This window comes from Chitinivibrionales bacterium (assembly GCA_035516255.1).
GTDB lineage: Bacteria > Fibrobacterota > Chitinivibrionia > Chitinivibrionales > FEN-1185 > FEN-1185.
This window is the reverse complement of record DATJAL010000027.1, coordinates 1-57,671: the sequence shown is the minus strand read 5'-3', so window position 1 is coordinate 57,671 and position 57,671 is coordinate 1. Positions and strand designations below refer to the sequence as shown.

Annotated in this window: 51 protein-coding genes, 2 tRNA genes and 1 CRISPR repeat array (1 of these 54 running past the window's edge); of the genes, 42 read left to right on the top strand and 11 right to left on the bottom strand. The window is 58.0% G+C overall.

Features of this window, described 5'->3' with window-relative positions; translation table 11 throughout:
* The 7 genes from VLX68_08015 to VLX68_07985 all read left to right on the top strand — a co-directional run.
* Positions 1–1,648 carry the 3' portion of a UPF0182 family protein gene (locus VLX68_08015; GenBank protein HUI92176.1) on the top strand. The gene continues 1,085 nt to the left of window position 1, outside the view, so the window shows 1,648 of its 2,733 coding nt (coding positions 1,086–2,733); its start codon lies off the left edge, out of view; its stop codon occupies positions 1,646–1,648.
* Positions 1,649–2,167: 519 nt separating this feature from the next.
* The gene (locus VLX68_08010) at positions 2,168–2,803 is read left to right on the top strand and encodes a DUF47 family protein (GenBank protein HUI92175.1); all 636 of its coding nucleotides are present in this window, start codon (positions 2,168–2,170) and stop codon (positions 2,801–2,803) included.
* 3 nt (positions 2,804–2,806) lie between these two features.
* Positions 2,807–3,808, top strand: a complete 1,002-nt coding sequence (locus VLX68_08005; GenBank protein ID HUI92174.1) for an inorganic phosphate transporter — start codon at positions 2,807–2,809, stop codon at positions 3,806–3,808.
* Positions 3,809–3,970: 162 nt separating this feature from the next.
* On the top strand, positions 3,971–4,495 hold the full coding sequence (locus VLX68_08000) for a DUF4388 domain-containing protein (protein HUI92173.1): 525 nt from the start codon (positions 3,971–3,973) through the stop codon (positions 4,493–4,495).
* A gap of 507 nt (positions 4,496–5,002) precedes the next feature.
* Positions 5,003–5,221 carry a DUF2934 domain-containing protein gene (locus VLX68_07995; GenBank protein ID HUI92172.1) on the top strand — a complete coding sequence of 73 codons (219 nt, stop codon included), beginning with the start codon at positions 5,003–5,005 and terminating at the stop codon, positions 5,219–5,221.
* A gap of 134 nt (positions 5,222–5,355) precedes the next feature.
* Entirely contained in the window at positions 5,356–5,835 is a 480-nt protein-coding gene (locus VLX68_07990) for a hypothetical protein (protein HUI92171.1), read from the top strand.
* A gap of 263 nt (positions 5,836–6,098) precedes the next feature.
* A complete protein-coding gene (locus VLX68_07985) occupies positions 6,099–6,470 on the top strand; it encodes a carboxypeptidase-like regulatory domain-containing protein (GenBank protein ID HUI92170.1) in 372 nt (123 codons plus the stop codon).
* A 134-nt stretch (positions 6,471–6,604) separates the two neighbouring features.
* Here the strand turns inward: VLX68_07985 and VLX68_07980 are convergent, their stop codons facing one another.
* Positions 6,605–7,021, bottom strand: coding sequence for a response regulator (locus VLX68_07980; GenBank protein ID HUI92169.1), 417 nt, complete (start codon positions 7,019–7,021; stop codon positions 6,605–6,607).
* Positions 7,022–7,261: 240 nt separating this feature from the next.
* Here VLX68_07980 and VLX68_07975 point away from each other — a divergent pair, with 240 nt between their 5' ends.
* The 15 genes from VLX68_07975 to VLX68_07905 all read left to right on the top strand — a co-directional run bounded on the left by VLX68_07975 (position 7,262) and on the right by VLX68_07905 (position 23,467).
* Positions 7,262–7,975, top strand: a complete 714-nt coding sequence (locus VLX68_07975; GenBank protein ID HUI92168.1) for a glycerophosphodiester phosphodiesterase — start codon at positions 7,262–7,264, stop codon at positions 7,973–7,975.
* A 457-nt stretch (positions 7,976–8,432) separates the two neighbouring features.
* Positions 8,433–9,869 carry a hypothetical protein gene (locus tag VLX68_07970; protein HUI92167.1) on the top strand — a complete coding sequence of 479 codons (1,437 nt, stop codon included), beginning with the start codon at positions 8,433–8,435 and terminating at the stop codon, positions 9,867–9,869.
* A gap of 42 nt (positions 9,870–9,911) precedes the next feature.
* Positions 9,912–10,754, top strand: a complete 843-nt coding sequence (locus VLX68_07965; GenBank protein ID HUI92166.1) for a phosphate ABC transporter substrate-binding protein — start codon at positions 9,912–9,914, stop codon at positions 10,752–10,754.
* 213 nt (positions 10,755–10,967) lie between these two features.
* Positions 10,968–11,924 (top strand): phosphate ABC transporter permease subunit PstC, encoded by a 957-nt coding sequence (pstC, locus tag VLX68_07960; protein HUI92165.1) that lies wholly within the window; start codon positions 10,968–10,970, stop codon positions 11,922–11,924.
* Complete coding sequence (pstA, locus tag VLX68_07955; GenBank protein HUI92164.1) at positions 11,921–12,826, top strand: phosphate ABC transporter permease PstA; 906 nt, start codon at positions 11,921–11,923, stop codon at positions 12,824–12,826. Before pstC ends, pstA begins: the two co-directional genes overlap by 4 nt.
* Positions 12,827–12,971: 145 nt before the next feature.
* Positions 12,972–13,736: a phosphate ABC transporter ATP-binding protein PstB gene (pstB, locus tag VLX68_07950; GenBank protein ID HUI92163.1), complete on the top strand. Its 765-nt coding sequence runs from the start codon at positions 12,972–12,974 to the stop codon at positions 13,734–13,736.
* 18 nt (positions 13,737–13,754) lie between these two features.
* Positions 13,755–14,435 carry a phosphate signaling complex protein PhoU gene (phoU, locus tag VLX68_07945; protein ID HUI92162.1) on the top strand — a complete coding sequence of 227 codons (681 nt, stop codon included), beginning with the start codon at positions 13,755–13,757 and terminating at the stop codon, positions 14,433–14,435.
* A gap of 120 nt (positions 14,436–14,555) precedes the next feature.
* Positions 14,556–15,248: a response regulator transcription factor gene (locus VLX68_07940; GenBank protein HUI92161.1), complete on the top strand. Its 693-nt coding sequence runs from the start codon at positions 14,556–14,558 to the stop codon at positions 15,246–15,248.
* A gap of 5 nt (positions 15,249–15,253) precedes the next feature.
* Entirely contained in the window at positions 15,254–17,050 is a 1,797-nt protein-coding gene (locus VLX68_07935; protein HUI92160.1) for an ATP-binding protein, read from the top strand.
* 161 nt (positions 17,051–17,211) lie between these two features.
* On the top strand, positions 17,212–17,889 hold the full coding sequence (phoU, locus tag VLX68_07930) for a phosphate signaling complex protein PhoU (GenBank protein HUI92159.1): 678 nt from the start codon (positions 17,212–17,214) through the stop codon (positions 17,887–17,889).
* A 151-nt stretch (positions 17,890–18,040) separates the two neighbouring features.
* Positions 18,041–18,688, top strand: a complete 648-nt coding sequence (locus VLX68_07925) for a flavodoxin family protein (protein ID HUI92158.1) — start codon at positions 18,041–18,043, stop codon at positions 18,686–18,688.
* A gap of 16 nt (positions 18,689–18,704) precedes the next feature.
* Positions 18,705–19,517 carry a dienelactone hydrolase family protein gene (locus VLX68_07920; protein HUI92157.1) on the top strand — a complete coding sequence of 271 codons (813 nt, stop codon included), beginning with the start codon at positions 18,705–18,707 and terminating at the stop codon, positions 19,515–19,517.
* A gap of 10 nt (positions 19,518–19,527) precedes the next feature.
* Positions 19,528–20,664, top strand: a complete 1,137-nt coding sequence (locus VLX68_07915) for an anaerobic sulfatase maturase (GenBank protein HUI92156.1) — start codon at positions 19,528–19,530, stop codon at positions 20,662–20,664.
* 66 nt (positions 20,665–20,730) lie between these two features.
* A complete protein-coding gene (locus VLX68_07910; protein ID HUI92155.1) occupies positions 20,731–21,774 on the top strand; it encodes a hypothetical protein in 1,044 nt (347 codons plus the stop codon).
* Positions 21,775–21,967: 193 nt separating this feature from the next.
* Positions 21,968–23,467, top strand: a complete 1,500-nt coding sequence (locus VLX68_07905) for a hypothetical protein (GenBank protein HUI92154.1) — start codon at positions 21,968–21,970, stop codon at positions 23,465–23,467.
* A 75-nt stretch (positions 23,468–23,542) separates the two neighbouring features.
* Here the strand turns inward: VLX68_07905 and pheA are convergent, their stop codons facing one another.
* The 9 genes from pheA to VLX68_07860 form a co-directional block, all read right to left on the bottom strand.
* Positions 23,543–24,394: a prephenate dehydratase gene (pheA, locus tag VLX68_07900; GenBank protein ID HUI92153.1), complete on the bottom strand. Its 852-nt coding sequence runs from the start codon at positions 24,392–24,394 to the stop codon at positions 23,543–23,545.
* Positions 24,394–24,870, bottom strand: a complete 477-nt coding sequence (locus VLX68_07895; GenBank protein HUI92152.1) for an NlpC/P60 family protein — start codon at positions 24,868–24,870, stop codon at positions 24,394–24,396. The genes pheA and VLX68_07895 overlap by 1 nt, the downstream gene beginning before the upstream one ends.
* A 541-nt stretch (positions 24,871–25,411) precedes the next feature.
* Positions 25,412–26,851: an Asp-tRNA(Asn)/Glu-tRNA(Gln) amidotransferase subunit GatA gene (gene gatA / locus VLX68_07890; GenBank protein HUI92151.1), complete on the bottom strand. Its 1,440-nt coding sequence runs from the start codon at positions 26,849–26,851 to the stop codon at positions 25,412–25,414.
* A 16-nt stretch (positions 26,852–26,867) separates the two neighbouring features.
* Complete coding sequence (locus VLX68_07885) at positions 26,868–27,164, bottom strand: DUF4321 domain-containing protein (GenBank protein ID HUI92150.1); 297 nt, start codon at positions 27,162–27,164, stop codon at positions 26,868–26,870.
* A 242-nt stretch (positions 27,165–27,406) separates the two neighbouring features.
* A complete protein-coding gene (locus VLX68_07880; protein HUI92149.1) occupies positions 27,407–28,639 on the bottom strand; it encodes a trypsin-like peptidase domain-containing protein in 1,233 nt (410 codons plus the stop codon).
* Between the two features lie 198 nt (positions 28,640–28,837).
* Positions 28,838–29,581, bottom strand: coding sequence for a tRNA pseudouridine(38-40) synthase TruA (gene truA / locus VLX68_07875; protein HUI92148.1), 744 nt, complete (start codon positions 29,579–29,581; stop codon positions 28,838–28,840).
* 95 nt (positions 29,582–29,676) lie between these two features.
* Positions 29,677–30,807 carry a hypothetical protein gene (locus tag VLX68_07870; GenBank protein ID HUI92147.1) on the bottom strand — a complete coding sequence of 377 codons (1,131 nt, stop codon included), beginning with the start codon at positions 30,805–30,807 and terminating at the stop codon, positions 29,677–29,679.
* The gene (locus VLX68_07865; protein HUI92146.1) at positions 30,804–32,066 is read right to left on the bottom strand and encodes a glycosyltransferase N-terminal domain-containing protein; all 1,263 of its coding nucleotides are present in this window, start codon (positions 32,064–32,066) and stop codon (positions 30,804–30,806) included. Before VLX68_07865 ends, VLX68_07870 begins: the two co-directional genes overlap by 4 nt.
* Positions 32,067–32,194: 128 nt before the next feature.
* Positions 32,195–33,640 (bottom strand): diguanylate cyclase, encoded by a 1,446-nt coding sequence (locus tag VLX68_07860; GenBank protein ID HUI92145.1) that lies wholly within the window; start codon positions 33,638–33,640, stop codon positions 32,195–32,197.
* 359 nt (positions 33,641–33,999) lie between these two features.
* Between VLX68_07860 and VLX68_07855 the strand changes: the two genes are divergently transcribed.
* The 8 genes from VLX68_07855 (at position 34,000) to VLX68_07820 (ending at position 44,856) form a co-directional block, all read left to right on the top strand.
* Positions 34,000–35,625 carry a hypothetical protein gene (locus VLX68_07855; protein ID HUI92144.1) on the top strand — a complete coding sequence of 542 codons (1,626 nt, stop codon included), beginning with the start codon at positions 34,000–34,002 and terminating at the stop codon, positions 35,623–35,625.
* A complete protein-coding gene (locus VLX68_07850; GenBank protein HUI92143.1) occupies positions 35,622–36,842 on the top strand; it encodes a hypothetical protein in 1,221 nt (406 codons plus the stop codon). The genes VLX68_07855 and VLX68_07850 overlap by 4 nt, the downstream gene beginning before the upstream one ends.
* A 111-nt stretch (positions 36,843–36,953) precedes the next feature.
* On the top strand, positions 36,954–37,805 hold the full coding sequence (locus tag VLX68_07845; protein ID HUI92142.1) for a DUF4912 domain-containing protein: 852 nt from the start codon (positions 36,954–36,956) through the stop codon (positions 37,803–37,805).
* A gap of 28 nt (positions 37,806–37,833) precedes the next feature.
* Entirely contained in the window at positions 37,834–39,441 is a 1,608-nt protein-coding gene (locus VLX68_07840) for a 1,4-alpha-glucan branching protein domain-containing protein (GenBank protein HUI92141.1), read from the top strand.
* A gap of 34 nt (positions 39,442–39,475) precedes the next feature.
* Positions 39,476–40,246, top strand: a complete 771-nt coding sequence (locus tag VLX68_07835) for a hypothetical protein (protein ID HUI92140.1) — start codon at positions 39,476–39,478, stop codon at positions 40,244–40,246.
* A gap of 327 nt (positions 40,247–40,573) precedes the next feature.
* On the top strand, positions 40,574–41,404 hold the full coding sequence (locus tag VLX68_07830; protein ID HUI92139.1) for a TIGR02147 family protein: 831 nt from the start codon (positions 40,574–40,576) through the stop codon (positions 41,402–41,404).
* Complete coding sequence (locus VLX68_07825; protein ID HUI92138.1) at positions 41,401–42,885, top strand: two-component regulator propeller domain-containing protein; 1,485 nt, start codon at positions 41,401–41,403, stop codon at positions 42,883–42,885. The genes VLX68_07830 and VLX68_07825 overlap by 4 nt, the downstream gene beginning before the upstream one ends.
* A 45-nt stretch (positions 42,886–42,930) precedes the next feature.
* Positions 42,931–44,856 carry a C25 family cysteine peptidase gene (locus tag VLX68_07820; GenBank protein ID HUI92137.1) on the top strand — a complete coding sequence of 642 codons (1,926 nt, stop codon included), beginning with the start codon at positions 42,931–42,933 and terminating at the stop codon, positions 44,854–44,856.
* 169 nt (positions 44,857–45,025) lie between these two features.
* Here VLX68_07820 and folB read toward each other — a convergent pair whose 3' ends face one another.
* Positions 45,026–45,382, bottom strand: coding sequence for a dihydroneopterin aldolase (gene folB, locus VLX68_07815; GenBank protein ID HUI92136.1), 357 nt, complete (start codon positions 45,380–45,382; stop codon positions 45,026–45,028).
* Positions 45,383–45,532: 150 nt separating this feature from the next.
* Between folB and VLX68_07810 the strand changes: the two genes are divergently transcribed.
* From VLX68_07810 to VLX68_07755, 12 genes are all read left to right on the top strand, one after another.
* Entirely contained in the window at positions 45,533–47,560 is a 2,028-nt protein-coding gene (locus tag VLX68_07810; protein ID HUI92135.1) for a peptidase U32 family protein, read from the top strand.
* A gap of 467 nt (positions 47,561–48,027) precedes the next feature.
* A complete protein-coding gene (locus VLX68_07805; GenBank protein ID HUI92134.1) occupies positions 48,028–49,146 on the top strand; it encodes a DGQHR domain-containing protein in 1,119 nt (372 codons plus the stop codon).
* A 106-nt stretch (positions 49,147–49,252) separates the two neighbouring features.
* Positions 49,253–49,408, top strand: a complete 156-nt coding sequence (locus VLX68_07800) for a hypothetical protein (GenBank protein ID HUI92133.1) — start codon at positions 49,253–49,255, stop codon at positions 49,406–49,408.
* Between the two features lie 337 nt (positions 49,409–49,745).
* Positions 49,746–51,047 (top strand): aminotransferase class I/II-fold pyridoxal phosphate-dependent enzyme, encoded by a 1,302-nt coding sequence (locus VLX68_07795; GenBank protein HUI92132.1) that lies wholly within the window; start codon positions 49,746–49,748, stop codon positions 51,045–51,047.
* A 5-nt stretch (positions 51,048–51,052) separates the two neighbouring features.
* Positions 51,053–51,727: an HAD family hydrolase gene (locus tag VLX68_07790; GenBank protein HUI92131.1), complete on the top strand. Its 675-nt coding sequence runs from the start codon at positions 51,053–51,055 to the stop codon at positions 51,725–51,727.
* A 431-nt stretch (positions 51,728–52,158) separates the two neighbouring features.
* Positions 52,159–52,383 carry a hypothetical protein gene (locus VLX68_07785; protein ID HUI92130.1) on the top strand — a complete coding sequence of 75 codons (225 nt, stop codon included), beginning with the start codon at positions 52,159–52,161 and terminating at the stop codon, positions 52,381–52,383.
* A complete protein-coding gene (locus VLX68_07780; protein HUI92129.1) occupies positions 52,380–52,649 on the top strand; it encodes a hypothetical protein in 270 nt (89 codons plus the stop codon). Before VLX68_07785 ends, VLX68_07780 begins: the two co-directional genes overlap by 4 nt.
* A gap of 163 nt (positions 52,650–52,812) precedes the next feature.
* Complete coding sequence (locus VLX68_07775; GenBank protein ID HUI92128.1) at positions 52,813–55,149, top strand: HDIG domain-containing protein; 2,337 nt, start codon at positions 52,813–52,815, stop codon at positions 55,147–55,149.
* Complete coding sequence (locus VLX68_07770; GenBank protein ID HUI92127.1) at positions 55,139–55,750, top strand: hypothetical protein; 612 nt, start codon at positions 55,139–55,141, stop codon at positions 55,748–55,750. The genes VLX68_07775 and VLX68_07770 overlap by 11 nt, the downstream gene beginning before the upstream one ends.
* A gap of 57 nt (positions 55,751–55,807) precedes the next feature.
* Positions 55,808–56,008, top strand: coding sequence for a hypothetical protein (locus VLX68_07765; protein ID HUI92126.1), 201 nt, complete (start codon positions 55,808–55,810; stop codon positions 56,006–56,008).
* 6 nt (positions 56,009–56,014) lie between these two features.
* Positions 56,015–56,089, top strand: a tRNA-Val gene (locus VLX68_07760).
* A gap of 41 nt (positions 56,090–56,130) precedes the next feature.
* A tRNA-Asp gene (locus VLX68_07755) sits at positions 56,131–56,208 on the top strand.
* A 249-nt stretch (positions 56,209–56,457) separates the two neighbouring features.
* A CRISPR array of direct repeats spans positions 56,458–57,634; the repeat unit is 32 nt; unit sequence GTTTCAATCCACGCGCCCACGCGGGGCGCGAC.
* Between the last annotated feature and the right edge of the window lie 37 nt (positions 57,635–57,671).

Genomic DNA, 57,671 nt, shown 5'->3' with positions numbered 1-57,671 from the left:
CGCGCCGCTGCTCACCACGTTCTCCCAGCTCCAGGAGATCCGCACCTATTACAAGTTCCTCGACGTGGACAACGACCGGTACTTGATAAACGGCAAATACCGGCAGGTGATGCTGTCGTCGCGCGAGCTCGTGGCGTCGAGCCTCCAGAACCGCAACTGGATCAACGAGCATTTCTCGTTCACCCACGGCATCGGCCTGTGCATGGGGCCGGTGAACAACGTCACCAGCGAGGGACTGCCCGAGTTTTTCGTCGAGAACATCCCGCCGGTGGGAAGCGCCGACATCAAGGTGACGAGGCCCGAGATCTACTACGGCGAAGCCGACGCCGATTACGCAATTGTCAAGACACGGTTCAAGGAGTTCGACTACCCGTCGGGCGACCAGAACGTCTATACCGAATACAAGGGAACGGGCGGCGTCACCATGGGCGGCGCGCTCAAGAAGCTCCTGTTTGTGACCAGGTTCAACGAGCTCAAGATTTTCCTCTCCACCGACATCACCGCGGACAGCAGGATTTTATACTACCGTAAAATAGGCGAGCGCGTGAAAAAGGCCATGCCGTTCCTCGAGTACGATTCAGACCCGTACATGGTGATCGCGAAGGACGGCAGGCTCGTGTGGTTCATCGATGCCTACACCACCACCGCGGCCTACCCGTATTCGGCGTACGTGCGCGGCGTGGGCAACTACATCCGCAATTCGGTGAAGGTGACGGTCGACGCATACAACGGCACCGTGTCGTACTGGGTGGCCGACCCCAGGGACCCGATCATCAAGGCGTACGGCCGGATCTTCCCGAACGTGTTCAGGCCCATTGCGGAAATGCCCGTCGACCTCCGCTCCCACATCCGTTACCCGCAGTCGCTGTTCGGCATCCAGGCAAAGGTGTACGCGCTGTACCACATGACCGACCCGCAGGTGTTTTACAACAAGGAAGACCTGTGGAAGATCCCGGAGAGCTTTTCGGAGGGCGAAACCAAGCAGATGTCGCCGTACTTCACCATCATGAAGCTCGCCGAGGTGGGAACGCAGGAGGAGTTCATCCTCATGGTGCCGTTCTCGCCCGCCAAGAAGGAGAACATGATCGCGTGGCTCGCGGCGCGGTGCGACGAGCCCAACTACGGCAAGCTGCTCGTGTTCAATTTTCCCAAACAGCAACTGGTGTACGGTCCGAGCCAGATCGAATCGCGCATCAACCAGGACCCCGACATCTCCAAGCAGATCACGCTGTGGAACCAAGGCGGCTCGCGCGTGATATGGGGGAGCCTGCTCGTGATCCCGGTGGAGCAGTCGCTTTTGTACGTCCAGCCGCTGTACCTCGCGGCGGAGAACGGCGGCGTTCCCGAGCTGAAACGGGTGATCGTGTCGTACGGCAACTCAATCGCCATGGAGGAGACGCTCGAGAAGTCCCTGAACGCGATCTTCGGAGGCTTGACGCAGGCCCAGCAGGCCATTGCGCCCCCGCAGCAGCCGGGCGCCCCGGTCGGGGAACCGGAATCCGCATCTGTAAAGAAGCTCGTCGCCGAGGCCAACCGCCAGTTCGAAATGGCGCAGCAGGAATTGGCAAAGAAGAACTGGGCGGGATATGGAGCGGCGATGGATGAGGTGCAGAGAATATTGAAAGAAATGGGCAGTAAAGTTAAATAAAGAAGATCATCTGGTGGGGGCACCGCTTCGCGTTTCCCCCTGGCCCCACATGTAGAGACGCAGCGCGCGCGTCTCTACATTGCGGGGCACACCCCCTCCAGCAAAGGGCCGCGCGAGTTCGCTCGCTTGACACTCGCGAGGCGTCGGCCCTTCGCAACGCAACCTCAGCGGTGCAACCCCCTCCGCTTTCGGCGGTTTCCCCCTTGGAAAGTGGGGGGTCTTGTATTGAATTTTGTATTGGTTGCTAGGTTCCACAACGATGCTCGATGGGCGTCGCGATTGCTCTTTACTAACTGGAATTCGCCGTCGCGTCAGGGGCGACCGCAGGCCGTCGCTGGAGCGCGGTGCTGCCCGGCCCTCGCCGACACGCATATAGGGGCCGTGGCAGCCCGAGCCTGAGGTACGAAGGCGAGGGGAACGCCCAAGATTTTCTTATTTTTAATCTCTAGATTTTTATTATATTAGTAGGCTTTTTAATCCCCGCATTCAAGGACCTGGCCATCGTCAAAGAAGGACGTAATGAACATACTCGACCTCCTGCTTCCCCGCGAAACGAAATTCTTCAATTACATGGAACAGCAGGTGGAATTCCTCATCAAGGGGTGCCAGACCTTCAAGGAACTGGTGGGGAAGATCGAGACGATGTCGGAGGACGCGATAAAAAAGGAGCTGCTGGTCATCAAGGACTGCGAGTCAAAGGGCGACGACGTTGAACACCTGATCATCGAGGAGCTCGACAAGACGTTCATCACGCCGATCGACCGGGAAGACATCCACACGCTCGCCATCAACGTCGACCGCGCGCTCGATATTTTAAACAGCATCTCGCGGAAGATCGAAATTTACCGGATCCGGCAGGTGCCCGCCAACGTGTGGAAGTTCGCCGACATCATTGTGAAAATCGCCGCGCAGATGAAGCTGGCCGTCTGCCATCTGAGAAACCGAAAGGGCATCCAGGACATCGCCAAACAGATGCACGAGCTCGAAATCCAGGCCGACGAGTTGTTCCACGAGAGCATGGCCGAACTCTTCAACGCGAAAGACCCCATACACATCATCAAGTTCAAGGAAGTGTACGAACACCTCGAGAACGTCGTGGACGCCGTGGACTACGTGGGCAAGATCGTGCGCGGCATAAAGGTGAAGCAGGGCTAGCCCGTGATCAGCTCGTTTTCACTCGTGGTTGTCATCGTCATCATCGCGCTGCTGTTCGACTTTGTCAACGGGTTCCACGACGCCGCCAACGCCATCGCCACCGTGGTGGTGACGCGCACGCTCACGCCCGGCCAGGCCGTGCTCATGGCGGGGCTCGCCAATTTCATCGGTTATTTCACCTTCGGGGTCGCCATCGCCAAGACCGTGGGCAAAGGCATTGTCCACATCGACCACGTGACCCTCACCGTGGTGCTCGCCGCGCTCTGCGGCGCGATTATCTGGAACATCATCACCTGGCTCATCGGTCTTCCCACGTCGAGCAGCCACGCGCTCATCGGCGGGCTCGTGGGCAGCGGCGTTGCCGCGGCCGGCGTGCACGTCGTCATTTGGAGCGGCGTGCTCAAGATCGTGCTCTTCATCGTGTTCGCGCCGTTCATCGGCATGCTGGGCGCCGTCATTTTCACGCTTGTTATTTTCTGGATATTCAGGCGCGCGAGCTATTCTGGTTCGTCAAGGATCTTTAAGTATATGCAGCTCGTGTCGTCGCTGTGGTACAGCGTGGGCCACGGCACCAACGACGCACAGAAGACCATGGGCGTGATCGCGCTCGCGCTGTTCACGGGCGGGGCAACGCAAACCTTTGAGCTCCATGGGTGGGTGGTATTTTCCTGCTATACGGCCATCGCGCTCGGCACCATTTTCGGCGGGTGGCGCATTGTCAAGACCATGGGGACCAAGATCTCCAAGATCCATGCCATGGAGGGCTTCTGCGCCGAGAGCGCGGCCGCGCTCGTGCTGCTCGGCACCGCGCATTTCGGCATCCCGGTGAGCACCACGCACGTGATCGCGGGCTCCATCATGGGCGTGGGTACCGTTGAACAGGCGGCCAAGGTGCGGTGGATCACGGCGCGCAAAATTTTATACGCCTGGCTGCTCACCATCCCCGTTGCGGCGTTTATCGCCGCGATCTCGTATTTCGCGCTGGCGCCGGTGGTGGGGAAATAATCCTTTTCTCGCGCCGGCATTTTCCTTTCCCGCAAACGTCCGCTGACCAATTTATAACAGTTCCATCAGAACTCCCTAACAACGATAAGCGATTTTATGCGGGACGAAAGGGATGCCTTTCGCCGAACAAGGCAAAAAACGCACAAAAAAGAGGAGGACCGCATGGAATCCCATCAATTCCCATCAGTCAACAAGTTGCCGGCGTGTGGCGGCGACGCCGGCGCGCCTCGGCCGCAAAAAGCCCGGCCGTACCCCAGTCTCCAGGGCCGTTTTGACGCGGGCAGCGCCATCGACCTGCTCCTGTTTCTCGTGCAGACCGCAAAGACCGGCAGGCTGATCGTGACGCCGTCGGGCAAACCGATAACCGACGCTTCCTGCACCATTCTCATGCGTGAAGGGAAGATCGTGCATGCCGAATTCGACAATTGCCGCGGCCATCAGGCCCTGTGGAAGGCGCTTAACATTCCGGAGGGAATGTTTCTGTTTTATTGCGGTGATTTGGATAAATCGAAGACCATCGATGAGAACCCCATGTCGCTTTTATTGGAAGCATGCCGACGGTACGATGAGGCGGCAATGGGGCTCGGTGCAGCCGAATTCACCAGTGCACCTGATGCGGTGAAAGGCCCTGCCCCGGCGAGGGCTGCGGCGACGCGAGGTGCCGCTTTGGGTTCCACCAAAAGCTGAGCCGACGCGGCAGCGTGCGCTTCTTGCGCTGGTGCGATTGCATGCGGCACAGGATGTCGTCGAAGATGCGGATGGCATTGAGGACGTGCGGGCGCTTGTTGAGCATCACGCATTCGGCGCGCTGGCCCATGGCCGCGTCGGTGATCTCGGCGCTCGGCGCGGCGGAGGTTGCCGATCATCGATCTCCACGTTTCGACGCTGTCGTGGGCGCAGTTGATGCGCATGCAATTCATGCCGCGCATGAGCATGCTTTTTACGAGGCTGTAGTCTTGCGCCGCCTCGGCTCGAAATCGATGTCGCGCCCGCCCCATAAAAAAATCATACGTTCCGCCATATGTTCTATCATTATCCCTGCCTACGTGAATAGGTATAAAACCCTCTGATGAATTTCTAATCAATTCAATAAAAAACATTAACAGAGTCCGGTTAATTTTTAGCGTGCTTGTTGCAAATGCCGACTTGAACGTTTTGCCTATTCCATTTATGAAACCAAGAAAGGAGGAGGGAATGGCTGAATTACAACAAAAGATCCAAGAGCGCGCCTATTTTTACTTCCTGGAGCGCGGCGGGGACAGTGGCCGTGAAATTGATGATTGGCTGCGCGCGGAAAGGGAGATCGTTTCGGTCGAGACGGCCGCAAAAACGCCCGTCTTGATGGAAACCGCGTCGGTCGCCGAAAAAAGAAACGCCGGTCCTCGTAGACCGGTTGCAAAAGGCAGGCGGTAGGTTGCGGGCCGGCCGGGACCGCGGCGTCCAATTGGAAACAAATTTCACAACAAAGAATGTCATCTCATTGCCGATTGATTAATTGCACTTTATCATCATGGAGCCATGATTATAAAAAAGCATTTATCCATTCAGTGTTATCGTGCGCAATAATTCCATTCTGCATTCATGCGTTTGCCGCCGCGCCGTGGAAATTCGGCATCATCGGCGATACGCAAGCGGCTGATTCCCTTGGATCGTACGGCGTAGACACCGTCACCCAGGCCGCATGGGCGGTTGTCAATTACGGCGGCGATTTTGCCATTGCGCCGTTTGCGGCGACGCTGGTACTTGACGGAAGGGAAGGCAGGCCGGCCGCAAACCGCCCTTTCAGGTTGCGTTACGGCCCCGCGTCGTGCGTCATCAGTGTTGACGGGCCGGTGACCGGACCCGTCTCGCTCAGGATTTCGGACATGCGCGGCCGCACGGTGCGCGTTTTCTCCGCCTCGGAAAAAAACCAATTCACCTGGAATTATGCGCGGGAAGGCGTGGCGAACGGCCTGTATGTCGCCACGATCAGGACCGGGGCCTCCGTCGAGACGGTGCGGCTCGGCATTTTCCGGCGATATTCATAAAAACGTCTCTTTGACAAAACGGATTTATGCGGCGCGTTGCGTGACGCGGTCGGCCTTTGTGCCCCAAAGGACTATTTTCCTGCGCATCACAGCGCGCCGTTTTTATAGAGGGACATGGATTTCTGCCGCAGCCGGGGATTGATATGATACAAGCCGTTGTGGTTGCATGGCGGTTCTTACGAATTTCTCATGAAACCCTTAGAACCGCCTAATTCTGACGGTGCATTTTTATCATGTGAAGAAAACAGGAAAAGGAGGCACCCATGGTTTATCGTCCCGTTGTGAAGATGAATGCCGACCTGATCGGCGGCAGAAGGTGCATGGACCCGTGCTTGGGACACGTGCGCGGCAGGGTTGTGGACTTGGATGGCCACGGCATCCTCAACGGCAGGGTATGGATACGCGAAACCGGCCGAAGCACCTATACCGACGAGAGCGGAAATTTCGTGCTTGTCAATGTGCCGCCCGCCGTGTATTCGCTCGTCGCGGAGAGTGAAGGATACGCGCAGGCCGTGATCACGGACGTGCCGGTGGAAATCGGCGACAATCCCGGCAATCTGTTCGTGATGTATCCGCAGTATTCGCGTTCGAGGTTCGATCACCGTCATTGCGAACCGTTGTTCCAGAATTGCTGAGAATGCTCCTCGGGTCCGCGGGTGGTGCGGGTCCGGCTGCAGATATCCAGTGTGAAAAGAGGGCAGGCATGCCAAACCTTTGCAACCTCCGTGCCTGTCTTCTTTTTTTTTCGGGAATCCTTCCGGTGCTATATTCACGCGCCGCTGAACGGCGCGACGGCGAGCAGCGCCTTGACGATTGACCGCAAATCATCAAGGTCGAACGGTTTCTTCATGAACCGGTCCTGGGCCCGCAGCCGTTTGCCGGCCAGCACCTCCGGCCGCACCTGCAGCGCGGTGAGGATGATGACGCTCGTCCTGGAAAGCGCGGGATCGCCGCGGATATGCTCGTACACCTTCCAACCGTCAGGGTCGGGTATCAGGATGTCGAGCACCACCAGGTCGGGCGTTTCGCGGGAGAGCGCCTCGAGCGCGGCCGCGCCGGTTTCCGCCGTTGTCAAGGCAAAGGCCGGGTCCCTGAGCGTGAGCGCGATAAGCTCGCTGATCTGCGGATCGTCCTCAACGATAAGGACGCGGAATGAAGGATGGTGATTTAATGCGGAGCCTGTCATGTGAAAACTCCTGTAAAATGTGTTTTACTAAAAGTAAGGGAAAGATTTTAGAGGATTGCGAAAAAGATGCAAGAAAATTGTTATCGGCGAATTGAAGAACACCGTGCCCGCTGCCGAGCGCGTGAACTGTGCCATTCAGCAATGCCGTACGAATTATTTCGGAACCAATTTCTCATTCATTAATAACATTGAATTTGTATTTTTTGAAATCGTGACGGGCCGTTTTTAACGGGAGGCACCATGGCGGGAATGCAATATTTCGGGCATTGCGGGGAGGGGGAAGCGCATTCCCTCGACTCCATCCGAAACGCAATCGCCTGCGGTGTTGACTGGGTGTACGTGGAGGTGCGAGCTGAAAACGGCGCCGCGGTGCTGTGCTCCGGAAATAATGAAGCGTATCCGTCTGTAAACAAAGAAATCAATCAAAAATCCTTGGAAAGCGCAAATCCTTTTGGCGGAAAAAGCCCTGTGCCGCTTTCCGATGTCATCGGACGCATTGACGGCAGGACCGGTCTTGCCATCGAAATGCAGGGATCCTGGCTTGCGTCCCAGGTGGTGCGGGAAATCCACCAGGCGATTTTCTCGGGAAAATGGAGCCATAAACATTTCCTCGTCTGTTCCCGGAACTTCATTGAGTTGCAGATGATCCAGAGCTATGATCCGCATATAAGGGTGGGATGCATTCCGGAGGGCGTGCTTCACGTGAACGTGGAGTTCGCCGAAAAGATCGGCGCATTTTCACTGCATCCCTCCCGGCGGCAGTTGACCATGGAGCTGCTGGATGACTGCCACCAGCGGGGCATTAAAGTGGTTGTGCCGGATGTCAATGCCGTGGAGGATTATTACCTCCTGGAGGCCATGGGCGTTGACGGCGTGGTGTCGCGCTACCCAGAGAAAATAATGACCTGGCGCTACATCAACAACATGCCGGATTCGCTTCTGATGAAATCGTGATCATGGGGTTTTCCGCCCGATGACGCTTAACCTTAGAACGTTGGCATCCCTTTTTCCTACCTGCAAAGTGCAATCGGTTATCGCCATACCGTCCAGTCTCCCGCCCACCTCGGTGCCCTCCGGCGTCATAACAAAAAACTAATCAAATCCGCATTTTGCAATCACATTACGCGGCGATTTTATAAGCGTTCGGAAAACGTGTTGCCGGGAAGGAAGGCGATTTTCCCGACAAATAATTATGGAATAATGAAAACAGTGGTCACGCTAACACAATTTTAACAATTCCCTAACAAAATTAAAACCAGCAGCAGCCATCTTTTACATTGAATCCACCCTAGGTTTACAGGAGGGATGGCGTGAAAATGGGGATAAGAAAGGGGGCAAGGGGAAACGAAATTATTCGCCATCAGTAACCGGCTTGTAAAAAGAAAAAAAACAAATCACCATGGGAGGATTCATGAAAAAAGTAACGATGATGATCGCGGCGATGCTGTTTCCGGCCGCCATGTTTGCGGCGCAGCAGAAAGACAGCGCTTCTGCGGCACAGCTCCAGATCGAGACTGCTGCCCAGCCTGCGGCGTCCGCGGATACGCTGAAAGAACAGGTAGAGAAAATCAAGGGCGAAGTTGACGGGATCAATGAGAGTTATGCGGAAACCAAGGCAACGGTGGGCGCGCTGAGCAAAATTAAGGTTTCCGGTTACATCCAGGCGCAATGGGTCCGCGGCGATACCGCCGGCGTTGTGGATGGATCGAACAAGGCCGTGACCGACCGTTTTCTGATCAAGCGCGGGCGTGTTAAAACGACGTACGATGCTGGACTTTCCCAATATGTACTCGAATTGGATGCCACCCAAGACGGCATTGTGATCAAGGATGTTTACGCGATGTTCAAGGATCCGTGGCTCAAGTCCTTCGCTCTCACCGTCGGTTCGCAGGACAGGCCGTTCGGCTACGAAGTGCATTACTCTTCGAGCCAGCTCGAATCGCCTGAACGTTCCAGGGTGATCGGCACGTTCTTCCCCAAGGAAAAAGATCTCGGGGCGATGCTGGAATTCGCGCAGGAAGACGGCCCGGCCTCCTGGCTCAACGCCAAGGTCGGCGTTTTCAACGGGCAGACGAACATCCTTGACGAAAACGACGGTTACAAGGACGTCATCGGCCGTCTCGGCGTAAATTTCAACCTCCCCAACGCCGGGGTCTCGATTTCGGGCGGCGTGTCCGGATACTACGGACAGGTGCAGAGCACCGACACCACCGGGAAAGTTGGAAAGAACTATGCGATGTCCGGGAATATGTGGGTGGCGAACGCCAATACCAAGTTCAACGAGAATTTCCTTCGCGAATATTATGGCGGGGACATTCAATTCACTTATGCGACTCCCGTCATCGGCGGGACCTGCATAAAGGGCGAATATGTGGCCGGCAAACAGCCCGGTACGGCAGGATCAAGCCAGTATTACGCAACGAACAACAGCATTGCCAATGCCATCGCGGGCACACCCGCGGTGACCTACGGCACGCAAACCACGAGTTCGATTTACCAAAGAAACGCCATGGGCTGGTATGCGTATTTCATACAGAACATCGATCCCGCGAGCCTGCAGTTGGTTTTAAAGTATGATATCTATGACCCAAATACCGCCGTGACTGGCACGGATTTTGATACAACAAAGTCTGCGGTGAAACCCAACCTTACGGCTGCCGACATAGCGTACAATACCTTTGGGCTCGGCCTTCTCTGGTACGTTCCATGGGCCACAAACATTCGATGCATGCTGTTCTATGAATTCAACCAGAACGAAAAGCTGACAAACCCGATCGGCGGCTTGGCAAAGTACACGAATGACCTCACCGACAACCTTCTGACCGCGCGAATACAGGTAAAATTCTGACCCGGAAGTGAAAACGCAAACAAACTATAAGGAGGAATGATCATGAAGCATCTTACAAAAACGGTACTGGTCGCAAGCCTGTGCCTTGTTGGCGCCGTGGGTATTATCGCCGCGGCGGGAAAGAAAGTGATCACAGTCAAAGGGTCCGATACCATGGTGATCCTCGCCCAGCGCTGGGCGGAGGAGTACATGGCTAAGCATCCCGACGTCACGGTCCAGGTGACCGGCGGCGGCTCGGGGGTCGGACTCTCCGCACTCATCAACGGCACCACCGACATCGCCGACGCGTCGCGGCCCATCAAGAACAGCGAGGTTGAGAAAATTAAGGCCCGGTTCAATGCGCTCAGCTTCGAGACCAAGGCGGCAAAGGACGGGATCACCCTTTACCTCAATGAGGCCAACGGCGTATCCGAGTTGACGATTGCCCAGATCAAGGCGATATATTTGGGCGAAGTCACCAATTGGAAGGATGTCGGAGGAGAGGACGCAAAGATCGTACTTTACGGACGCGAAAACAGTTCGGGAACCTACGTCTATTTCCGTGATAATGTTCTTGACGGAAAAGACTACAGCCCCACGATGCAGAGCCTTCCGGGCACGGCGGCGGTGGTGAACGCGGTCGCGAAAGACAAGGAAGGCATCGGCTACGGCGGCGCGGCGTATGCGAAGGGCGTGAAGGTCCTCAAGGTGAAGAAGGACGCGAATTCGCAGGCATACGAGCCGACGCCGGAGACCATCAAGGCCGACCAGTACCCGATCACGCGGTACCTGTACATGTATACGCGCGCGCGGCCGGTGGGCGATGTGAAGAACTTCATCGACTGGACGCTCGGCGACGAGGGACAGGCGATCGTGACCAAGGTGGGGTATTTCCCGGTGAAGTAAATAAAATTCACCGCAGAGGCGCGGAGAGCGCAGAGAAAAAATACAGAGAAGAATAATGATACTTGAAATCACGAAATAAATGTCCTATTAACCGCAATTTGTGTTTTCTCTTCTCTGCGTCCTCTGCATCTCTGCGGTGAAATCTTTTTCATGTGACAAGACAAATTCAAAAATTAGGAATTATCTGTCATTGACAATAAAGAAAGATCGCTAATGGCCGGCACCGATACCATGACCCGCACGCTCCGCACCAGGCCCCGCATCAGGCCCCTTGAATTTGCGGCGGAAAAGCTGCTGGCCGCCGTCGCGTTCGTGTCGATTTTCTTCATCATCCTTATCCTCATTTTCGTGTTCCGGGAATCCCTGCCGCTCGTGCTCGGCACGGCCAGCGACGACATCGGCAAGGTGACGCTCAAGAAAATTTTCGACGCCGCGTGGATGCCGGTGTCGAACAATCCGCGGTACGGCATCATTTCCCTTATCGTGGGCAGCATCAAGGTCACCCTCGTGTCCATGGGCTTTGCCTTTCCCGTTGCGATTCTTGCGGCATTGTTCACTTCAACGTTCGCGCCGAAATGGGCAAAGGAGATCATGAAGCCGGTGATAGAGATTTTGGCCGGGTTCCCCTCGGTGGTGATCGGTTTTTTCGCGCTCACGGTGCTTGCATCGTTTTTTCAGAGTGTGTTTCACCTGCACTACCGCCTCAATGCCTTCACCGGCGGAATAGCGCTTTCACTTGCCGTGATCCCGATAATTTATACGGTTGCCGAAGACTCGATCAACGTGCTCCCGAAAACCATGAGGGAGGCGAGCTACGCGCTCGGCGCTTCAAAATGGGAGACATCGCTCTACGTTCTTTTACCAGCCGCGACGCCCGGGATTTTCGCCGCGTTTCTGCTCGGCCTGGGCCGCGCCTTCGGCGAAACCATGATCGTGCTCATGGCAACGGGCAATGCCGCGCTCCTGTCGCCGAACCTGTTCGAGCCGGTGCGCACCATGTCCGCCACCATCGGCGCTGAAATGGCCGAGGTGGTGTTCGGCGACGCGCATTACAACGTGCTGTTCTTCATCGGCGTGTGCCTGTTCATCTTTTCGTTTTCGCTCAACGCGGTCGCCGAGCTGGTGGTGCGGCAGCGGCTCATGAAACGGTTCAGGGGGAGCGCATCATGACGCTCGGGAAAAAAGCCGCCGGCGCCGGCATCGTCGCCCTCACCGGGCTCTGCGCGTTCGGCATCATCGCCGTGGTGTTTTTCGTGATGGGGACCATCGTCATCGGCGGCCACCGCATGATGACCTGGACGTTCCTCACCGCCGCGCCCGCGCAGGGCATGACCGCGGGCGGGATTTTCCCCGCCATCGTGGGCACGTTCTTCCTCGTTCTTATTATGTCAATAGTCGGCGTGCCCGTGGGAACCGTCACCGCGATCTACCTTGCCGAATACGTGAAGCAGGGGTCGTGGATCGCCAAAAGCATCCGGTTCGCCGTGAACACCCTTGCCGGCATCCCGTCCATCGTGTTCGGCCTGTTCGGCCTCGGCTTTTTTATCCAGTTCGTGGGCCGCAACATGGACCGGCTTTTCACGCCCCAGGGCCAGCTCGTATGGGGCCAGCCGTGCATTTTGTGGGCGAGCCTCACCATGGCGCTGCTCACGCTGCCGGTGGTCATTGTCTCGGTTGAGGAGGCGGTGAAGGCGGTGCCGCGCGATTTGCGCGAGGCGAGCCTGGCGCTCGGCGCCACCAAATGGGAGACGATCCTGCGCATCGTGCTGCCCAATTCAATCACGGGCATGTTGACAGGCGGGATTCTCGCGGTGAGCCGCGGCGCGGGCGAGGTGGCCCCCATCCTGTTCACCGGCGCGGCGTATTTTTTGCCGCACCTGCCGACAAAGCTTTCGGACCAGTTCATGGAGCTCGGGTACCACGTTTACATCATGTCAACGCAGTCGACGAACGTGGACCAGACCGCGGGCATCCAGTACGCCACCACGCTCGTGCTGCTGCTGCTCACGTTTTTGCTCAACTTTTCGGCGATTTACCTGCGGTACTGGATGCGGAGACGCAATTTGCAGTAGAGGAAAAAAAGCACCGCAAAGGCGCAAAGATCGCAAAGTTAAAATGAGGATAATTAAGGAATCGTCAAAACATTAAAAATCTTTGCGTCCTTTGCGTCTTTGCGGTGGGGATTTAATACAAAAAAGTGAACAAGTAAGGGAAACCATGGAAAACGGCAACGTCGTCATTCGCACCGAAAACGTGTCGCTGCACTACGGATCCAAGCCGGCCCTCAAGACGGTCTCCATGGACATCCGGGAAAAATGCGTTACCGCGTTCATCGGGCCCTCGGGCTGCGGCAAGTCCACGTTTTTGCGGCTGTTCAACCGGATGAACGACCTTATCGAAGGCGTGAAGATCAGCGGCACGGTGATGATCGACGGCGTTGACATTTACGCGACCCCCATCGACGTGGTCGACCTGCGGCGCAAGGTGGGAATGATATTCCAGAAAAGCAACCCGTTTCCGAAATCGATTTACGAAAACGTGGCCTACGGCCCCAAGATACAGGGGATACGGAAAAAGGGCGAGCTCGACGCGATCGTGGAGCAGTGCCTGCGCAGGTCGGCGCTATGGGACGAGGTGAAGGACGGGCTGCACCAAAACGCGCTCGGCCTGTCGGGCGGCCAGCAGCAGCGGCTGTGCATCGCGCGGGCGCTTGCCGTAAAACCGGAAATTCTGCTCATGGACGAGCCGGCGAGCGCGCTCGACCCGCTGTCCACGGCCAAGATCGAGGAGCTCATCTACGAGCTCAAGAGCGCCTACACCATCGTGATCGTCACCCACAATATGCAGCAGGCCTCGCGCGTAAGCGATTACACGGCCTTCTTCTATCTGGGCGAGCTTGTCGAATACGACAAGACCACGGTCATGTTCACGTCGCCCCAGCTTAAGAAGACCGAGGACTACATCACGGGAAGGTTCGGATAAGCACGGAAAGGAACGGCTGTGGAACGTCATTTTGAAAAAGAGATCCAGCAGGTGATGGAACGGCTGAGGTCCATGGCCGTGGCCGTGGAGCATGCGGTCACGGGGGCGCTGCACGCGTTTCTCGCCCGGGACGCCGGCGCGGCGCAATCGGTGCTCGACAACGAACACGTGATCAACGAGTTCGAGGTCGGCATCGACAACGACATCGTGCGGTTCTTCGCGCTGCGGCAGCCCGTGGCGGTCGACCTGCGGCTCGTGCTCGCGATCCAGAAAATCAACAACGAGCTCGAGCGCATCGGCGATCACGCGGTGAACATCGCCGAATCCGCGAAGCGCTCCGCGTCGCTCGCACCGATGCAGGAAATACCGGAGCTCTTCCGCATGTCAAAGACCGTGAGTGCCATGCTCGCCGAATCGCTGGAGAGCTTTTTTACCAAGAATTCGGAGCTTGCGCGGGCCCAGCTGCTGAAGGACGATGAAATCGACCGGATGAACAGAGACGTCATCCTGAAGTCGATCGACATGGCAAAGGCGGACCCCGGGCTCATCGAACAGGTCATCGAATACATCCGCGTGAGCAAGAACCTGGAGCGCATCGCCGACCTGTCGACGAACATTTCGGAAGAGGAAATATTCCATAACCAGGCGCGCATGGTGAAGCATCACACCGACACGACGGTCCCTCCGTTTACCGATTGAGCGCGCGGCCTGAGGTCTTGATTTCATTCCGTGCATTATATTTAATATGAGTAATGCACCGGGGCGTCCACGCCGCGTGTCGATCGCCGGCCGGCATGGGCAAACAGAAATGGAAACACCATGGCGCGAGAACACATTCTCATTGTTGAAGACGAAGAGGAAATCCAGGAGCTCATCAGCTACAACCTCACCAAGGAGGGGTTCAGGACCGCCGCCGCCCTGTCGGGCGAGGAGGCGCTGAAGAAGGCGCGGGCCGAGCGGTTCGACCTCGTGCTCCTCGACCTCATGCTGCCGGGCATGGATGGGCTTGACGTATGCAAAGCGCTGCGCAAGGACGAAAAGACCCAGACCGTGCCCGTGATCATGCTCACGGCAAAGGGGGAGGAGTCCGACATCGTGACCGGGCTCGAGCTCGGCGCCGACGACTACGTCGTGAAGCCGTTTTCCCCCAAGGTGCTCGTGGCGCGCATAAGAACCGTGCTGCGCAGGAAAAGCGCCGAGCCCTTTGACGAATCGAAGCCGGTGGAGATCCACGACCTGTCCATCCATCCGGGCAGGCGCGAGGTGCTCTTCAAGAAAAAACCCGTGCCGCTCACCAACATGGAATTCCGCGTTCTTCATTTTCTGGCAAGCAGGCCGGGCTGGGTGTTTTCCCGGTACCAGATCGTCGAGGGCGTGCGGGGCGACAACTACCCGGTCACCGACCGCTCGGTCGATGTGCTCATCGTGGGCCTGCGCAAAAAGCTCGACGCCGCCGGCGCGTATGTCGAAACCGTGCGCGGCGTGGGATACCGTTTCAAGGAAGAGGCCTGATCGCCATGTGGCCCAAGAAACTCGTATGGCGCTTGTTCTTCACCTGCCTGCTGATCATGGGCGTGCCGGTCGCGCTTGTCACCTGGTATGCCACCGACGCCTACTCGAAATTTTACCGTGTCCAGGCGACCGATGACCTCAAGGCGCGCGCCTTTCTCATCGCGAGCCAGATGGAACAGCACCTTGCCGCATCCTCCTCGATCAACACCGATTCGCTGTGCAAGACCCTCGCGAAAAAGGTGCATACGCGCTTCACCATCATCGCGCCGGACGGCAGGGTGCTCGGCGATTCGGAGCGCAACCCGGACTCAATGGAAAACCACGGCAGCAGGCAGGAAATCGTTGAGGCGCTCAAGGGCGGCATCGGCGTTTCGGACCGGTTCAGCTACACGCTCGAGCAGGAACTTATTTATGTGGCCGTGCCCGTGTATCATCACGGCATGATCGCGCAGGTCGTGCGCACCTCGTTCCCGGTCGCGGTGATCAGGAATGCGCTCGACCGGCTCTACCGGCGCATTACGGCGGTGGTCGCGCTCACCGTACTGCTCGCGGCGCTGGCAAGTTTCCTTGTGTCAAGAAGCATCAGCGCGCCCATCGCGGCGATGAAGATCGGCGCGCGCCGGTTCGCGTCCGGCGATTTTTCCGAAAAGCTGCCGGCCGCAGGTTACGAGGAGGCGGCCGAGCTCTCGGCCGGGCTCAACGAAATGGCGCGCCAGCTGAGCGAGAAAATCGCCACCATCACCGAGCAGCGCAACGAACAGGACGCGGTGCTGTCGAGCATGATCGAGGGCGTGATCGCGATTGACGCAGGGGAAAAAATCATCACCATCAACAATGCCGCGGCGTCGCTGTTCTCCATCGACCGCGGGCACTGCAAGGGCAGGCTCATCGGCGAGGTGCTGCGGAACATCGAGGTGCAGGATTTCCTCGCCGCCACACTCAAGGTGGAAGGCCCGTCCGAATGCGAACTGCTTCTGCCGGTGCGGGGCAACGGCGAGAAAAAAGCCGGCGAGCTGTTCCTCCAGCTCCATGGCACCGCCCTGCGCGGCGGCGACGGCAAGGCCATCGGCGCGCTCATGGTCATCAACGACATCACCAGGATAAAGAAACTCGAAAACATCCGGAAGGACTTTGTCGCCAATGTTTCCCACGAACTGCGCACGCCGCTCACCTCCGTGAAGGGCTACGTGGAGACGCTGCAGGCCGGCGCGCTTGACAACCGCGACGAGGCGCAGCGCTTCCTCGGGATCATCGAGGGCCAGGTGGACCGCATCAACTCCATCGTGGAGGACCTGCTGTCGCTGTCGCGCATCGAGCAGGACTCGGAGCGCAGGGCAATCGAGCTTTCGGCAGGCGCGATCTGCGACGTGCTGTATTCGGCGGCCGACACGTGCCGCCACAAGGCGTCGCTCAAGGCCATCGAAATGGAGGTCTCGTGCGACAAGACGATCGGCGCGGCCATGGAGAAATCACTGCTCGAGCAGGCCGTGGTGAACCTTGTCGACAACGCGATCAATTACAGCGACGAAAAGAAGAAGGTCTGGATACGGGGCGAGGTCAGGGGCGGCGAGGCGCTCATATCGGTGCGCGACGAGGGCATCGGCATACCGGCCGAGCACCTGGAGCGGATCTTCGAGCGGTTCTACCGCGTTGACAAGGCCCGCAGCAGAAAGCTCGGCGGCACGGGCCTCGGGCTCTCTATTGTAAAGCATACCGTCCTGGCGCACCACGGCAAGGTGTGGGCGGAAAGCAGGGTGGGCGAGGGGAGCACGTTCTATATCGCGTTGCCGCTGGTGAAATAAGACATTCACCGCAAAGACGCAAAGGCCGCAAAGAATATAAATTGGTTGACGAACGCAATTGACGTCGCTCCCGCGAAAGCGGGAGTCCGGCAGTTATAGCCGTTTTCCCGCTTCCGCGGGAGCGACAAAATCAAGGAGCGAGACTTTTAGGGGGAAGCAGCATGGCCGTCCATTTACAGAAGGAAATAGACAACCTCAAAAAGAAAATCCTGCGCCTCTCGGCCATGGTCGAGGAGAACGTGGAGCGCGCGGTGCGCGCCGTGGAGAAACGCGACGCGGACCTCGCCGAGAAGGTGGTGGACATGGACCGGGCGGTCGACATCATGGAAATCGAGGTGGAGGAGGAGTGCCTCAAGGTGCTGGCGCTCCACCAGCCGGTCGCCACCGACCTGCGCTTCATTGTTGCGGTACTCAAGATCAACAGCGACCTCGAGCGCATCGGCGACCTCACGGTGAACATCGCCGAGCGCTCGCAAGAGCTCGCGCGGCGTCCGGAGTTCGCGTTCACCTCCAACTTCCCCGCCATGATGGAGAAGGCGCGGCTCATGCTCAAGAAGGTCCTCGACTCGCTTGTCAATCTCGACGCGAAACTCGCGCTCTCGGTGTGCGCCGCCGACGACGAGGTTGACGCGCTGTACCGCGAGATGTTCGACAAGGTGAAGGCGGGCATCGTCAAGGAGCCCGACAAGGTCGACGACTACCTGCAGATGCTCTCCATCACGCGCCACCTCGAGCGCATCGCCGACCACGCCACCAACATCGCCGAGGACGTGATCTACATGATCGAGGGGTCGATCATCAGGCACGGCGCGGAGAAGTTCAGGCGGGAGGCGCGTTGAAAGGCCCCGCGTCCAATAATACGATGCTCTTTACGGTACGATAGTACGGCAGGCCTCGCCCTGCGGCCGGCCAACGATATACCCGCGCAACCACCGCCGATAGTATTTTTTTCTCAAGCCCATTGTGAACGCGCCGGGCCGGGAGCGCACCATGAACGTGATCGCCGTCAACGGAAGCCCGAGAAAGACCTGGAACACCGCGACCCTGCTGCGGCACGCGCTCGACGGCGCCTCCTCGCGGGGCGCGGCCGGCGAGATGGTCCACCTGTACGACCTGGATTACAAGGGCTGCATCAGCTGTTTTGCCTGCAAGCTAAAGGGCGGCAAAAGCTATGGCAGGTGCGCCGTGAGCGACGGCCTGAGGCCGGTGCTTGATAAAATAGAATCGGCGGACGGCCTTGTGCTGGGATCGCCGGTATATCTCGGTATGGTGAGCGGCATGATGCGGTGTTTCCTGGAGCGGTTGGTCTTCCAGTACATTGTATACGATGCGCAGCATTCGCACCTGTTTAAGAGGAAAATCCGCACCGGCCTCATTTACACGATGAACGTGCCGCAGGAGCGTGTGGCGCAGATGGGCTATGAGGAGAAATTCAAGGGCATGGAAATGTCGCTCGGACGGGTTTTCGGCGCGTGTGAATCGCTGTTCGTGACCGACACCTGTCAGTTCGACGATTATGCCAAATACGAATCGTCGCTCTTCAATGCGGAAGAAAAGGCCGCACGGCGCAGGGAAGTTTTTCCCGAAGACTGCCGCAAGGCCTTTGCAATGGGCGCGCGGCTGGCGGCGCCTCAATAACCGGCAAGGGGAACTCATGGCGATCAAAGGGGAATGGATCACGTACGGCGGCGGCAAAGGATATTTTGCCGCGCCGGAAAGGGCGGCGGCGCCGCTTCCCGGGATCATCGTGATCCAGGAGGCGTTCGGCGTCAACGAGCATATCGAGGACGTGACGAAACGCTTTGCGGCCGCGGGATACGCGGCGCTGGCGCCCGACCTTTTCACGGTGAACGGCGAAAGGCCGGCACCGCTCTCGCCCGAGCGCATCGGCAAGGCAGTGAGGTTCATGCGGCAGCTGCCGCCGGGCGCCATGGCCAATCCTGCAATTCGGGATGCCGAGATGGCAAAGCTGCCCGACGCCGATCGAAAGCAGATCGGCGAGACTTACGGTCAGATTTTCGGCGGGCCGGAACGGTTGCCCCCGTACGTTGCCCGGCTCAGGGAGGCCTTCCGCCACCTCAGGGGCGCGCAGCCCCAGACCAAGGGCCAGAAAGTGGCATGCGTGGGCTTCTGCATGGGCGGCGGACTGTCGGCGCTTCTTGCCTGCGAGGAGCCCGAAATTTCCGGCGCCGCGGTGTTCTACGGCGCCACGCCGCCGGCCGATAAAATCCATTCCATACGGTGCCCCGTGATCGGCTTCTACGCCGGCAACGATACCCGCATCAACCCCGGCATACCCGTGTTTGAAAAGGCGATGCGCGCCGCGGGAAAACAATACGAGCGTTTCGTGTACGACGGCGCGAACCATTCCTTCTTCAACGACGACGGGCCTTCTTATAACGTCAAGGCGGTGCGAGACGCGTTCGTGAGGCTTCTGGCGTTTTTCCAAAAGACCCTGTCGGACTAGGCGGCCGCCGTTGGAACATGCCCCCGAATGCCTGGTGATGGCCAAGCCGGCCGGCCCCGCCTGCAACCTGCGCTGCACGTACTGCTATTACCTTGACAAAGAGAAATTGTTCCCGGCCGGGCCGCGCCGCATGTCCGGCGAGCTGCTCGCGCGGTACATCCGGCAGCGCTTCGAGGCGTCGCCGGGCCCCGCCACTCACTTCGAATGGCACGGCGGAGAGCCAACGCTCGTGGGGCTGGACTATTTCCGCACGATTATACGCCTGCAGCGGGCGCACGCGCCCGCCGGACGGACCTTTTCCAACGGCCTGCAAACCAACGGCCTGCTCCTCGACGCCGCTTGGGCGGATTTTCTTGCCAAAGAGGGATTTTCGGTCGGCCTCAGCATCGACGGGCCGCAGGAATTCCACGATCGTTTCAGACGGGCGGCGGACGGCCGCCCCACGCACGAGCGGGCCGTGGCGGCATACCGCCTGCTCAGGGAGCGAGGCGTTTTCTGCAACGTGCTGTGCGTTCTCCATTCCGTCAACACGGCCGAGCCCGACAAAACCTACGATTTCTTCCGGAGCATCGGTGCCGCCTACCTCCAGTTCCTGCCGCTCACCGGGGCGGGCAGGCTCTGCGCCGGACCCCAGGATATCGGGGCGTTCCTGTGCCGCGTCTTCGACCGCTGGATACGCGAGGACGTGGGGCGCATCGTGGTCCAGATATTCGACGAGGCCCTGCGGCCGCTGTACGGCATGCCGCACGCCTTGTGCCTGTTCCGTCCGGCGTGCGGCGAGGCCGCCGTGCTGGAGCACGACGGGAGCTTTTACGCATGCGACCATTTCGCGGATCCGCAGCACCTGATCGGGAATATCAGAGACAAATCGCTGCGCGACCTGGCGTCCGACCCGGCAATGAAGCGGTTCGGGGCGGCCAAGCGTGACTCGCTTCCCCGGCAATGCCGGCAGTGCGGCGCGCTTGCGTTCTGCAACGGCGGGTGCCCCAAGGACCGGACGGCCTTCACCGCGGACGGCGAGCCGGGACTCAATGTCCTCTGTCCGGCCTTCAAGGCGCTTTTTTTCCATGCAAAACCGGAACTGATGCGACTGGCAGAGCATATGAAGTCGGGAAGGCGGCTGCGGGAGTTTGCGGCAGGGGCGTAGCCTCGTAAAAGACATGTCCGAAAGTTTTTGCGTCTGCAGGATTATCGGTAACACAGGGAGGAACCCATGAAAAAAATGACGGTTATTTTCGTAATTGCCGCCACGATATTTTCCTATTATGTCCAGGTGTCGGCGCAAACGGCCGGTTCTCATTACCGGATCGCCAACAAATTCCACCTCGACGGCGACGGCGGGTGGGACATCATCACCGCCGACAGCGCCACCGGGCGCGTGTTTGTTTCCCATGCGACCATGGTCCAGGTGATGGATGGCAAAACCGGAAAACTTCTCGGTGTGATCCCCGACACCAAAGGTGTGCACGCCGCGGTCATCGCGGCCGACGCGGGAAAAGGGTTCACCAGCAACGGTAAGGACACATCGATTACCGTCTTTGATTTGTCAACCCTCAAGGTACTGCGGAAAATCGCGGCGACGGGCGCGGGACCGGATGCAATGATATACGACGCGTTTTCCCATGCGGTGTTCTGTTTCAACGGCAGGAGCGCCAACGCCACGGTGATCGACGCGAAAACGTGCAACGTGGCGGCGACCGTCGCGCTCGACGGCAAGCCCGAGTTCCCGGCAAGCGACGGGAAGGGGCTGCTCTACGTCAATCTTGAGGACAAGAGCCTGGTGGAGGTGATCGACACCAAGGCGATGAAAACGGTGAGGAGCTTTTCCATCGCGCCCGGCGAGAGCCCCACCGGAATAGCGCTCGACAATGCAAAGAGTCTTCTGTTTATCGGCTGCGGGAACAAGCGCATGGTTGTTGCCGACGTGAAGAGCGGGAAGGTGATTGCCTCGCTTCCCATCGGAGACCACTGCGACGGCGCGGCGTTCGATCCTGTTTACAAACGCGCCTACGCATCGTGCGGCGACGGTACCCTCACGGTGGTGCAGGAAGAGAAGGACGGCGCCTGCACGGTGCTGGAGACCGTGGCCACGCAGAAGGGCGCGCGCACCGTTACGATTAATGAAAAGACACATCACCTGTATCTGCCGACCGCCGATTTCGGTCTTGCGCCGGCGCCGACGCCCGAAAACCCGAAACCGCGTCCGGCCATACTGCCGGGTACGTTCGTGGTGCTGGACGTGGAGACGGTTCATTAGCGGCCCGCTCATTCAATCGGACGGCGTAAATCCTGGCGTCCTCGTGCCGGCGGAATGTTGAGCGGAAACTCTTCTGCCGAGGCAAACCTTTCTTGACAATGTTCAGCGCGGTGAAGGCCGACGGCATTTTCTCCTGAACCATAACGTTGACAAATACCTCGCAAGACCATATAGTTTCATTGGAGGCCGCAGGGTGAAAAAACGCAACGACACAGCCGCCGTAAACGTTGACATGAAGAAACAGAGGAACGCTTCACGGCCGTACGATTTCAAACTTATTATCATCTTCATGGCGGCCTATATTGTGCTTCTTCTTCTGCCGCTCGTGTTCGGCGGCAAGCGCGAGGATCCCTTTTTCAGCTACAAAATAATGTGGCTCAACATCCTCGGCCATCACTACGGACTTCCGCCCGAAACGCCTAAACCGCTGTTTATTGTGCTGTGCGGTCTTTTATGGCACGGCGCGCTGTATTCCGTGATGTGCGCGTTTGGGGCCGGGGTGCTCTGGCTGCTCATGAAACTCGCCGTGCATTTCGGCGCGTCGTGTTGGACCGGGCTGGCCGCGTTCGTCCTGTTTATCGCCTGCAACACCACGGTGCTGCCCGAGTTCATCCTGTCGGCATATTACCCCATGCTGTACTTCTTTCTCCTGCTCGGCGGTGCCTACGCATTCATAAAAAAACGGCCGCTGCAGGCCTCTCTCTTCTTTCTCGGCGCAGGACTGGTGCGCCCCGAGGCGTGGGCGGTCCCCGCCCTCGTCATGCTGGTTTCGCGGTTCAGGCGGGAGCGGGGATTCTCCTGGTGGTACGCGCTCGCGTTCGCGGCGCCGCTGGTGTGGGCCCTGGTCGACCTGCGCATTGCGGGGTCCGCCACCTACTCCGGCGACGTGACGCAGGATTATATGGCGTCGCTCATGCTTGCGCCGGTGACCTTTGCGGGATACTGGCCCGCCACGCTTGACAATGTGATAAGCAGCTTCTTCTGGCCCGTGCACCTGGCGGGCCTGGCGGGGCTGTGCTACTTTGTGGTCCGGAAGCGTACCGACGATCACCTGCTCTTGGCCGCGCTCTTCCTGCTGCCGTTTCTTGCCTTCTGGCTCATGTCTTTTGTCAAGCCCGTCATCGTCCACGTGCGGTTTCTTTCGTTTCCCATGCTCCTGTGCTGCCTGTACCTGACGGTCGCCATGGCCGAATGGATCAAAAACAGGCTGATTTACACCGCGACATTCATCGCCCTGCTGAACTTCGGATTCAGGCACGACGTCATAAAAACAACGGTGTTGAACGTCATGGCCGACACGATAATTCAGGAAGCGAGGAAGCAGGTTCTCGGCGCGCTGCGCAAGATGGAAAAGCCGGCCGACGTGATTATCTGCGGCCGTTCGCTGGCATATTTTTCCTACCAATTGGGCGAAGAGGCGTCGGGGAAGATAGTATTATTTCGCGAAGTGGGGGCGAACAACAGCCCGCTGCGATGTGTCTCAAAGGGAATCGTGGTGTTTATCATCAACGACTTGGGCAGCAGTGACCTGGTGCAGTTCGAACAGCTGATGGGGGCGCAATCCCAGCGAACGGGCCCCTATGAATTTGCCTCCTTTTATAAAACCAAGAAAAATACCGGTTTTATCTACCTTTTCCAGCGCAAGAAGGACCGGCCGCTTCCGCAGGACTGCCCCGGATATGGTAAAAGGTAGGAAGCCTTTCAGTCGCCTTTGTCAACTTTGCCGCTCCTCTCGCCGTGATTGCTCTCCGTCAACGCATCAACCGGCCTACCTTTTTTTATACTCCGGGTGCACCAGCTTTCCCCGCTCGTACGAGCCGAGCACCCGGCAGAACACCGTGATCTCCCGCAGGTGGTTGAGCGCGTTTGCCTGGCGCTCCTCGCCGCTCCCGCCTGCAAAGTCGAGGTAAAACAGGTATTCGAAGGGTTTGCCGTGCACCGGCCGCGATTCGATCTTGAGCAGATCGACGTCGCGCAGCGCGAACACGCTCAGGCCCTTGAACAGCGCGCCGGGCATGTTCTTGAGCGAGAACACCACCGAGGTCTTGAGGCCGGCGCTGCGCCGCGGCAATGGCGCGGCTTTTTTGGACAGGATGAGGAACCGGGTGATGTTGGCCTTGTTGTCCTCGATGTTCTTGGCAAGAACGTTCATGTCGTAATCGATCGCGGCCTGGAGCGAGGCGATTGCCGCTGCGTCAAGGAGCCGGCAGTCCTTTATCTTGCGCACCGCCGCCGCGGTGTTGGACACGGGAACGCGCTCGGCCTGGGGCATTTTCCTGAGGAACTTTTTGCATTGCGCAAGCCCCTGCGGGTGTGAATACACGCGCATCACGTTGTGCGGCTTCACCCCGTGGTTTGCGATGAGATAATGGGAGACCCGTAAAAATATCTCGCCGGTGATGGAGAGATCGCCTTCCAGAAGCAGGTCGTAGTTCTGGTGGATGCTGCCGGTGAGCGAGTTCTCTATGGGAATGATGCCCTGAGCGGCCCTGCCGCGCTCCACCGCCACAAACACGTCCTCGAACTCGGGCACCGGTGCCAGCGAGTGGGCCGGCCCGAAATACTGGGCCGCGGCAAGCTCCGCAAACGCTCCCCTTTCCCCTGCAAACGCGATCTTCATCAGAAAATCCTCCTTACCATTGCAAAATGCTTTGTGTAATACTCGTCGTCAAGCCTGTCGTACCGCACGCCGCTTGATGTGCTCGCATGGACGAAGGAATTGCCGCCCATGTAAATGCCCACGTGGTTGACCGCGTTGAACACGCCGCCCTTGAAAAACATCAGGTCGCCGGGCCTCGCGTCGCGCACCGCAATACCGCGGCCGAGCCATTTGAGCTGCCGGGTGGAGCGGGGGAGCCTTGCATGGTTGAGCTCCCTGAACACCACGCACACGAAGCCCGAGCAATCGAACCCGCAGCGGTCCATGCCGCCGTTTTTGTACCGCACGCCGAGATAGGAGTCGGTGATTTTTTTCAATTTATCTTCAGGCACTTTGTAATCCTTGCGGTAATCGTAGTTCGCGGGAACGTAGTAATGGATTTTTCCCGAGGAGTCGGTGACGGCGCGGTAGGAAGCGGCGCAGGAGGAAAAAATCAAGACTACGCCGGTTGATATGCTTAACAGGAAGAGAAGATTTTTTATGGATTTGGAATCCATAGATGATAGGATAAAAATAATTAAAGAGGATGCAGGAATGTGTCCTTTACATGGTCTAAACAGTGAGGCAACGGTTTCAGTCAGGATAGAGGAATGAAATCAGCGGACAGCGGTCACCGGCCAGCAGTCAGCAAAGAACAATCAGTAAAACGAATCCCCCGCCCCCTTTCCCCGAATCAGGGAAAGGGGAGCGGAAACAGGTCTGTCGCAAGTCAGCCGTGGAAAGTAATCAGGTTATTGGACGACAGCAACCCCTTGACAGGCCCAGGGTGACGTTTGCAAATTCTTTTTTAGCAATCGTCCGCGGGTGCTCCCAGCGGATGGGTGAATCCTGCAAATCACGGTACCCGGCCGCACCCAGGAGGGGTGTGCCCCCGGATCGCCGGCGCACTCTTGAAAAAATTTATTAATAGCAATTAAGGTGCGCCGGAAGCCGGGGGCCAGGGGGAGACTTCCCCCTCCAATACTATTTTTATTAATATTATTTACTCTTCGTCAATTCCTGCACCGTAAACCCCAGTCTGATCAGCGTGTCTTCCCGCCATTTTGGCGCCATGAACTGCACGCCCACGGGAAGGCCGCCCGCGCTGCCGCACGGGACCGAGATGCCGGGGATAGCCGCGAGGTTGGCGGACACGGTGTAGATGTCGGTGAGGTACATCTGGAGCGGATCGTCGGTTTTTTCGCCGATCCTGAACGCGGGCGTTGCGGAGACCGGGGAGATCACCGCGTCGCATTTTGTAAACGCGCCGTCGAAGTCGCGGCCGATGAGCGTGCGCACCCGGGCCGCCTTGAGGTAATAGGCGTCGTAGTAGCCCGACGACAGCACGTAGGTGCCGAGCATGATGCGGCGCTTTACTTCCGGCCCGAACCCCTCGCGCCGCGTGGTCTGGTACATGTCGATGAGGGATTTCGGGTCTTTCGCGCGATACCCGTACTTGACGCCGTCGTAACGCGCGAGGTTGCTCGACGCCTCGGCCGTGCACACGATGTAGTAGGTGGCGATGCCGTACCCGAGGTTGGGGAGGGACACGTCGACGAAGGCGCAGCCCGCGGTTTTCAATTTCGCCATGGCCGATTCGATGAGGCGGCGCACCTCCGCGGACAGCCCCTCGCCGAAATATTCCTTGGGCACGCCGACGGTGAGGCCCTTCATGTCGCTCTTGTAAAGAAGCGGATCGTTTTCAAACCGCTTGCCAGCGCAGGTGGAGTCGCGTTTGTCAGGTCCGGATATCACCGAAAGCAGCAGCCCGAGGTCGCGTACGTCGGCGGCGATCGGGCCGATCTGGTCGAGCGACGACGCGAACGCCACGAGCCCGTAGCGCGACACCCTGCCGTAGGTGGGCTTGAGCCCGGGAACACCGCAGTGGCAGCACGGCTGGCGTATGGAGCCGCCGGTGTCCGATCCCAGCGCGAGCGGCACGAACCCCGCGGCAACGGCGGCCGCGCTGCCGCCGCTCGATCCGCCGGGAATATAGTCGGGGTTGCTGGGATTTCTTGTCACGCCGAAAAATGAATTTTCGGTGCTCGAGCCCATGGCGAATTCATCGAGGTTGGTCTTGCCCACGATCACGGCGCCTGCGGCAATGAGCGCCTCCACGACGCTTGCGTTGTAGGGCGGGATAAAATTTTCGAGGATCTTCGAGGCGCAGGTGGTGGCCGTGCCCTCGGTGCAGATGTTGTCTTTCACCGCGACCGGAATGCCGAACAGGGGCATTTTGTTTTTTGCCGGAGCAGGGAGTTTGTCAAGCTCTTCTGCGCGGGCGAGCGCGGCCTCGGGCTGGACCGAGATGAACGAATGGATGCCCTTGTCGCGTTCGGCAATAAGGCCGAGCGCGCGCGAAACGATCTCTTTGCTCGAGATTTTTCCCTTGCTGCATTGTTCGGCAACGCCCGACACGGGCCCGTCAAAGAAGTTCATTGAGCAGCGCCCCGTGTTACCGGTACCATCTGAACAGGTAGAGGCTCAGGGCCACGCCGACCAGGGAGAGCAGGTTGAATTTCATCTGGAACCCGAGCTGGAACTTGATCGCGGCCAGGTCGATGAGGAGCGGCTTGTTGTTTACGAAGTCGCCGAACCCGAAGCTGATATTGTAGGTGAACAGGTTCTTCACCACGTTGCTGGATCCCGGGATGAGGGTGAACAGCGTGCTGAGGTATGCGCCGATGAGGATGCCCACGATGACGATGAGGATCAGGGTCCAGATGTTTCTGTCTTTGAAGCCGATTGCCATAATTTATTTCCTTCCGGGCGATTTAAAAAAATTTGTCGGATGACCGCTCGCCATCATGTCATTCCCGCGTACGCGGGAAAACGACTATAACTGCATGCAACACTGCGGGAGTTTGGGTTCATGCCAATCCATTTTTCCCGAATGGATCCCCGATCGGGCTCGGGGATGACAACGCCAACAACGGACGAAAAAGTTACTCTAAATATAGTTTTTATGCGGTGGTTATATCGCATTGTAAATAATCAATGCCCCTTGTACTCTCCCAACACGATCGTGGTGTTGTAAGTTTTTCCTTTTCTCACGTAGGAGATGCCGACCGTGTCGCCCACGAAATAATCGAGAAAGAACCCGCCGATGTCGGCCGACGACCTGATCTCCCGTCCGCCCATCTGCACGATGATGTCGCCGCGGGTGAGTTTTGCCGTTTCGCCCGGGCTCTTCTTGGTGATTTCCGATATGACAACCCCGGTGGTGCGGTCGTAGCCGAGCGCCAGCGCGAGGGAGCGGTTGAGGTCCTGCACCGAGATGCCCGTGTAGATCATGCGGCGTTTTCCATAGGCGATGAGCTCCTTTGAAACGCGCTTCGCCCGGTCGATGGGGATGGCGAAGCCGATGCCGATGGAGCCGCGGTACGAATCGCTGCCGGTGAAGATGAAGGTGTTGATGCCGATCACCTCGCCGAGCGCGTCCACGAGCGGCCCGCCCGAATTGCCCTGGTTGATGGCCGCGTCGGTCTGGATCATGCCCTGGTAATACACGCCCTCGCTCGGTGCGAAGTTGCGGTCGACCGCCGAGATGACGCCCACGGTCACGGTGGGCCGCGCGTCGTTGATGAAGAACCCGAACGGGTTGCCGATGGCGATGGCCCATTCGCCGATCATGAGGTTGTCGGAGCTGCCGAGCTTTGCAAAGGGGAAATTGTCGCCCTTGGCCGCCACCACGGCGAGGTCGGTCTGCGGGTCCACGCCCACTACGCGGCCCTCGGCCTGGTGGCCGTCCGAAAACGTCACGAACAGCTTCTGCGCGCCTTCAACGACATGGTAGTTGGTGAGAATGAAGCCGTCCCTGGAAAACAGAAAGCCCGAACCCATGCGCTCGACCTCCTTGACGCGGGGCACGAGCTCCGGCGCAAAGAAGAAATCGAAAAACTCGTCGGAGGAATAGGAGCGCCGTACCACCTGCAGCTGCGTCACGGTGATGCCCACCACGCACGGCGAGATCATTTTCGTGGCCCGCACGATGGCATTCGAGCGCGTGCCCTCAACGGCCGGAATGTTTGCGCCATGGCTTGCTTCCAGCGCCGCTGCCGAGGCGGTGTCGGCTTTCTGCAACAGGGCCGTTTGCGATTCCCCGGCCTTATTATACCGTTTGAAAATTTCCGCTCCCGCAATTCCTCCCACGATGAGGCCGAGAACGAGGAAAAGAATGTAAAGCCCCGTTTTCCCGGCGGACGACGATAAAATTCTTTTTTGCATGGTGGTTCTTTCTAAAAAAGATAAAGTAAAACCGGGCGCCCCGCCGAAGACGGCGGCGGGCCCCCTTTCGGGCTCGGCTATACGCCTCGTTGCCGGACCGCCCTGGCCCGTCGGCGAACTTATATTTTGTCAATCGCCATCGTGACTCCAATCGAAAAGTCAGTTATACAACATCTTTTTAACTTTACCGGAATATTTTTATACATTGTCATTAATCCCAGGATATTCCACATAATCAAGCACAAGCCCGCACGCCGGCGCGGTTTCGCCGGCTTTTTTTCGGTCTTTACTTTCGATAATGTCCCTGATCGTCGTGTCCAGCCTTCCTCTTCCGATGTCAATGAGCGTTCCCACAATGGAGCGCACCATTTTATACACGAACCGGTCGGCGGCTATTAAAAATACCCTGTTGCCGGCCTCCAGCGAAAGCGATGCCTCCGAAACGGCGCATACCATGTTTTCGGTGGTCGTGTCGCTCGAGCAGAAGGCGGAGAAATCATGCGTGCCGAGCAGCAGAGGGATATTTTTTTGCACCTTGTCCCAGTCCACGTCGTAAAACACCATCCATACCCTTTTGTAAAAAAGCGGCTTTTTCCTTTCGGCAAGGTAATACTTGTAGCGCCGCTTCTTCGCCGAATACCGCGCGTGGAAATCGTCTGCGACCCGCTGCATGCCGTACACGCAGATGCCGTCGGGAAGCACGGCGTTCAGCGAGTGTTCGCATTTCGCAACGTCGATCGGCACCGGAACGTCAACGTGCGCGCCCTGTGCGCGCGCGTGCACGCCCGCGTCGGTACGGCCCGCCCCGGTCACCGTGCATTCGCAACGAAGCACGGTCGCAAACGTGCTGGACAGCGCGTCCTGGATGCTCGGCGCGTTGGTCTGCGACTGCCACCCGCCAAATCCGGTGCCGTCGTATTCGACGCGGAAGAAATAGCGCATGAAACGGTTCTGTTTCGGTTAAAAGCAATGATCCTGATTTTTCCCTTGGTAAAGCCCGCGCGTGGGTGAACCCTCTGGTCATTGATTCTTAATTGTCAATTCTGGCCGCCCCTCACGATCCGGTAGCAGAACACCTGAAACCCCGCCTTCGAATCGTCGTACCTTCCCGTCTTGAGCCCCGTGTCGAATTCGGCGAGCAGGCAGAAAATCCGCTTGTACTGGCCGGCGGTGAACGACAGCGCCTGTTCGATCAGCCGCGGCTTTATAACGGCCGGAAACAGGCGGCCCTGCTGGCCCGCCGAAAGGACGGCGGCCGCCACGGCGATCTCGAGCGCCGCGTCGTTCTGCTGCTGCCGTCCGACGGATCGGTAGTTCCTGAGCGTTCCGGGATTCGCCTTTGTAAATTCCGATATCCTGAACAACGACCAGAAATGCCGGAACACCGCGCCCACGTACGGCGGGAGATACACGCTCGCGGCGTAGATGGATTCGATGATCTCCAGCGCCCGCGCCATGTTTTTCTCGCCGAGGGCCTGGGCGAGTTCATACTGGGTCGCCTGCCGGGTAGCGCCGGCGACCGTATCGATCACCGCGCGGCTTATCGCCGCCGCGGGCTCGAGGAAAAGGTCTATCTTCTGGAGCTCCGAATGCAGCACCGCGGTGTCGGCGCCCACGAGGTCAACGAGATGCTCGGCGTCGTCCCTCGTGATGCGCCTCCCGAACAGGTGCGCCGCCTGCGCCCCGACCCATTCGGCCATTTTATAATCGGGCGGCCTGGGGAACGTTTCGATGAGGAACTTTTGCGGCTCCTTCACGGCGCGCTCCTCAAAATCGCCGAGCCAGGCGCCGTATTTCTTGGACAGCGCCGCTTCCTTTGATTTTTTCGCGGCCCGCAGCTTTTCGGTCTCCATGACCACGAGCGCGTCCGCCGCGTCGGCGCCGAAAACCGCGGCGAGCTGCCCGAGTTCCTTGTCGTCAAGAAGGTGCACGTCCGGGATCACGAAAACGCGCAGCGGCGACAGCAGCGACGGCGTGAGGATGCCTTCGCAGAATTCATCGAACGGCGCATCCTGGCCGCCGTAGCGGTGCACCTCGGCCCCGGGCTGCTGCTTTTTAACCGCGGCGATGAGGTCGGCGGCGGCGAGCTCGCGGCTGGTGATGTCGTCGCCCGCGAGCAAGACAAAACGGAGCTGCAGACCGCCGGAACCGGAAAAAAGGTTGTTCATGGGATGAGGTCTTCGATGGAATGGCTTTTGCCGTTTATCGCGGCGGAAAACGCGGCCTGCGCCTTTTGGAATTTTTCCTTGCCGCGCAGCGCCTGAGCGATGAGCCCGGCAAGCTCCCGGCCGTTGCCGGCGCAAAACGCGACCCCGGCGCCGAGAAGCGTGTCGCCGCTTTCCTGTTGGGTGCGGTAGTTGGACCCGAAAAAAAGCGGGATGCCGAACTGCGCCGCGTCCCACATGTTATGGCCGCCGGTGGTGTCAAAGGTGCCGCCCACGATTGCCGCGTCCGCGATTTTATACATGGCCTCGAGTACGCCCATTTTTTCCACGATGCACACGTCCCATCCGTGCGGCGCGCTCATGTCGTGCAGGCGCAGGGTCCCGTTGCCCAGCTCCCGGGCGAGCGCTGCGCCGTCTTTGAGGTGCCGCGGCACCACGATACACCGGGCGGAAATCCCCCTGCGTTTCAGGGCGTCGAGGGCGTCCTTGACAACCGCGCCTTCTCCGGCGTGGAGGCAGCCGGCCGTGATGCAGGTTTCCTGCGAAGAAATACCCATGTCGCCGCGGAGTCTGGTCCGTTCTTCCCTCGGCGTCGGCCGTATGGCAACATAACTTTTGAGGTTACCGGTCACGCGTATCGCCGCGGGCGCCACGCCGAGCCGGGCGAACCGGGCCGCGTAGGCTTCGTTCTGCGCGAGCACCGCGTCGGGATAGCGCAACAGCGGGGACAGCAGCCAGGCAAAGCGCCGGTACCATGCGAGCGAGTCTTCTTCGATGCGCGCGTTTGCGAGCCCCACCGGCACGCGCCGGTCGCGGCAGGCAAGGAGCATGGCCGGCCACAGCTCCGTTTCCATGAGCCACACGCGCGAGACCGAGAATGTTGACAGAAGGGATTTCATGAGGTGGAGCGTGTCCAGCGGCAAAAATCCCGCGGCGATGATGTCGTCCCCGCCGCATTGCCTGAGGTAATCAACGCCCGTGCGCGTGGCCGCGGTGAGCACGTATTTCTGGCCTGGGTGTCTGTTGCGCAGCATGGCGAGAAACCTGGCAAGCAGCTTGCACTCGCCGAGCGATGCGGCGTGGATCCACACCGCGGAAGAAGAGGCGCGACCGGGCCGCGGCAGCGGAATCGCGGCGCGGGAAGCGATGTCCCATTTATGCCACAGCGGCGTGGGGCGTAAGAGAAAAAGCGCCATGAGCCTGGCGGATTCCATGATCATGCTGTAGGTGTAGACGATCAGGCGAAGCAGGGGATGCGTCATAGAAAAATACGGATTACCTTATTCTCTCTCATGTATGGAGTTTCTTGCTCCAAAGAATGACGTTTCATACCTTGTTAGATAGTAGCATCTCTCGAAATATTTCAAAAAATTTTATCACGGTGCCCGCATCAGCTCACCGTTAATCGGTTCTTGCCGTCGGCCTTCGACTGGTACATCGCCTTGTCCGCTTCGCCGATGAGCTGGTCTTTGGGCTTGGGATTTTTTCCGTTGTACATGGAGAGGCCCAGGCTGACCGTGTAGGGGATATTTTTCCGGGGATGGTCGTACGGCACCGCCGAGATTTCCTTGCACAGCCGCCGTCCCAGGATCGCGGCGCCCTCGGCCCCGGTGTCTGGCAGGATGAGCGCGAATTCCTCGCCGCCGTACCGCGCAAAGACGTCGGCGCGCCGGATCATGTCAAGCACGCGTGAGACCAGGTGCCTGAGCACCGCGTCGCCCACCAGGTGGCCGTGCGCATCATTGATTTTCTTGAAATCGTCGATGTCCATGAAGATGAGGCCGAACACGGCGCCGCTCCGGTCGGCCCGGGCGATCTCCCGGCCGAGGATTTCGTGGAACGAGCGGTGATTGGCGATGGCGGTGAGCCCGTCGGTGCGCGCCAGCAGCTTGGAATGCATGTCGAGGTACGAATGCTCGATGACCGAGGAGATGAACGACGTGAACACGTGGAGAAACTGGTGCTCGTCGGGCGCGGGAGAATATCCCTTTTTACCGAAAACGGCGAGCGCGCCGATATGGTTGCCCATGACGGTGAGCGGCAGTACGAACGGGGCTGCTTTTTCCGGAAAAGCGGCGGTGCCGCGCCTGCCGCCGAGGATTGAGAGGTGGAGCGCGCCCCTGGCGAACGCGGCAACGTCAAGGAAGGGGAATGCCTTGTCCCAGTTGTCAATAATTGCCTTCCTGATGGCGCCGGAGTCCGCCGGGCATGCGCCCGGCATGGCGAACAGCTCGCTGATGCCGCAGCAACGGACCCCGACGGCACTGAAGAGCGAGCCGGTGCGCCGGTTCACCTCATAAAGGACCGTCCGCATCACCTCGGGGATTTCGAGCGAGAGCATCAGCCGGTGTGAAAAAAGGAACAGCGAGGTGACATCGTTGACATGCACTTTGACGTCGGGTTCGATATGGTTTGTCTGCCGCAGGAGCATGACGCTTTTAAGGTGGAAAAGCCGGTTGGCGATGGACTTTTCAACCTGGTAGCGGAGATCGTCGAGCGACAGCGGCTTGAGAAGGTACGATGAAACGCCTACGGTCACGGCCTCGGCTGCGGTCTCGACGGAATCATGACCCGTGACGACCAGGAGTTCGGTGTATTCGTCCTTCCCGCGCGCCTCGCGCAATACGTCGAGTCCGGAAAGGTCGGGCAGCTTGACGTCCGCGATTACGATGTCGAAGCTGCGTGATTTGATGAGCTCGAGTGCGTCGCGGCCGTTGCCGCAGGTGGTGACGCGGCAGACCGCCTTGAGTGTCGTTTCCATCAGGTCGCAGATGACTTTTTCATCGTCAACGACAAGAGCGTCGCACTCGTCCGGCCGTTTAACCAGCGTGCTCATAAATATAAAAGGTCCCGCTTTGCAAATGGCAGTGTCGGAATTGAATGGCACGGCCCGCGTCTTCCCCGCGACTCGGCGCGGGGTTTGCGGGCGACTATATTCTGTTTCCATAGCCAGGGAAGAATCCCCGCCGCTTTGGGCCGGGATTCTTCAATGTCTTCAAGCCGTCTCTGTAAAAATAATATAGTAATTGATGCTGCCGCGGTGCCACGGTAAAAAACCATATAATAATTGGGCGCCCGAACGTAATTACAAAGCCGTAGATAATGGGTTTGACATTTTTAAACTGCAAACCTATATTATCACAATTATTTAAACGTCGGTTTTCCGCTTTTTTTTCCCAATTTATGGCATAACTGATGAAAACACATTCAATGGCGGCACTGGTTTTCGGATTGTTCATCGTTTTTGTGCTTTCGTGCACGTCGCCCTTTTCGCCGTCAACCGACCTGGGCAAACAGGTGCTGGACAGCGTTGATTCGAGCCTCACGGCGCTTACGGCGGGATTTAAATCGGTGAGCGGCCTCAACATCCCAATCGTCAGTGCAAAGAGCATTGTTTTGGGCGGGGCGGACACAAGCACGTTTGTGGTAAAGTCCGGCGACCATCCGCTCACGTTTCTGGCCGGAAGCCTGGGCGACGACAGCGCGTTCGGCTATGCTGAATTGCACGCGTCCACGTCCATCTTGACAAGCCTGCGCACGGAGGCCAACGGCATTGCCGACAGCATCAATCTTCTGCTGTACTACGATTCGACGAACAACGACTGGCAATACGGGAACACCAACACCATCCAGGTGTTTCTCTGCTCGCGCAAATGTTTTCCGCTGGTTCGCAACGATCTCACCGTGACCCAGAATTTTTTGCCCTGCACCACGATCACCTTTAACCGCGCCGTTGCGCACGACACCTTTAACATTTCCCTCGGACTCGGCATGATCTCCCTGCTGAGGACCGAGGCGTCCGATTCCACCACCCGCGTAAAGTATATCGCGGAAATAGATACGGTATATACCGCGGACACGGCTGTCCGGACCGTCGGCCTCTTTACCGGCATTGATTCCGTGGTGGTTTTGAAGCCTGCGATATATGGAGACACGGCGATTTTCGCCGTCATGGCCGAGCATTTCAGCACGCCGCCCCCCGTCACCTCGTTTACTTGGGACACGCTTTTCCCCGTGAACAGGGTCGATGCGGTTCAAGCGGCAAGGAACGGCGATTCCGCCGTGATCACGTATTACACGAGCCGTTACGCTCGCTTCGACACGACCTTTGTCCACGATTCAACGGAGAAATTCATCGGCGCGGTGAGCGTGCAGGCGTCGGGCGGCGGCCTCGTGCGGTTCAGCGGCAAGCCCGCGTTCCAGATCTTTTACCGCGCGCATCCCACCGACCTTACGCCGCAGAACACCATCGTTTTAAGCCCTTACTACGACATCTGCGTTTCCGAAAAAAAACCGCTTCCCGCGGATTCGCTCGTGGCGTCATGGCAGGCCGACCGGTTCATTGAACTCACCATGGACCTGCGGCCGCTGTGGGATTCCATGGGAACGGCGGGAAACGGGAAAATCTTCAGGATCGTGCAGAACGTGACTTTCCCGTTGAATGCCACGGATCCTTTGTGGGAAAGAGTCGGAGTTGACACGACAAGAACGGTCGTCTACGGTCTGTTCGATCACCAGATAACCGGTTCACGCGCCAACAACCTTGGCACGCGGGATTCCCTGAGCTCCGTCATGACAACGGGCATCAATGAGGGGTGGTTGAAGAGCGCGTTCATAACCGTCAACCCCACTCCGACGGAGCTTTCCCTTCAGCTGGCGGTGTTTCTCCAGGACCTGTACAACACGGGAAAACCGTCAACGGGATATCTGTACCTGTTTGTCAAACCCGATGTCCATTTTTCGCGGTTGATTTTAGAGAACAAGAAGGCCGCCACCTGTGATGTGGTGTTTTCCAATCCTCAATGGCAGCGGACGCAATGATGCGCAACTTATTTCTTGTCATTCTGTGCGCGGCAATCGCGGCCTCCGTGGTAGGCCAGTCGCTCCTCGGGATCACGTTTCCCTACGGCGTGCCGGTGCAGACGAATTCCGGGATGACGCTCACCATGGGCGGCGCGGGAAGCGCGGTGGCGGGGGAGCACAGCGTCATGCTCAAGAACCCCGCCAACCTTGGCACCATCGACCGCACCGTTTTTTCCGCGCTGTTTTCGGTGGACATGCTCCGCATCTCCGACGCCGGCGAGCATTCGAATTTCCTTTCCTTCACCCCCTCGCAGGTGTCCATAGGCATCCCGTTCGGCGTTGCCGGTACCATGGGGCTTTCGTACGACCTGCGCGGAGACCGCAGCGCTTTTTTCAGGAGCAAAACGGTGAGCGGCTACGCCGACAGTATTCTGCTTGGGTTTGCGGCGCGGGGCGGGCTGGTGTCGTGGCAGGCGGGATGGGGGTACGACATTATGCATTTTGTCAATATCGGACTTTCGTACGAACGCGTCTATCTTGACGCGGAACAGACCCGTTTGTCAACGATCTACTATCAGGGCGTCGAAACAGATTCGCGCGACAGCACCCTGTTTGCCGGCTGGAACAACGGCGTCCGCGCCGGCGTGCTCGTCCCCGTGGGCAAGGTGAAGCTTGCCGCCGCCGGCGAATACTTTTTCACCGGCGACCTGGAGACCTTTTCCGGGGTGTATCCGAGCAGCAGCAACGTACCGGCGGCAAACACCTACACCGACCAGAAGGCCTCCCTGCGGCTGCCGCCGTCGCTGACGCTCGGCATCAGCTGGGACATCTCGCCGGAATGGCTCGCGGCGTCCGATGTTAACTTCGGGTTCTGGCAGGCTTCGGAATTCCCGGACGTTCTCTCCCAACCCGGTGTGGCCACCACCACAGGATTTTCTCTCGGCGCGCAATACATCCCTGCGCCCAACTTGCTCATGCCCAGGTACTGGGAAACGATCCGCTACCGCGCCGGCATCAGGTACACGGAGCTTCCGGGAAAAGGTTCCCACGAATACACGCTGAGCCTTGGCGCCGGATTTCCGCTGGGCAAGGGGTTCGGGATCCTGGACCTCGGGCTTGAAATCGGCAGACGCGAGAGCGGTCTATTCAAGGACTACAGCGAAGACATGGTGCGCATCGTGATCGGGTTCAACGGCGGGCATAAGTGGGCGAGTCCGGTAAAAGGGACGTATTAAAAACGGTAAAAAGTTCAAAGTTGACAGCTGAACGTTGAACGACCTGACCCAATTACTTTCACCATTAAACTTTCAACGTCCAACGGTGGTGTGATTTATCTTGAGGTGATAATGCCGATAAAAACAAAAAAAGCGACGGACAAGAAGAAAAAAAACCGCGTTATGCACAGGGCTTCTCCTCGCACCGCTCCGCGTGCGGCCGCTAAAAAACGCGCCGCAGCGCGGCCCGTAAAAAACGGACGGCCGGATATTGTTGCGTCCGCTCCTGCGTCAATCAGTAAAAAAGCGGGCCGGCCCGCATCAACGAATATCGTGAAGTCCCAAACAGCAATTGAAAAGCCCGCTTCCCCGAAAAAAACAACTGACGGCGTTGGAAAAACATCGGCGCCGGTTTTTTCTATTGGCCGGGAACCGCCCATGGGGCCGAAATACTTTTTCTCCACCGAGATCCCCGGCACCTACAACGAAACCTACATGCGTGCGCTGCCGCGCGACCAGCAGTGGGTCTTTGCCTACTGGGAAGTCTCGGGCGAGACCATCGAACTCATGCGGCGGCACGTGGGCGCCGACGTATACAGCAAATCCACGTGGGTGCTCCGTGTGCTTGACGTGAGCGACATCTTCTACGACGGCACCAACGCGTGGCGCCAGATGGACATCGAGCTTGCGCCCTACGCCTCGAGCTGGTACGTCAAGGTGTGGGAGGCCGGCCGCACCTACATGCTCCAGTGCGGCATCGTGACGCCGGAAAAAAAGTTCTACAGCGCGGTCAATTCCAACGCGGTGCAGGTGCCGCGCGCCGGCGTGTCTTCGGTGCTCGACGAGGAATGGAGCACCGCCTGCACCGACGAGCTGATCCGGCTGGGCCTCAGGCGCGGGTTCGGATCGAGCGAAAATTCCTCACGGGTATCATCCGGCGGCCCCGCCGGCGGATCGGGTTCCGGTTCGGGTTCGCTTGAGTGACCGCAGCACCTTTCTTTCTGGGAATACGATGAACGCCGCCGCACCCATTCATGAGCCGAAAGGCCACCTCTGCCTCGTCCTGCACGCGCACCTTCCCTTTGTGCGTCACCAGGAATGCGACTACATCCTTGAGGAAAACTGGCTGTTCGAGGCGATCACCGAAACCTATCTTCCGCTCCTCGCGGTGTTCGAAAAGCTTGCCGCCGACGGCGTGCCCTTCAAGATCACCATGACCATGACCCCGCCGCTCACCACGATGCTCACCGATGGCCTGTTGCAGCAGCGCTACGTGCGGCACCTCGACCGGCTCATCGAGCTTGCCGGCAAGGAGTGCGTCCGCACCAAAAGCGAGCCCGCGTTCCACGCCGTGGCGCAGATGTATCTTGACAAATTCACCGCCTGCCGGCGCATGTTCGTGGACGCCAGCGGCTGCGACATCGTCAAGAATTTCAAGGCGCTCCAGGATCAGGGCGTGCTCGAGATCATCACCTGCGGCGCGACCCACGGGTTCCTTCCGACCATGCAGTTCAACCCCAACGCGGTGCGGACCCAGGTGCAGGTGGCGGTCGAGTCGTACCGCGAGACGTTCGGCAGGAAGCCCGTGGGCATGTGGCTGCCCGAGTGCGGGTACTACAACGGGCTCGAGAAATTCCTCGAGGAGGCGGGCATCCTCTATTTCTTCTGCGACGCGCACGGCATCCTGTTCGGCGAGCCGAGGCCCAAATACGGCGTGTTCGCGCCGGTGTTCTGCAAGGGCACGCACGTGGCCGCGTTCGGCAGGGACATCGAGTCGTCGAAATCGGTGTGGAGCTCCAAGGAGGGCTATCCCGGCGATTTTGACTACCGAGAATTCTACCGCGACATCGGCTTTGACCTCGACATCGATTACATCAGGCCCTACATCGACCCCATCGGCACGCGCATCAACACCGGCATCAAATACTTCCGGATCACGGGCAAGAACGACCGCAAGGAGCCCTACGATCGCCAGGCCGCGCTGGCGAAGGCCGCCGAGCACGCGGGCAATTTCATGTTCAACCGGGAGAAGCAGGTGGAATACCTCGCCTCCATCATGGACCGGCCGCCCCTCATCGTCGCGCCATACGACGCGGAGCTGTTCGGCCACTGGTGGTACGAAGGGCCCGAATGGCTCGATTTCCTCGTGCGCAAGATCGCCTACGACCAGAGCACCGTCGCATTGTGCACTGCGTCGGACTACCTCACCGCCAACCCGCGCAACCAGCTCTGCAGCCCCTCGTTCTCGAGCTGGGGCTACAAGGGCTATTCGGAGGTGTGGCTCGAGGGCAGCAACGACTGGCTCTACCGGCACCTTCACAAAATGGAAGAACGGATGGTGGAGGTGGCGCGCGCGCACACCGACCCGGACGCCGTGCTCCACCGCGCGCTCAACCAGATGGCGCGCGAGCTCCTGCTCGCGCAGTCGAGCGACTGGGCGTTCATCATGAAGACCGGCACCATGGTGCAATACGCGGTGCGGCGCTCAAAGGAGCACATCGCGAACTTCAACCGGCTGTACGACGACATCCAGAAAGAGCGCATCGACGAGAATTTTCTTTCGCTTCTCGAATCGCACAATAATATATTTCCTCATATAAATTACCGCGTGTATGCCTGAGGCGCGGGGCGTCTTTTTACAAAGGAGAGAGACCATGGCACGATGGGCAGGGGTGATGATGGCGGTGCTGATGCTTGCGGCCGGCTGCTTCGCGAAATACGGGCCGGAAAAGAAGTTCGATCTGTATATCACCACCGGATACGGGTTCGGCGTGGGCGGCAGTTACCTTGACCCATCGCAGACCTTCGATGCGGGGAGCCTTATCAAGCGTGAAGACCATTACCGGAACTTCGGATGGGGGATCAAGCTCGAAGGAGGGGCCGACTACCTGCTTATGGAAAAGCTGGCCGTGCAGGGAGGGCTCTGCTTCAATTTCGGGGTCCCCGGCATCAGCAGCATCCAGGATGATGGCGTTGGAACCAAAACGACTGCTAATTACGGATGGACCACCTTCGGCATCAAGGCGCTGTTGAAACCCAAGTTCCAGGTATTCGACCTGTTTGATGTATACACCGGATTCGGCATTGGCCTGTATTTCGCTTTTTCTTCGGCGGATATCACCCAAACTACTGCCACGACAAACTACTCCGTAAAAGCAATCGATGGCAACAATCCAGCCCTGGCCTTTATAGGTTCTTTGGGAGCAGAATATCCCCTTACTGAGAGCATCATTCTGTATGGGGAACTATATTGTGAACAAATGAGTTTTACCACGACACAAACCACCTATTCAAATTCAACATTTCCCAATAGCTATATAAAACCTGTTTATTACCACGAAGACGAAGCCGGCAGCCCTCCGCCCCCCAAGACCCCGGCCACCAACGTGGCGATCCGCGTCGGCGTGAGGTTCCCGTTATTTTAGGGCGATAACTATTATTTCCGAAAAGTCAGGCCCGGTTTTAACGCCGGGCCTTTTTTATTTTAAAATATCGTTCCGCTGATTCTTCTTATTTGGTAAATCATTTTCTTACCGATTGATTCATGCGATAGTGTTGCCATAAATCAGACTGCCTTTTGTTAAATACGACATTAAAACGACATTCCGCAACGTATTCCTACTCTTAAACAGAAAAGAATGATCCCCTTTACTGTTGCCAAAACCGGCAACGTTTATTGTTGTATGACATTGTCGGATAACTGCTGCGACGGTATATTTGGTAAAGAACGCGACCCGTTATAAAGGCATTTTGTGAAATCAGTTTTCGCATACCTTTCGTTCCGCGAATTCCTCCGCGACGGTTATAAGGCGCGGAAGGCGGTGAATGCGGCCTTCTCCTACCGGTTCATCGCGCGACGGCTTGGGATCAATGCCAGCACCTTTGTCCGCATCCTTCAGGGAAAGCGGAATCTCACCTTAAAAATGGTCGCGCCGGTCGCGGAGGTGTTCAAGCTTGGCAAGCGGGAAACCGCGTATTTTGGCCTGCTCGTAAGCCTCGAACAGGCCGGGAGCGACCAGGAAAAAAAACTTTATTTTGAAAAGGCGGTTTCGTTCAACAAGTCCGAGGTGATCACCCTGCTCGCGGACCGTTACGCGCTGTTCGAATCGTGGAAGTACATTGCAATACGGGAATTGCTGAGCCATTACCGATTCTGCGGCGATTACGGCGCGCTCGGCCGCATGTGCGCCCCGCCGATCACGCCGGGGGAGGCGCAGCGCGCGGTCGCGCTGCTTGCCCGGCTCGGTATGATCCGTAAAGACGGGAAAGGGTGCTATCTGCCCACCGACAAGTTCGTGACGGTCGGCGAAAACTGGCGGTCCATCGCCATCGCGAATTATCAGAAGTCAACCATCGCGCTCGCCGGCGAGGCGATCGAACGGTTTCCTTCCGACGAACGAGACATCTCCACCTGCACGGTGAGCCTCTCGCAGAAAGGACTCGCCCTTGTCAAGGACAAGGTCAGGACGCTGAGAAAGGAGATATTGGAGGTGGAGAACATGGACCCTGAATGCGACCGCGTGTTTCAGGTAAATTTCCAGATATTCCCGTTGAGCAAATCCACGCGCGGGGCGCAGCGATGAAAACATTCGGAACGTTACTCCTATTGCCGGTGTTCGCTGCGCTGCTTTCCTGCGGCACCGAGCCCATGCGGTGCGGCACCGAAACGGGAAACGGAACCGCGGGCCGGGTCGTGGGCCTTACCGGAAAACCCGTGGCGGGCGCAAGGGTCACGCTCGTGCCGGCCGGTTACAACGAGCTCGAGCCCCCGCCGGGATCGTTCATGCTGTGCAGCGGACAGACCGACAGCATGGGCAGATACCTTTTTGTCAATGTGCTTGCGGGCCGGTACAACCTGTTCGCCGACAGCGGCGCAAACAAGGCCTATCGCGATTCAATTTACATTTCCGGAAACCCCGGCGACACCATCGGGAAGATAGCGCTTGAAAAGTGCGGCTCGATCGCGGGCACCGCGCTGTATTCATCGGGCAGGAGCCTGGAAAACGGGTACATCGTACTTGAGGGAAGCCGCATCTACGCGCCGGTCAGCGCTTCCGACGGCTCCTTTTTCTTTCAGGACCTTGCGCCCGGAGCATACCTTGCAAAGGCGGTGACCCGGTCAAACGGCTATTTTGACATTCCGGTAACCCTCACCATCGGCGAAGGGCAGTCGGACACGCTTCGAAATCCGTTCCTGTTAATCAGCAGCTCCGTGACGGCGCTTGCCTCCGATACGTCCGGCGTGTGGATCGGGACCACAAACGGCCTTGCATGCCTGAGCAATGGAGCCTGGCGCGCCTACGGCCTGTATGACGGATTGTCGAGCAGCCGCATCAATTGCATAAACGTTGACAAAAGCGGCACCATATGGATCGGTACTTCGTTGCGGCTGGCACGCATCAGAAATGACAGCCTGACGGAAAATCTTACGTCTTTGAGTTATCCCCCCATCACGGATATTACCGCGCTTGCGTCCGACTCGACAGGGAACCTGTGGTTCGGCACTCCGCAGGGATTGTTCCTTTATGGTAAAGCGGGCGTCAACCAAATCACCAGCAATGATGCCCTTATAGCAGGCGGCTTGGGATCTTCTCAAAACGAATTAACCGCGGTTACAGCAATTTTATGCCTGCAGCAGGAGATCATGGTGGGAACCATGCACGGCATGTACTGGCGCGACAGCGCGAATGTCTGGAACACGATTGATGAACTCAATGACTTTGCAGTGTCATCGATGGTAGGCAGCGGAAAAGATTCCGTCTGGATCGGAACGAACCAGGGATTGCGTTTGTGGAACAGGACCAGCAAGACGCTTTCTGCGCCGTCCGACAGCATGCAGGCCGGTGCGATTACCTGCCTTGCCGCATCCGGCGGCGATTCCCTTTATGCCGGCGGAGCGAACGGTCTTTTTCTCTATTGTGAATCACGGTTTGTCAATATTGACCTTGGCGCGAGTGGCTCAAATATAAGCGCGATTGCGATTGATTCCAGAGGCGTTCTCTGGGTCGGCACAAATGAGGGAATAGTGCGGATCGAGAATGGACAGACAGAGATAATTCGATAATAAATTCTGTGTTCGTTTATCAATACCAAATGGAAGGAGCGGGGCATGAAAAAAATCTTTGTGGTACCGGTACTCATTGCAAGCACCGCATTCGCTCTCTACGGCGCAAATGAGGTGATTACGAATTTCAAGGACCCGACGATTGTGTGCGACTACTTGATTATTGCGACAAAAGATTTTGCCGGACCGGCAGTCACTTTGGCGCAGCACAGGAACTCGTTCAAGTACGACGACGTGGAAAACGCGAAGGTGGCGTACCTGGAGGACATTTTGACGGCGTTCCCGGGTTATGATTACAATCACCGGAATATGACATTGTGGACGGCGCTCAAGTGGGCAAAGACAAACTGGAAATCGACTTTTAAATATTTAGTTCTTATTGGAACGGACAATTTTGTCTTCAATCCGGCGGACACGAGCGTTGCAAGCAATGGATTGATGCCGACGTGGTATTCAACTAACACCTACGACTTGCTTAATTACTTAAACATGGTGTATATCAACCCGTCACCCGATCTTCCATGGGGGGAACCCTTCCCATGCCCAATTTCCGATGATGGGTATTCGAGTCTTACATCATCGAGTCCTCCAGAAAACTTTTTCATGGGACCCGGCGACACTGGTATTTCAATCGGCAGGATACCGGCGTCTACGCCCTTGCTCTGCAGCCTGTATGTTGAAAAAGTCAAGCGGTTCGATCTTGCGCGCCCAAAAGGTCCTTGGCGTAACAATGTGCTTGTAATTGCCGACGATGGCGCAAAAAAGGGAATTAATGACCCACTGCAGAGTGTATTTCAGGCAAATGCCGAAGAGATAGTAAATAATTCACTGCAGGGGTACATGGTCAGGAAACGCTACCTTTCGGCATTTCCGTGGGACCAATTTTATGAAAAACCAGCAGCGAGATCGGCAATTATTGAGTCAATTAATAATGGAACTGGATGGGCATTTTTCTATGGATACGGGGGCGCGCAGGAGCTAACGAATGAATTTGCTTTGGATGGCGAAAGTGTTATGGATTTTACAAACGACTCAATGCCATTTGTTTTTCTGTCCTTCACATCGACAAACGGATCAATTCTGGGGGCTCAAAATCCATCTCTAACGCCAATGTGTCAGAGATACCTCTTTAGCAAGAACAATGGTGCGATTGTTTACATAGCCAATCCTTTTGAATCATATGCAAGCTCCGATGCGGAAATCGGACAGGCTATTTTCTCCGAATTGAAAAAGAATTCTCATGCAAGCGTGGGCACTATTCTGGCGAGGGCAAAAGCGACATTAATGACTGCAACGGTTTATTCCTCACCTCCGGCCGCCGAGTATTTCTTGTTGGGCGATCCGGCCCTTCGTGTTAGCACCGGCGCTATCGACCTATCTGTCAAATCTTCGCCCGATTCTGCTCCGGTTAATTTAATTCTTTCTCACCAGGCCAGTGCCTTAAACACAAACTACTCAGTCACCTTTACCGTCCGCGATTCCATACCTTCCGATTCAGCCTCCAGTGCAGGATTTAACATGTCTTATTTCTGCGACAGCGCGATTGACACCGTCTCGGGTATTTTCCACGACAGTGTAAGCATTCCCCTTCCGCAATCATACCAGAAACCGCTCAAGGCCATTGTTTATGTCTGGAACGACACCGCGGACGGCCGCGCTGAAATAACCATCGGCGCCGGAGCAGCAAACCCGGTTTCACAGCCGCTTGCGAAAAAGGAAGTGCTGGGAAAGCCGGTGTTGAGTAAAATCCGCGGAGCGCTTGTGATTGCAAACCTGCTGCCGGGGCTCCATCAGATACGCATTTTCGACATACGGGGAAGAATCGTCTTTACCGGCGAGGCCGTCGCGAACTTGGGGAAAATAGCAATCAATGTTGGCGGAAAGAACTTGGGCTCGGGACGCTACATTCTGCAATTGCGCAGCAAGAACGCCGAGACGAATTTGCCGTTTGTCCATGTGGCGGGGGAGTAGAGAAAAACCTCTCTCGAAACCTGCCGTGGCGAAAGTGGGGTCGCAAAGAACGGGAAAGATCAGACAGTATTCATCAGAGATGTCTTGAGCTTTTTACTCTTCACGTCCTTTGAACTCTTTGCGATGAACTCTTTTTCTTCTCTGTGTCCTCCGTGCCTCTATGGCCGTCTTACCTTCTCTCACTCACTTCCACCGCCACGCTCCTGGCGTACCGCAGCGCCTGCGGCTTGTCAACGCGCACGGTCGCGCCTGTCACGCGCGGGTCCTCCATGACGATGGAAAGCACCCGCGCCGCGAGCTTTTCGATCAGGCGGTAGTGCGAGTTCTCCACTTCGGCGATGATTTTCCGTTTCAACTGCTTATAATTCACGGTGTCGGCCAGCGCGTCCGATGCCACGGCCCTTGACGCGTCGAACTCAAAGCTGATGTTCAGGATCACGTCCTGCTTCACGTCGCGCTCCCACTCGTTGTCGCCGATCACGGTGCGGAGCAGCAGGTCGACGATGGTCATTTTTACAAGGGGCATTTATACCTCCCACTTCGGTTTGTGATTGTCATTCCCGCGAAAGCGGGAATCCATGTATTTTTTAATTAATCGCTGGATGCCCGGTCGTAGCCGGGCATGACACATCAAGAAAACCTCATTGCATCAACTATTCGCGGTCATTATTCCATCATGAAAGATACTAAACCCCGCCGCAAAATGGAACTTCTCGCTCCTGCCGGGACCGTGGAAAGCTTTCGCGCCGCCATCGACGCGGGCGCAAACGCGGTATACCTCGGCCTCACCGGGTTCAACGCGCGGCTGCGCGCCCGGAACTTCACCGTGAAGACCCTGTCGTACGCGGTGCCGTTTGCGCACGACAGGAACGTTAAGGTATATGTGACCTTCAACACGCTTGTCAAGCAGGCGGAGCTGGAGTCAGCCGTGCATTTTTTGTACCAGCTTGAGCAGATCGGCGTTGACGCGATCATCGTACAGGATCTGGGCATTGCCATCATAATCAGAAAAAACTTTCCGCGCTTGCGCCTGCACGCGAGCACGCAGATGAGCGTGCACAACACCTCGGGGCTTGAAGCGTGCAGACGGCTCGACATACGGCGCGCCGTGGCTGCGCGCGAGCTCACGATCGCGGAAATTGGGAAACTGTGCGCGGCGGGCGGCGTGGAGATCGAAGCGTTTGCGCACGGCGCACTGTGCTATTCGCTCTCCGGCATGTGCCTTGCGTCGAGCTTTTTCGGCGGCATGAGCGGCAACCGCGGCAGGTGCACCCAGGTCTGCAGGCGCGCCTTCGACAAGGTACCTGCCGCCGGAGAGGCTGCCGGATATTTTTTCTCGCCCAATGATTTGTGGGCCATCGACCTGCTTCCGCAATTGGCCGACGCGGGCGTTGCCAGCCTTAAGATCGAGGGACGCATGAAGGGCGCGCAGTACGTACGGACCGTTGTGGCCGCTTACCGGATGGCGCTTGACAATCCGCAAAAGACCACCGCGGCAAAAGAAATGCTGCGCCATGACATGGGCCGGAGAAAAACCAGGCTGTTTCTTGAGGGGGCCTTGCAGGAAGGGATCATTGATGCGAAAAATCCCGCGGGCACCGGCATCTATATCGGAAAGGTGGAAAAATCATCGCCGCGGGAAATCACGATAATCTCAAATGAAGATCTAAATGTGGGAGACCTTTTGCGCGTCCAGCCTCGGAGCGGCGGGGAAGGCGTCATGGCGGCGGTGAGAAGCTGTTCAATCAAGGGCGGTGTGCTAACGGTTTCGCTTGACAAGGAGATCGCGTGCCTGCCCGGTGATTCGGTATATCTGGTCGGCCGGGGCGGTGAGAATGAAAAAGAAGAAACGAACCTGGCCGCGCGGCCCGCGCAGTACCGGGAACGCTGTCCCGAGGCGCGGAAAATCATGCAAGACAGCATGGCAAAAATTACAACGGACAAAAACAGGGACAGGAGACTTTTTGTCAAAATTGATTCGTACGGCTGGCTGCCGCTGGTGAACAAGCCTGAAATCGGCGGGATCGTCTGCGCTTTTGACAAAGAAGACATGCGCCGCCTCATGCACGACGGCCCGGCGCGCGAACGCCTCGGCCGTGCGGCGTATATTGAGCCGCCGCCGTTCGTTGCCGAGGAAGACCTCGGCCCGTGGCGCCGCATCATCCAGACGCTGTGCAAGGACGGCCCGTGCGGACTCATGTGCCAGAACCTGGGGCATGTTTTGCTCGAACCCGGCGTCAAACGCCTGCGCGCCGATTATTTGCTCTGGTGCGTCAACCGTGCATCGCAGGCCTCATACGCCGCCCTCGGGCTGTCGCATTTCACCTATTCGCTCGAAGACGATTCCATGAATATTCGGAATTGTTTTTCACAAAACGGCATGATCTACCTTTTCACGCATGTGCCGCTGTTCATTTCGCGGATAAGGCCCGTGCTCGAGGCGGGGGGCCATGTTGTTGACAGATTGGGAAGACAAACAATGACAAGGGAGAAAAACGGGCTGCATTATCTCCTGGCCGAAGAGACCGCGAGCCTTTTCAACAAGCGGCAATGGTTCGAGGAATTGGGGATTCAGACATTTTGTATTGATTTGAGTTTTATGAAGCCGGATGGAAAAGTTTTGGATGAAATAGTAGATTGCTATAAAAACGAGAAAAAATATCCTGGATCGTGTTTGTTTAATTTCAAGGGTGGACTGAAATAAAATATTTAATAAATAAAATGCGCGTTCCCCTCGCCTTCGGCTCGGGCTGCCACGGCCCCTTTATGCCTTCGGCGAGGGCCGGGCAGCACCGCGCTCCAGCGACGGCCTTCAGTCCCGCCTAACGCGGCAGCGAAGATTTGTTTCCCCAACGTACATCAGTGCCGCCAATCGAACCTTAGTTGTGATAACAAAAAAGTATTCCATCCTATCAACAGATCTCCGCGGGTGCGCCCAACGGATGGATGAAGCTTGCTGCCGTCGCTACCTGGCCGCACCCGGGAGAGGAAAGCGCCCGCCCAACCGGGAAGGGCGGAAAGCGCTGCCGAGGACCCCGCAGTCCCGTAAGGGGCGAGGAGGCCGAGGCCGGGGGAGACGACCCTTGGAAGTACCCGAAGGGGCATACCTCTCCCCCGATTGCATTTTATTATTTTATCAATAAATAAGACCTTAAATCAGGAGAAATTACCATGCTCGCCACAAGGATCCGCCAGAAAGACGCGGTGTTTTATTTCGTTTCGTATCCGGCCGAGGAACTGCTCGAAAAGGTCCGCTTCATCAGCCGCTTTTACGGCGAGGGCGAGTCGATCAAGCCCGAGGAAGTGCCGGAGGGCGACGAGATCGCCGCGTACATCGAGAAAATCGAGAAGACCGACAAGGCGTTCCAACGCGCGCTGTCGCGGCAGAAGATCAGGGCCATCAAGAACTTTTACGACACCGCGGTCTCGCAGCCGCCCATCCCCGGCACGGTGCTGCTGTTCACCGGCGAGAAGCTGGAGTTCTCCGCAATTGACAAAACAGGAAACATGGGCAACCTGCGCGATCCCGACGGCAGGTACCTCATCATCGACGGGCAGCACCGGCTCGCGGCGCTGCAGTTCTACCTCAAGGAAAAGGCCGCCGAGGCGCCCACGGTGCACGTGCCCTGCATCGTTTTCGACGCCAAGACCGAGGACTTCGCCACCGAGATGTTCGTGATCATCAATTCCACGGCCACGCGCATCAACAAGAGCCATCTTATTGACTTATACGAAAAAGTCTCCTGGGCGTCGCCCGACCGCAAGCTCGCGGCGAAGATCGTTGAAAAACTGTATTCCGAATCCGACAGCCCGCTGCGCTACCGCATCAACCGGCTGGGAGGCCGCTCGCGCCAGGAGAAATGGATTTTGCAGGCGGAGCTGTTCAACGAGGTCCACCGCTGGATCACCGAGGACGATCCGGGCCTTGCGAAGAAGTCCGACGACCTGGGCCGGCTCGCCGAGCGCCACTACCGCGCGGTGCGCGATTTTCTCAAGGCGGCCGAGCGCGTGTGGGGCGATGCGTGGGGGAATCCCGACTTCATGGTCACCAAGCCCGTCACCATCAAGGCCATGCTCCGCATACTGCCGTATTTGATTTCAGACACCGCAATCACCGAGGAAGAAGAGGAACGCGGCAAGCTCTGGGAAAAACGCCTTTCGGGCTGGGCCGAGCTGCAGAAGAGCTTCCGCAACGAGGGATTCTATGAAAGGTTTCCGGCCAAGGGGCAAGTGGAGAGAGTGTCAAGGGTGTTCAGGGAATTGAAGAAGGCGGCGGGGATTAGCGATTAGTTATTATTATTTGTTAATAAAAATATTTGATGGGGGAGGTCTCCCCCTGGGGTGCGGCTTCCACCGCCTCCTTCACAAGGAAGAAGAATGAAAGCCGGAGGCGGCGGTGATCCGCACCCGCACCCCCTCTTTGGCGCCGGTACTCCCTTGGCCTGCGATCATTCGGGTGGCTGTCGATCCCGCAGTGGTGGAGAGTTTACACGGCGGAAGAAGAAAAAATATTTTAGCCATGAAAGAAAATTATTATGGAATCTATTTGTGATTTCGTGGTAATCGGTCGTTGCAAGGGTGCGCCCAGTAAAAGGTTCGGACTTGAATCAAATGGTACCCGGCCGCACCCAGGAGAGGGGAGGCCGAGGATCGCCGCCGCCCTTCTTTTTTTCGGGCGGCGGAAGCCGAGGCCGGGGAGACGCCCCTTGGAAGTACCCGAAGGGGTATACTTCTCCCCCGACTGCCTTAATATTCATGACATCCTGGCCTTTATAAATTTTTGAATATATCTTTAAAGCGTTTTCCGGCCGAAGATCTCATCTCAACGACGATGAATCTTTGGCTCATTTTCTATCATCCCATCAACGCATACCGGGGAGTCGGCAGCCATGAAACTCGATGCGCAGGCAAGACAGCTCAACCAGATCATCAAAGCCGAAAACAGGCACGTGCATGCCATGCTGTCGGAAAAGGGGAGAAACATCTTTTTTCCCAAGCGCGGGATACTTGCCCAGACCGCCGAGGCGTCGGGCAAGGCGATCAACGCCACCATCGGCACGGCGCTCGAGGACAGCGGCTCGCCCATGTGCCTGGAATCTTTGTTGAAGCAGCTCAACCTGCAGAAGAAGAACATCTTCTCGTACGCGCCGAGCCCGGGCAGGCCGGAGATCCGCGCCATTTGGAAGGACATGCTTTACAAAAAGAACCCGTCGCTCGCTGGGAAGCAGGTGAGCCTTCCGGTGGTGACGAGCGCGCTCACACACGGGCTTTCCATGGCCGGATATCTGTTCTGCGGCAATAACGATTCGGTGGTCATACCGGATTTGTACTGGGAAAACTACGACCTTATCTTTTGCCATGGGTGCGGTTCTTCCATCGCGACGTATCCGACTTTTAAAGGCGAGGCGTACAATGTCGCGGGAATGGCAAAACGGCTCAATTGCTTGCCAAAAGGAAAAAAGATCGCGCTCCTGAACTTTCCCAACAATCCCACCGGGTACACCGTGACCGTTTCGGAGGCGCAGGCAATAAAAGATGCGCTTGTCAAGGCGGCAGACGCCGGCAACGACATCGTGGTGTTTGTCGACGACGCGTATTTCGGCCTGGTCTATGGGGACGGCATCATCAAGGAATCGCTCTTTGCCATGCTCGCGGACGCGCACGAGCGCATCCTGGCCGTCAAGTTCGACGGCCCGACCAAGGAGGACTACGTGTGGGGTTTCAGGGTGGGATTCGTCACCTTCGGGATAAAAGGCGGCACGCCGCAATTATACGGGGCGCTCGAGGCCAAGCTCGCCGGCGCGATCCGCGGGAACATCTCCAACGCGTCGAACATCGGCCAGTCGCTGCTGCTCAACGCCTACGCCGACCCGCAGTACTGGCAGGAAAAACAGGCGAAGTACTGCATGCTCAGGGCGCGATATCAGAAAATGCGTGAAATTTTCAAGGCGCATCCCGAATATGCCGAAGTGATGCGGCCGCTTCCGTTCAACTCGGGGTATTTCATGTGCGTGGAGCTTGCGGCCGGCAACGCCGAGGCCGTGCGGCAGAAACTCCTTGCGGCATACGACACCGGCATCATCGCGTTCGGAAACTTAATCCGCATCGCCTTCTCCTCGACGCCGCTTCCCCTGCTCGAAAAGCTTCTTGACAATATCTACAGGGCCGGCAGGGAAACGCGGAAGGGTTGACGCCCATGGCCACGACACCGTTGTCGCCGTTTTACGGCATCATCTTCGACCTTGACGGCACGCTCTACGTGCTGCGGTGGTTCATGAAGCCGCTCATATTCTTCCGGCTTTTTCCCGGCGGCATGCGGCTGCCCCGGTTTCTTGCGGTGCGCGAAAAATTCGCCGGCCGTGACATGGGCGATCGCGAACGGCTGCTCGCCGCGGTCGGCGGCGAGTTCGGCCGCGGGGAACGCATGCCGGCGGAGCAGGCGAAACAATGGATCACCGACAGGTTTTACCCCGCGTTCGTGGCGATCATGCCGTTCTTCCGCTTCTCACGGCCTTTCATCCGCAGGCTCCTGGGCGCGCTCAGGGAAAAAGGCGTCAGGCTCGCGGTTCTGTCCGATTACGGCTGCGTCAAGGAGCGGCTCGAAAAACTCGGGCTTTCCCCAACGATCTTTGACGCTGTTTCGTCGTGCGAGGATGCGGGCGCGCTCAAACCGCACCCGAGGCCGCTGCTTGCCATTGCGGAAAAATGGGGCATCGCCCCCGGCCAGATCCTGGTGCTCGGAGACCGGGCCGACACCGACGGCGCGGCGGCCAAAAACGCGGGCATGCAGTTTATAAGGGTCGCAGATTCATTGCTGCTTCCTCAAGGCGCAATGAGGTGGGGAACTATTAGCAGGATGTTGCTATCGTGATTTTTTCTGGCGTGTGCAGTGCTGACGGCGCTGTAAGAAAAATCAAGCGTTAAATTGTTCGATTTCCCTTTTCGTTTTGACCTATATCCCCAAGCCCCTCTCCGAAAGGAGAGGGGAATAAAAACAAGAATGGTAATTGACTTATGCCCAGCGCCAGGCAGGACTGGAGGCCGCGCTGGAGCGCGGTGCCGCCCGGACCCTGTTTTGTTGGGGCGGTCCGCGAACCGCCCCAACAAAACCTAGGGCCGTGACGGCCCGAGGCCGAAGGCCGAGACCGGAAGGACGGCCGCCGCTGCGCAGCAGCGGGGCGCCCGACTCTTTCTTAACAATATGCGTGTGGATTATTTACTTGACTCCGCCAATTTGAACAAACTATTATTAAGCTGTATTTTGTTATAAAAGTTCGCTGTCAAAAGGAGGAGCCGTCAGCCATGAGAGGAATAAACCTGGTTAAATTCGTCGTTTTCGCAGCGCTTATCGCAATGTGCGGCATAGGCGGGTGCGGCGGCAACAAGGCGCAGGCCAAGAACGACCAGTCGAAACTCGAGGAAGCAAAACAAGCCGCCGAAGACGCCGAAAAGAAGGTGTACGACGTCCGGCAGGAGCGCATGCGGCTTGAGGAAGAACGCGACCAGAAGAAACCCGACGTCAAATGAAAGTCCCGCCCGCCTTCCGGCTTGCGGTCGCCGCCGCCTTTGTCGCGTGCTGCGGCGTTGGCGCAGGCTGTTTCTTCATGAAGCCGGGCAAAGACGACCTGTCGAAGCTCGACGAATCCAAGAAGGCGGCCGAGAGCGCGGAGAAGAAACTCTCCGACCTAAAACAAGAACGCCTGCGCCTGGAATCCGATCTCAACCAGAAACAGGCCGAACTCAAGAAGTCCGAGGAAGAGCGCGACAGCGTAATGCAGAAAACCGGCAAATAACCGATGCCGTGACGATGTTCTTCTCCTCAGGCAATCCATCGAAGGCGCGGCATTTTTGTGCCATTCCGATGTCCCGCGCCGATGCGGCGACCATGCGTGCGCAAAAGCGGCCCGCGCAGGACCGCCGCCATGCAGCCGCTCCTTTCGCAAGAACCTTTGCCCTATGAATCCAGTTTCCCGGCTTATTTCTTTTTTCCTGAAGAAAAGCGCGGGCGGCGCTCATGCCCCCCGGGATGCCGCGGGCACACGGCGTTCCGGCACTCCCGCCAAGCGGGCCGCAGGCGTATTCGGCCTCTGGGCGGTGCTGCTCTATGCCGCCGCCGGCGCCGCGCTCTTTTTTCCTTATTCGTCAACCACTGAGCCGTTCGACCTGCCGCGCGAGGGAGAGATCGCCAAGCAGACCATCATCGCGCCCTTCACCTACGATGTGGTCAAGATGCCAGAGGAACTCGCGCGGGAGCAGAAGGACGCTTCCGCCAAGGTGCTCCTGGTGCTCGACTGGAGCCAGGACGCCTCGAAACTCATGCGCCGGAAGCTGAGCGAGCTGCGGGCGCTCTTCGCCTCGTCCGGCGCGCTGCCGGGGGATTCACTGCCGCCGGCCGCGGCCGAGCTGCTCAACCGGCAGCTCTCCATCGCATCGGTAAAGACGCTTAAGAAGTTCCCGCAGCTGCTGGAGCAGGCCTGCGAGGGCGCAACCCGGGCGCTTGACAAAGGCGTCTGCGCCACGCTTGTCGTGAAGACCGGCGACCAGCGCGACGCCATGCGCGCGCGTTTCAACACGCCGTTCGACCGGTACCTGCTGTACGACAAGGACTATGTCACGCTGCGCAAAGGCGCGGCCGAGGCGCCGGCGCCGCTGTCGGACATCCGCGTGAAGGAGGAGGCGCTCGAGGCCGTGATCAAGCCGCTCAAGGACAGCCCGCGCGCCGACCCGGCCGCGCTCAACGCGGTCTACGAATTTCTGTGCGCCGCGGTGGCGCCCAACGTGTTTGTCAACGAGGCCGAGACCGCGCGGCGCAGGGAGAAGGCGGCGCAGGACGTGCTCCCGATCAAGGGAAAAGTCATCAAGGAGACGGAGATCGTGCGGAAGAACCAGGTGGTGACCGCCGACATCGTGGAGCGCCTGTATTCGCTGAGCAAAACGGAAGAGCAGATGGACTACAAGACCCACGCGTTGCGCTCGAAGGCCGCCAATGCGGGAAACTGCTTCGTGGTGGTCGTCGTTCTGGGGTTCATCGCGTTTTACCTCAAGCGGTTCCAGTGGAAGATCGTGGCCACGCCGAAGCGCGCGTTTGCCTTGGCCACCATCGTGGTGGTGCAGGCGGCGGTCATTCGCCTGGGGCTCCTGGTCGCGCAGCGCCTATTCGAGTCGGCCTCGTCGGGCGCGCTCGTGCCCGAATACATCGTGCCCACCTCGGTGGGCGCCATGCTCGCCGCGATCCTGTTTGACATACGCGCGAGCTTTCTCGTGTCGCTGTTCACCGCGGTGTTTTTCGGCATGTCGCTGGGGTTCAATCTCCAGATGTTCCTGCTTTCGCTGCTCACTTCGATGATGGCCGGTTTTTTCACCGGCGACATCCGCTACCGCTGGGACTTCATCAAGGCGGTGCCGCCGGTGTTCCTGGTGTACGCCGTGCTTATCATCGTGCTGCAGGCGCTGGGCTACCGCTTCTTTGCCGGCGTGGTGCTCGAGAACCTGGGGCTCGCGCTTATCAACTGCGTGGCGTCGGTGTTCCTCGTCATGGTGACCACCATGGTATTCGAGAACCTGTTCGACATCGCCACCGACATGACGCTCATCGAGCTGTCGGACATGAACAATCCCGTGCTCAAGCGCCTGTCGATCGAGGCGGCCGGCACCTACAACCACAGCGTGCTCGTGGGCAACCTCGCCGAGTCGGCCGCCGAGCGCATCGGCGCGAACTCGCTGCGCGCCCGCGTCGCGTCGTATTACCACGACATCGGCAAGCTCAACAAGGCCGACTACTTCATCGAAAACGCGCACGACAAGAGCCGGCACACCAAGCTCGCGCCGAGCATGAGCGCCCTCATCATTTCCGCGCATGTCAAGGAAGGGGTGGAACTGGCCAGGGCGGCGCGACTGCCCCGGGTGATCCAGGACGCCATCCTGCAGCACCACGGCACCAGCACCGTATCGTATTTTTATGAGAAGGCCAGGCAGCAGGACCCGCACCACCAGGTGCAGGAGGAGCATTTCCAGTATCCGGGGCCCATACCGCAGACGCGCGAGAACGCCATCATCATGCTCGCCGACGCGGTTGAGGCCGCATCGCGCAGCCTCGCGACCTCGTCGCCGCGCCTTTTGCGCGAGCTCGTGAAGAAGATCATCCGCGACAAGTTCCTCGCCGGCCAGCTTGACCAAAGCGACCTGACGTTCCGCGACCTCGACGACATCGCCGAGGGATTCATGCCGATTTTGCAGGGAATATTCCATACACGCGAGATAAAAGACACCAAGGAGCTGAAACGTGAACAATAAGCAAGGGTTCGTGCGAAAGCACTTCTTCATCGACCGCAAGATGCAGGGACGCTACATGCTCACCCTGCTCGTCCCGATGCTCATTTTGCTCGTCTTCTTTCTCATCACGCTCTACTACGCGTCGCAGAGCATCGTGAACACCACCACCCGGACCATCAAGGAGGAGGTGGAGAACAAAATCGCCACGCAGTTCCAGGACAATCCGAACCCTCCGGCCGAGGCCTACCAGGCGCTGCTGGTTGACATTAAAAAGTATGTGCGCGATTTTTCGAGCGACGCAAAGTACCGCAAGGCCGTGCTCTCGTCGCTGCTCGTGATTTTCGGCGTCGGCATCCTGCTCATCGCGGCCCAGATCGCCCTGCTCACCGTGTTCTTTTCGCACAAGCTCGCCGGCCCCATCTACCGGCTCGAAAAGGCGTGCCAGGCCATCATCGACGGGAATTACGCGGAGAAGATCTCGTTACGAAAGGGCGACGAGATGCAGAACCTCGCGCACCTGCTCAACGAAGCGGTCCGCGCCTCGAACGAGCGGCTGTGCCTCCTGCGCGACGCGAAAACCGACGAGGAAAAAGAGAAGATCGTGTCAACGCTTAAAATTTGATGTTGACACGTGGAGGCATTTCAACTAATTTAATACATCTTTTTTAACAGGTGGAACATGTTCGGCGCATTGAATTATAAACTGTTCGGACTGAGCTTTGCCTTGCTCGTGCTCGGCTACATCTGCCTGGGCCAGGGGCCGGTGACCAACCAGCTTTCGTGGAGCGTCGCGCCGGTCATCCTGGTGGGGGTCTATTGCGTTCTGCTGCCCATCGCCATCGTGATCAGGGGCAAAGAGGACACCGAAAAGAAACGCTGAGCCTTCGGGCGTTTAGCTCAGTTGGTATAGAGCACCTGCCTTACAAGCAGGTGGTCGTAGGTTCGAATCCTACAACGCCCAGATTATATACCGCCTCGGTTGTGTGCAGGAAAATTGTAAGGGGGCTGGTAGTTCAGTTTGGTTAGAACGCCGGCCTGTCAAGCCGGAGGTCGCGAGTTCGAGCCTCGTCCAGCCCGCCACTTAAAAGGCCCTAAATTCCGCGAAATTAGCGGAATTTGGGGCTTTTTTGATGCCCAAAAGCGGCGGCGGCACTCCTTTGAAAAACTACCAAAACCCCCCAAATCCGGTACTAGTACAAGCAAAAACGTACATTTTTTCTACACTTTTACCTTCAAAAGGAATATCGTTGCACACTGATTTTTGTTGATCCGGGATTTAAAAGGGGGGCGCGACTAAAGTCCGAACAAGGCAGACCCGCTAATTGGAATGTTTCAATCCACGCGCCCACGCGGGGCGCGACCGAGGCCGCGACCACCTTATCTTTCTTGAGATGTTTCAATCCACGCGCCCACGCGGGGCGCGACCGGACAACTATTCATCGCTCGAAGTGTTCTACAGGTTTCAATCCACGCGCCCACGCGGGGCGCGACTCGAGACAGAGCTCGCGCGGCGCGCCCTTTACAACAAGTTTCAATCCACGCGCCCACGCGGGGCGCGACCAAAAAACAGACTTTAATTTATCAACCGTGAACCGGTTTCAATCCACGCGCCCACGCGGGGCGCGACCAGGAAGCGATGGATAAATTCTGATGGCCGGCTCGTTTCAATCCACGCGCCCACGCGGGGCGCGACCGAATACGTCTGCGATACGCTGCGTTCCGTCGCCGTTTCAATCCACGCGCCCACGCGGGGCGCGACTACCAGCAACGAGCGGCACGTGGTTCCCGTTGTCAAGTTTCAATCCACGCGCCCACGCGGGGCGCGACGCACATCTGACATTGGCACGATATTTTTCCCGCCAGTGTTTCAATCCACGCGCCCACGCGGGGCGCGACCCAAACATGTCCCGCGCTCTGCTGCGCGATTATAGTTTCAATCCACGCGCCCACGCGGGGCGCGACTAGGGCCTCGCCGTCCTCTGTGCCGGTGCCGGACATGTTTCAATCCACGCGCCCACGCGGGGCGCGACCGGATCGTCCCTGTTGCTTCTATGTTGGCCTCATTGCGGTTTCAATCCACGCGCCCACGCGGGGCGCGACATGAGATCACGAGCGCCAAGGCCGTGGTAGTCATGTTTCAATCCACGCGCCCACGCGGGGCGCGACCCGCTGAGCGGGGCCGTGCCGATAAAGCGGACTTTCAGGTTTCAATCCACGCGCCCACGCGGGGCGCGACGATGACCAGGTACGGCTCCTGCTCCCGGTACATGATGTTTCAATCCACGCGCCCACGCGGGGCGCGACTATGGCGCGCTCTGGGAAACCCCCGGCACTATATCGTTTCAATCCACGCGCCCACGCGGGGCGCGACATAACGACGCGGAAAATACAGCCGTCGGACGATCTGTTTCAATCCACGCGCCCACGCGGGGCGCGACGATGACCAGGTACGGCTCCTGCTCCCGGTACATGATGTTTCAATCCACGCGCCCACGCGGGGCGCGACACGAGTGCCGGTTATGGCGTCCAGACTCCGGCAGGTT

Excerpts from the sequence above, each read along its gene's own strand:
- pstA (HUI92164.1), top strand. The coding sequence starts at position 11,921 with ATGACGCTCGGGAAAAAAGCCGCCGGCGCCGGCATCGTCGCCCTCACC.
- folB (HUI92136.1), bottom strand. The coding sequence starts at position 45,382 with ATGCCCCTTGTAAAAATGACCATCGTCGACCTGCTGCTCCGCACCGTG.
- VLX68_07910 (HUI92155.1), top strand. The coding sequence starts at position 20,731 with ATGAAAAAAATGACGGTTATTTTCGTAATTGCCGCCACGATATTTTCC.
- VLX68_07825 (HUI92138.1), top strand. The coding sequence starts at position 41,401 with ATGAAAACATTCGGAACGTTACTCCTATTGCCGGTGTTCGCTGCGCTG.
- VLX68_07840 (HUI92141.1), top strand. The coding sequence starts at position 37,834 with ATGAACGCCGCCGCACCCATTCATGAGCCGAAAGGCCACCTCTGCCTC.
- VLX68_07790 (HUI92131.1), top strand. The coding sequence starts at position 51,053 with ATGGCCACGACACCGTTGTCGCCGTTTTACGGCATCATCTTCGACCTT.
- VLX68_07965 (HUI92166.1), top strand. The coding sequence starts at position 9,912 with ATGAAGCATCTTACAAAAACGGTACTGGTCGCAAGCCTGTGCCTTGTT.
- VLX68_07975 (HUI92168.1), top strand. The coding sequence starts at position 7,262 with ATGGCGGGAATGCAATATTTCGGGCATTGCGGGGAGGGGGAAGCGCAT.
- VLX68_07885 (HUI92150.1), bottom strand. The coding sequence starts at position 27,164 with ATGGCAATCGGCTTCAAAGACAGAAACATCTGGACCCTGATCCTCATC.
- VLX68_08010 (HUI92175.1), top strand. The coding sequence starts at position 2,168 with ATGAACATACTCGACCTCCTGCTTCCCCGCGAAACGAAATTCTTCAAT.
- pstC (HUI92165.1), top strand. The coding sequence starts at position 10,968 with ATGGCCGGCACCGATACCATGACCCGCACGCTCCGCACCAGGCCCCGC.
- VLX68_07850 (HUI92143.1), top strand. The coding sequence starts at position 35,622 with ATGATGCGCAACTTATTTCTTGTCATTCTGTGCGCGGCAATCGCGGCC.
- VLX68_07920 (HUI92157.1), top strand. The coding sequence starts at position 18,705 with ATGGCGATCAAAGGGGAATGGATCACGTACGGCGGCGGCAAAGGATAT.
- VLX68_07870 (HUI92147.1), bottom strand. The coding sequence starts at position 30,807 with ATGAACAACCTTTTTTCCGGTTCCGGCGGTCTGCAGCTCCGTTTTGTC.
- VLX68_07820 (HUI92137.1), top strand. The coding sequence starts at position 42,931 with ATGAAAAAAATCTTTGTGGTACCGGTACTCATTGCAAGCACCGCATTC.
- pheA (HUI92153.1), bottom strand. The coding sequence starts at position 24,394 with ATGAAGATCGCGTTTGCAGGGGAAAGGGGAGCGTTTGCGGAGCTTGCC.
- VLX68_07995 (HUI92172.1), top strand. The coding sequence starts at position 5,003 with ATGGCTGAATTACAACAAAAGATCCAAGAGCGCGCCTATTTTTACTTC.
- VLX68_07855 (HUI92144.1), top strand. The coding sequence starts at position 34,000 with ATGAAAACACATTCAATGGCGGCACTGGTTTTCGGATTGTTCATCGTT.
- VLX68_08000 (HUI92173.1), top strand. The coding sequence starts at position 3,971 with ATGGAATCCCATCAATTCCCATCAGTCAACAAGTTGCCGGCGTGTGGC.
- VLX68_07835 (HUI92140.1), top strand. The coding sequence starts at position 39,476 with ATGGCACGATGGGCAGGGGTGATGATGGCGGTGCTGATGCTTGCGGCC.
- VLX68_07805 (HUI92134.1), top strand. The coding sequence starts at position 48,028 with ATGCTCGCCACAAGGATCCGCCAGAAAGACGCGGTGTTTTATTTCGTT.
- VLX68_07765 (HUI92126.1), top strand. The coding sequence starts at position 55,808 with ATGTTCGGCGCATTGAATTATAAACTGTTCGGACTGAGCTTTGCCTTG.
- VLX68_07860 (HUI92145.1), bottom strand. The coding sequence starts at position 33,640 with ATGAGCACGCTGGTTAAACGGCCGGACGAGTGCGACGCTCTTGTCGTT.
- VLX68_07970 (HUI92167.1), top strand. The coding sequence starts at position 8,433 with ATGAAAAAAGTAACGATGATGATCGCGGCGATGCTGTTTCCGGCCGCC.
- VLX68_07980 (HUI92169.1), bottom strand. The coding sequence starts at position 7,021 with ATGACAGGCTCCGCATTAAATCACCATCCTTCATTCCGCGTCCTTATC.
- VLX68_07880 (HUI92149.1), bottom strand. The coding sequence starts at position 28,639 with ATGCAAAAAAGAATTTTATCGTCGTCCGCCGGGAAAACGGGGCTTTAC.
- VLX68_07935 (HUI92160.1), top strand. The coding sequence starts at position 15,254 with ATGTGGCCCAAGAAACTCGTATGGCGCTTGTTCTTCACCTGCCTGCTG.
- gatA (HUI92151.1), bottom strand. The coding sequence starts at position 26,851 with ATGAACTTCTTTGACGGGCCCGTGTCGGGCGTTGCCGAACAATGCAGC.
- truA (HUI92148.1), bottom strand. The coding sequence starts at position 29,581 with ATGCGCTATTTCTTCCGCGTCGAATACGACGGCACCGGATTTGGCGGG.
- pstB (HUI92163.1), top strand. The coding sequence starts at position 12,972 with ATGGAAAACGGCAACGTCGTCATTCGCACCGAAAACGTGTCGCTGCAC.
- VLX68_07810 (HUI92135.1), top strand. The coding sequence starts at position 45,533 with ATGAAAGATACTAAACCCCGCCGCAAAATGGAACTTCTCGCTCCTGCC.
- VLX68_07795 (HUI92132.1), top strand. The coding sequence starts at position 49,746 with ATGAAACTCGATGCGCAGGCAAGACAGCTCAACCAGATCATCAAAGCC.
- VLX68_07940 (HUI92161.1), top strand. The coding sequence starts at position 14,556 with ATGGCGCGAGAACACATTCTCATTGTTGAAGACGAAGAGGAAATCCAG.
- VLX68_07780 (HUI92129.1), top strand. The coding sequence starts at position 52,380 with ATGAAAGTCCCGCCCGCCTTCCGGCTTGCGGTCGCCGCCGCCTTTGTC.
- VLX68_07845 (HUI92142.1), top strand. The coding sequence starts at position 36,954 with ATGCCGATAAAAACAAAAAAAGCGACGGACAAGAAGAAAAAAAACCGC.
- VLX68_07925 (HUI92158.1), top strand. The coding sequence starts at position 18,041 with ATGAACGTGATCGCCGTCAACGGAAGCCCGAGAAAGACCTGGAACACC.
- phoU (HUI92159.1), top strand. The coding sequence starts at position 17,212 with ATGGCCGTCCATTTACAGAAGGAAATAGACAACCTCAAAAAGAAAATC.
- VLX68_07865 (HUI92146.1), bottom strand. The coding sequence starts at position 32,066 with ATGACGCATCCCCTGCTTCGCCTGATCGTCTACACCTACAGCATGATC.
- VLX68_07775 (HUI92128.1), top strand. The coding sequence starts at position 52,813 with ATGAATCCAGTTTCCCGGCTTATTTCTTTTTTCCTGAAGAAAAGCGCG.
- VLX68_07985 (HUI92170.1), top strand. The coding sequence starts at position 6,099 with ATGGTTTATCGTCCCGTTGTGAAGATGAATGCCGACCTGATCGGCGGC.
- VLX68_07785 (HUI92130.1), top strand. The coding sequence starts at position 52,159 with ATGAGAGGAATAAACCTGGTTAAATTCGTCGTTTTCGCAGCGCTTATC.